The organism is Arthrobacter sp. zg-Y1143, from assembly GCF_030125565.1.
Taxonomy (GTDB): domain Bacteria; phylum Actinomycetota; class Actinomycetes; order Actinomycetales; family Micrococcaceae; genus Arthrobacter_B.
This window is the reverse complement of the sequence record NZ_JASKLW010000004.1, coordinates 1-54,988: the sequence shown is the minus strand read 5'-3', so window position 1 is coordinate 54,988 and position 54,988 is coordinate 1. Positions and strand designations below refer to the sequence as shown.

At 67.1% G+C, this 54,988-nt stretch carries 55 protein-coding genes and 1 pseudogene (1 of these 56 cut by a window edge); 21 read left to right on the top strand and 35 right to left on the bottom strand.

Annotation, left to right across the window (positions count from 1 at the left end):
* The 3 genes in view from QNN98_RS04320 to QNN98_RS04310 are tightly spaced (at most 13 nt apart) and all read right to left on the bottom strand, a layout consistent with a single transcriptional unit that may run on beyond the window.
* A protein-coding gene (locus QNN98_RS04320) for an APC family permease (RefSeq protein ID WP_283996373.1) crosses the window boundary here: on the bottom strand, window positions 1–91 show its start. It extends 1,463 nt beyond the left edge of the window; 91 of the gene's 1,554 nt are visible here — the first part of the coding sequence; the start codon lies at window positions 89–91; its stop codon lies off the left edge, out of view.
* The gene (locus QNN98_RS04315; RefSeq protein ID WP_283996372.1) at window positions 88–984 is read right to left on the bottom strand and encodes a universal stress protein; all 897 of its coding nucleotides are present in this window, start codon (window positions 982–984) and stop codon (window positions 88–90) included. Before QNN98_RS04315 ends, QNN98_RS04320 begins: the two co-directional genes overlap by 4 nt.
* 13 nt (window positions 985–997) lie before the next feature.
* Window positions 998–2,458, bottom strand: a complete 1,461-nt coding sequence (locus tag QNN98_RS04310) for a flavin monoamine oxidase family protein (protein WP_283996371.1) — start codon at window positions 2,456–2,458, stop codon at window positions 998–1,000.
* Window positions 2,459–2,737: 279 nt separating this feature from the next.
* On the opposite strand from QNN98_RS04310, the gene QNN98_RS04305 reads away from it, so the two are divergent.
* Window positions 2,738–3,415 carry a TetR/AcrR family transcriptional regulator gene (locus QNN98_RS04305; protein ID WP_227925191.1) on the top strand — a complete coding sequence of 226 codons (678 nt, stop codon included), beginning with the start codon at window positions 2,738–2,740 and terminating at the stop codon, window positions 3,413–3,415.
* 4 nt (window positions 3,416–3,419) lie between these two features.
* Here the strand turns inward: QNN98_RS04305 and gabT are convergent, their stop codons facing one another.
* Entirely contained in the window at window positions 3,420–4,775 is a 1,356-nt protein-coding gene (gabT, locus tag QNN98_RS04300) for a 4-aminobutyrate--2-oxoglutarate transaminase (protein WP_283996370.1), read from the bottom strand.
* A gap of 46 nt (window positions 4,776–4,821) precedes the next feature.
* Window positions 4,822–6,252: a gamma-aminobutyraldehyde dehydrogenase gene (locus QNN98_RS04295; RefSeq protein ID WP_283996369.1), complete on the bottom strand. Its 1,431-nt coding sequence runs from the start codon at window positions 6,250–6,252 to the stop codon at window positions 4,822–4,824.
* A gap of 148 nt (window positions 6,253–6,400) precedes the next feature.
* Between QNN98_RS04295 and QNN98_RS04290 the strand changes: the two genes are divergently transcribed.
* The 4 genes from QNN98_RS04290 to QNN98_RS04275 all read left to right on the top strand — a co-directional run bounded on the left by QNN98_RS04290 (window position 6,401) and on the right by QNN98_RS04275 (window position 9,518).
* Window positions 6,401–7,810 (top strand): PucR family transcriptional regulator, encoded by a 1,410-nt coding sequence (locus QNN98_RS04290; protein ID WP_283996368.1) that lies wholly within the window; start codon window positions 6,401–6,403, stop codon window positions 7,808–7,810.
* A gap of 78 nt (window positions 7,811–7,888) precedes the next feature.
* A complete protein-coding gene (locus QNN98_RS04285) occupies window positions 7,889–8,518 on the top strand; it encodes a putative glycolipid-binding domain-containing protein (protein WP_283996367.1) in 630 nt (209 codons plus the stop codon).
* Between the two features lie 75 nt (window positions 8,519–8,593).
* Window positions 8,594–9,022 carry a hypothetical protein gene (locus QNN98_RS04280; RefSeq protein WP_227912706.1) on the top strand — a complete coding sequence of 143 codons (429 nt, stop codon included), beginning with the start codon at window positions 8,594–8,596 and terminating at the stop codon, window positions 9,020–9,022.
* A gap of 7 nt (window positions 9,023–9,029) precedes the next feature.
* Complete coding sequence (locus QNN98_RS04275; RefSeq protein WP_227912705.1) at window positions 9,030–9,518, top strand: HIT family protein; 489 nt, start codon at window positions 9,030–9,032, stop codon at window positions 9,516–9,518.
* A 42-nt stretch (window positions 9,519–9,560) separates the two neighbouring features.
* Here QNN98_RS04275 and QNN98_RS04270 read toward each other — a convergent pair whose 3' ends face one another.
* The 5 genes from QNN98_RS04270 to arsB form a co-directional block, all read right to left on the bottom strand.
* A complete protein-coding gene (locus QNN98_RS04270) occupies window positions 9,561–10,685 on the bottom strand; it encodes an ArsO family NAD(P)H-dependent flavin-containing monooxygenase (protein WP_283996366.1) in 1,125 nt (374 codons plus the stop codon).
* Window positions 10,686–10,691: 6 nt separating this feature from the next.
* Window positions 10,692–11,114, bottom strand: a complete 423-nt coding sequence (locus QNN98_RS04265; RefSeq protein ID WP_283996365.1) for an arsenate-mycothiol transferase ArsC — start codon at window positions 11,112–11,114, stop codon at window positions 10,692–10,694.
* A complete protein-coding gene (locus tag QNN98_RS04260) occupies window positions 11,115–12,683 on the bottom strand; it encodes an FAD-dependent oxidoreductase (RefSeq protein WP_283996568.1) in 1,569 nt (522 codons plus the stop codon).
* A 62-nt stretch (window positions 12,684–12,745) separates the two neighbouring features.
* A complete protein-coding gene (locus QNN98_RS04255) occupies window positions 12,746–13,171 on the bottom strand; it encodes an arsenate reductase ArsC (protein ID WP_283996364.1) in 426 nt (141 codons plus the stop codon).
* Entirely contained in the window at window positions 13,168–14,226 is a 1,059-nt protein-coding gene (gene arsB / locus QNN98_RS04250; protein WP_283996567.1) for an ACR3 family arsenite efflux transporter, read from the bottom strand. Before arsB ends, QNN98_RS04255 begins: the two co-directional genes overlap by 4 nt.
* 164 nt (window positions 14,227–14,390) lie before the next feature.
* On the opposite strand from arsB, the gene QNN98_RS04245 reads away from it, so the two are divergent.
* Window positions 14,391–14,786 carry an ArsR/SmtB family transcription factor gene (locus QNN98_RS04245; protein WP_283996363.1) on the top strand — a complete coding sequence of 132 codons (396 nt, stop codon included), beginning with the start codon at window positions 14,391–14,393 and terminating at the stop codon, window positions 14,784–14,786.
* Window positions 14,787–14,791: 5 nt separating this feature from the next.
* A complete protein-coding gene (locus QNN98_RS04240; protein WP_283996362.1) occupies window positions 14,792–15,337 on the top strand; it encodes a GNAT family N-acetyltransferase in 546 nt (181 codons plus the stop codon).
* Between the two features lie 14 nt (window positions 15,338–15,351).
* Here QNN98_RS04240 and QNN98_RS04235 read toward each other — a convergent pair whose 3' ends face one another.
* The 3 genes from QNN98_RS04235 to QNN98_RS04225 all read right to left on the bottom strand — a co-directional run bounded on the left by QNN98_RS04235 (window position 15,352) and on the right by QNN98_RS04225 (window position 18,498).
* Window positions 15,352–16,305 (bottom strand): polyprenyl synthetase family protein, encoded by a 954-nt coding sequence (locus QNN98_RS04235; protein WP_227912948.1) that lies wholly within the window; start codon window positions 16,303–16,305, stop codon window positions 15,352–15,354.
* 151 nt (window positions 16,306–16,456) lie between these two features.
* A complete protein-coding gene (locus tag QNN98_RS04230) occupies window positions 16,457–17,779 on the bottom strand; it encodes a geranylgeranyl reductase family protein (RefSeq protein ID WP_283996361.1) in 1,323 nt (440 codons plus the stop codon).
* On the bottom strand, window positions 17,776–18,498 hold the full coding sequence (locus tag QNN98_RS04225) for a demethylmenaquinone methyltransferase (protein WP_283996360.1): 723 nt from the start codon (window positions 18,496–18,498) through the stop codon (window positions 17,776–17,778). Before QNN98_RS04225 ends, QNN98_RS04230 begins: the two co-directional genes overlap by 4 nt.
* 121 nt (window positions 18,499–18,619) lie before the next feature.
* On the opposite strand from QNN98_RS04225, the gene QNN98_RS04220 reads away from it, so the two are divergent.
* The 5 genes from QNN98_RS04220 (at window position 18,620) to QNN98_RS04200 (ending at window position 23,534) form a co-directional block, all read left to right on the top strand.
* Window positions 18,620–19,969 (top strand): isochorismate synthase, encoded by a 1,350-nt coding sequence (locus QNN98_RS04220; RefSeq protein WP_283996359.1) that lies wholly within the window; start codon window positions 18,620–18,622, stop codon window positions 19,967–19,969.
* Between the two features lie 193 nt (window positions 19,970–20,162).
* Window positions 20,163–20,942 (top strand): basic amino acid ABC transporter substrate-binding protein, encoded by a 780-nt coding sequence (locus QNN98_RS04215; protein ID WP_229957780.1) that lies wholly within the window; start codon window positions 20,163–20,165, stop codon window positions 20,940–20,942.
* A gap of 154 nt (window positions 20,943–21,096) precedes the next feature.
* Window positions 21,097–21,894 (top strand): basic amino acid ABC transporter substrate-binding protein, encoded by a 798-nt coding sequence (locus tag QNN98_RS04210; RefSeq protein ID WP_227912697.1) that lies wholly within the window; start codon window positions 21,097–21,099, stop codon window positions 21,892–21,894.
* Between the two features lie 81 nt (window positions 21,895–21,975).
* Window positions 21,976–22,761 (top strand): amino acid ABC transporter permease, encoded by a 786-nt coding sequence (locus QNN98_RS04205; RefSeq protein ID WP_227912696.1) that lies wholly within the window; start codon window positions 21,976–21,978, stop codon window positions 22,759–22,761.
* 5 nt (window positions 22,762–22,766) lie between these two features.
* Complete coding sequence (locus QNN98_RS04200) at window positions 22,767–23,534, top strand: amino acid ABC transporter ATP-binding protein (RefSeq protein ID WP_227912695.1); 768 nt, start codon at window positions 22,767–22,769, stop codon at window positions 23,532–23,534.
* Between the two features lie 156 nt (window positions 23,535–23,690).
* Here the strand turns inward: QNN98_RS04200 and menD are convergent, their stop codons facing one another.
* A complete protein-coding gene (gene menD / locus QNN98_RS04195; protein ID WP_283996358.1) occupies window positions 23,691–25,421 on the bottom strand; it encodes a 2-succinyl-5-enolpyruvyl-6-hydroxy-3-cyclohexene-1-carboxylic-acid synthase in 1,731 nt (576 codons plus the stop codon).
* Window positions 25,422–25,574: 153 nt separating this feature from the next.
* Here menD and QNN98_RS04190 point away from each other — a divergent pair, with 153 nt between their 5' ends.
* The 3 genes from QNN98_RS04190 (at window position 25,575) to QNN98_RS04180 (ending at window position 27,646) form a co-directional block, all read left to right on the top strand.
* The gene (locus tag QNN98_RS04190) at window positions 25,575–25,865 is read left to right on the top strand and encodes an FmdB family zinc ribbon protein (protein ID WP_227925212.1); all 291 of its coding nucleotides are present in this window, start codon (window positions 25,575–25,577) and stop codon (window positions 25,863–25,865) included.
* A 28-nt stretch (window positions 25,866–25,893) separates the two neighbouring features.
* A complete protein-coding gene (fmdA, locus tag QNN98_RS04185; RefSeq protein ID WP_283996357.1) occupies window positions 25,894–27,150 on the top strand; it encodes a formamidase in 1,257 nt (418 codons plus the stop codon).
* Between the two features lie 85 nt (window positions 27,151–27,235).
* On the top strand, window positions 27,236–27,646 hold the full coding sequence (locus tag QNN98_RS04180; protein WP_283996356.1) for an ACT domain-containing protein: 411 nt from the start codon (window positions 27,236–27,238) through the stop codon (window positions 27,644–27,646).
* Here QNN98_RS04180 and QNN98_RS04175 read toward each other — a convergent pair.
* Window positions 27,643–28,431, bottom strand: coding sequence for an SDR family NAD(P)-dependent oxidoreductase (locus tag QNN98_RS04175; protein WP_227925216.1), 789 nt, complete (start codon window positions 28,429–28,431; stop codon window positions 27,643–27,645). The two genes, QNN98_RS04180 and QNN98_RS04175, sit on opposite strands and share 4 nt — an antisense overlap.
* A gap of 86 nt (window positions 28,432–28,517) precedes the next feature.
* On the opposite strand from QNN98_RS04175, the gene QNN98_RS04170 reads away from it, so the two are divergent.
* On the top strand, window positions 28,518–29,378 hold the full coding sequence (locus QNN98_RS04170) for a helix-turn-helix transcriptional regulator (RefSeq protein WP_227925217.1): 861 nt from the start codon (window positions 28,518–28,520) through the stop codon (window positions 29,376–29,378).
* Between the two features lie 97 nt (window positions 29,379–29,475).
* On the opposite strand, the gene QNN98_RS04165 is transcribed toward QNN98_RS04170, so the two are convergent.
* Complete coding sequence (locus QNN98_RS04165) at window positions 29,476–30,465, bottom strand: o-succinylbenzoate synthase (RefSeq protein WP_283996355.1); 990 nt, start codon at window positions 30,463–30,465, stop codon at window positions 29,476–29,478.
* Window positions 30,466–30,565: 100 nt separating this feature from the next.
* On the opposite strand from QNN98_RS04165, the gene QNN98_RS04160 reads away from it, so the two are divergent.
* Window positions 30,566–31,474 (top strand): phosphatase PAP2 family protein, encoded by a 909-nt coding sequence (locus QNN98_RS04160; protein ID WP_227925220.1) that lies wholly within the window; start codon window positions 30,566–30,568, stop codon window positions 31,472–31,474.
* On the opposite strand, the pseudogene QNN98_RS04155 reads toward QNN98_RS04160, so the two are convergent.
* The 5 genes and pseudogenes from QNN98_RS04155 to pdhA form a co-directional block, all read right to left on the bottom strand.
* Window positions 31,440–32,698: pseudogene (locus QNN98_RS04155) on the bottom strand (MFS transporter). The gene QNN98_RS04160 and the pseudogene QNN98_RS04155 sit on opposite strands and share 35 nt — an antisense overlap.
* 40 nt (window positions 32,699–32,738) lie before the next feature.
* On the bottom strand, window positions 32,739–33,599 hold the full coding sequence (locus tag QNN98_RS04150) for an MBL fold metallo-hydrolase (RefSeq protein ID WP_283996354.1): 861 nt from the start codon (window positions 33,597–33,599) through the stop codon (window positions 32,739–32,741).
* Window positions 33,600–33,729: 130 nt separating this feature from the next.
* Window positions 33,730–35,448 carry a dihydrolipoamide acetyltransferase family protein gene (locus QNN98_RS04145; protein ID WP_283996353.1) on the bottom strand — a complete coding sequence of 573 codons (1,719 nt, stop codon included), beginning with the start codon at window positions 35,446–35,448 and terminating at the stop codon, window positions 33,730–33,732.
* Entirely contained in the window at window positions 35,445–36,584 is a 1,140-nt protein-coding gene (locus QNN98_RS04140) for an alpha-ketoacid dehydrogenase subunit beta (RefSeq protein WP_283996352.1), read from the bottom strand. Before QNN98_RS04140 ends, QNN98_RS04145 begins: the two co-directional genes overlap by 4 nt.
* Window positions 36,585–36,600: 16 nt before the next feature.
* The gene (gene pdhA, locus QNN98_RS04135) at window positions 36,601–37,749 is read right to left on the bottom strand and encodes a pyruvate dehydrogenase (acetyl-transferring) E1 component subunit alpha (protein ID WP_227912683.1); all 1,149 of its coding nucleotides are present in this window, start codon (window positions 37,747–37,749) and stop codon (window positions 36,601–36,603) included.
* Window positions 37,750–37,936: 187 nt separating this feature from the next.
* Here pdhA and QNN98_RS04130 point away from each other — a divergent pair, with 187 nt between their 5' ends.
* Complete coding sequence (locus tag QNN98_RS04130; protein ID WP_227912682.1) at window positions 37,937–38,413, top strand: Lrp/AsnC family transcriptional regulator; 477 nt, start codon at window positions 37,937–37,939, stop codon at window positions 38,411–38,413.
* A 39-nt stretch (window positions 38,414–38,452) separates the two neighbouring features.
* Window positions 38,453–39,325: an SDR family oxidoreductase gene (locus tag QNN98_RS04125; RefSeq protein ID WP_283996351.1), complete on the top strand. Its 873-nt coding sequence runs from the start codon at window positions 38,453–38,455 to the stop codon at window positions 39,323–39,325.
* A 214-nt stretch (window positions 39,326–39,539) separates the two neighbouring features.
* Here QNN98_RS04125 and QNN98_RS04120 read toward each other — a convergent pair whose 3' ends face one another.
* The 7 genes from QNN98_RS04120 to paaA form a co-directional block, all read right to left on the bottom strand.
* On the bottom strand, window positions 39,540–39,788 hold the full coding sequence (locus QNN98_RS04120) for a DUF6480 family protein (RefSeq protein WP_227912680.1): 249 nt from the start codon (window positions 39,786–39,788) through the stop codon (window positions 39,540–39,542).
* Window positions 39,789–39,943: 155 nt separating this feature from the next.
* Complete coding sequence (locus QNN98_RS04115; protein ID WP_283996350.1) at window positions 39,944–40,711, bottom strand: enoyl-CoA hydratase/isomerase family protein; 768 nt, start codon at window positions 40,709–40,711, stop codon at window positions 39,944–39,946.
* 9 nt (window positions 40,712–40,720) lie between these two features.
* On the bottom strand, window positions 40,721–41,890 hold the full coding sequence (paaE, locus tag QNN98_RS04110) for a 1,2-phenylacetyl-CoA epoxidase subunit PaaE (RefSeq protein WP_283996349.1): 1,170 nt from the start codon (window positions 41,888–41,890) through the stop codon (window positions 40,721–40,723).
* Window positions 41,891–41,892: 2 nt separating this feature from the next.
* On the bottom strand, window positions 41,893–42,396 hold the full coding sequence (paaD, locus tag QNN98_RS04105; protein ID WP_283996566.1) for a 1,2-phenylacetyl-CoA epoxidase subunit PaaD: 504 nt from the start codon (window positions 42,394–42,396) through the stop codon (window positions 41,893–41,895).
* A gap of 5 nt (window positions 42,397–42,401) precedes the next feature.
* A complete protein-coding gene (gene paaC, locus QNN98_RS04100) occupies window positions 42,402–43,220 on the bottom strand; it encodes a 1,2-phenylacetyl-CoA epoxidase subunit PaaC (RefSeq protein WP_229957788.1) in 819 nt (272 codons plus the stop codon).
* On the bottom strand, window positions 43,217–43,630 hold the full coding sequence (gene paaB, locus QNN98_RS04095) for a 1,2-phenylacetyl-CoA epoxidase subunit PaaB (protein ID WP_283996348.1): 414 nt from the start codon (window positions 43,628–43,630) through the stop codon (window positions 43,217–43,219). The genes paaC and paaB overlap by 4 nt, the downstream gene beginning before the upstream one ends.
* A 2-nt stretch (window positions 43,631–43,632) precedes the next feature.
* The gene (paaA, locus tag QNN98_RS04090) at window positions 43,633–44,628 is read right to left on the bottom strand and encodes a 1,2-phenylacetyl-CoA epoxidase subunit PaaA (RefSeq protein ID WP_283996347.1); all 996 of its coding nucleotides are present in this window, start codon (window positions 44,626–44,628) and stop codon (window positions 43,633–43,635) included.
* A 224-nt stretch (window positions 44,629–44,852) separates the two neighbouring features.
* Between paaA and QNN98_RS04085 the strand changes: the two genes are divergently transcribed.
* On the top strand, window positions 44,853–45,569 hold the full coding sequence (locus tag QNN98_RS04085) for a hypothetical protein (RefSeq protein WP_283996346.1): 717 nt from the start codon (window positions 44,853–44,855) through the stop codon (window positions 45,567–45,569).
* On the opposite strand, the gene QNN98_RS04080 is transcribed toward QNN98_RS04085, so the two are convergent.
* Both QNN98_RS04080 and QNN98_RS04075 read right to left on the bottom strand, forming a co-directional pair.
* The gene (locus tag QNN98_RS04080; RefSeq protein ID WP_227912673.1) at window positions 45,566–45,760 is read right to left on the bottom strand and encodes a helix-turn-helix transcriptional regulator; all 195 of its coding nucleotides are present in this window, start codon (window positions 45,758–45,760) and stop codon (window positions 45,566–45,568) included. The two genes, QNN98_RS04085 and QNN98_RS04080, sit on opposite strands and share 4 nt — an antisense overlap.
* A gap of 2 nt (window positions 45,761–45,762) precedes the next feature.
* Window positions 45,763–46,185, bottom strand: coding sequence for a hypothetical protein (locus QNN98_RS04075; RefSeq protein WP_227925241.1), 423 nt, complete (start codon window positions 46,183–46,185; stop codon window positions 45,763–45,765).
* 146 nt (window positions 46,186–46,331) lie between these two features.
* Between QNN98_RS04075 and QNN98_RS04070 the strand changes: the two genes are divergently transcribed.
* Complete coding sequence (locus tag QNN98_RS04070; protein WP_283996345.1) at window positions 46,332–48,509, top strand: S9 family peptidase; 2,178 nt, start codon at window positions 46,332–46,334, stop codon at window positions 48,507–48,509.
* Here QNN98_RS04070 and QNN98_RS04065 read toward each other — a convergent pair.
* From QNN98_RS04065 to QNN98_RS04045, 5 genes are all read right to left on the bottom strand, one after another.
* Complete coding sequence (locus QNN98_RS04065; protein WP_227912670.1) at window positions 48,506–49,558, bottom strand: LacI family DNA-binding transcriptional regulator; 1,053 nt, start codon at window positions 49,556–49,558, stop codon at window positions 48,506–48,508. The genes QNN98_RS04070 and QNN98_RS04065 overlap by 4 nt on opposite strands.
* The gene (locus tag QNN98_RS04060) at window positions 49,555–51,015 is read right to left on the bottom strand and encodes a GH1 family beta-glucosidase (protein WP_227925245.1); all 1,461 of its coding nucleotides are present in this window, start codon (window positions 51,013–51,015) and stop codon (window positions 49,555–49,557) included. The genes QNN98_RS04065 and QNN98_RS04060 overlap by 4 nt, the downstream gene beginning before the upstream one ends.
* Window positions 51,012–51,959, bottom strand: a complete 948-nt coding sequence (locus QNN98_RS04055; protein WP_227925246.1) for a carbohydrate ABC transporter permease — start codon at window positions 51,957–51,959, stop codon at window positions 51,012–51,014. The genes QNN98_RS04060 and QNN98_RS04055 overlap by 4 nt, the downstream gene beginning before the upstream one ends.
* A complete protein-coding gene (locus QNN98_RS04050) occupies window positions 51,956–52,915 on the bottom strand; it encodes a carbohydrate ABC transporter permease (protein ID WP_227925248.1) in 960 nt (319 codons plus the stop codon). The genes QNN98_RS04055 and QNN98_RS04050 overlap by 4 nt, the downstream gene beginning before the upstream one ends.
* A gap of 105 nt (window positions 52,916–53,020) precedes the next feature.
* Entirely contained in the window at window positions 53,021–54,319 is a 1,299-nt protein-coding gene (locus QNN98_RS04045) for an ABC transporter substrate-binding protein (protein WP_283996344.1), read from the bottom strand.
* Window positions 54,320–54,988 lie beyond the last annotated feature (669 nt).

Below are 54,988 nucleotides of genomic sequence, written 5' to 3'. Positions count from 1 at the left end.
GGCCCACGGAGCCGGATTTCAAGCCCTTGCGGCTCAGGCCATTTCCGCCTTCGTCTCCGCGGGCGGGCACTACTGCACTGCTGGAGCTCATTGGATCTCCTCTGTTGTGTGTTGTGGACCGCCGGCAGGATGGGCCCCGTCGTCGCGGGGGATAACCACCATGGGTACGGGAAGGCTGCGAAGTACCTTGCTGGCCGTAGTGCCCAGGAACAGCCGGTGGTTCTGGGCCAGCCGGCTGGAGCCGATAAGCATGATTTCGCCCTTGTCGAAATCCAGTTCGTCAATAGCGTTTTCGATGGTCCTCCCGTGGGCTACCACTGCGCTGACGGGACAGCGGCCGCCCGCGAGCGCTTCCGCTTTGGCCTGGACGGCCTTGGCATGGCGCGACGCTTCCGCCATGGCTTCGTCTTTCCCGGCCGGCGCGTCCAGCGCCACCAGTGACACCAGCCGCAGCGGCAGCGAACTGCGTGCGGCTGCCTCCACCGCGGCGTCGAGCACGTCCTGCGCTCCGGGACGGCTGCCGATGCCGCAGGTGATCCGGGTCAGCGGCGCAGTACGGCTGTACCCCTTCGGGGCCAACGCGACCGGTACGGAGGAAGCATGGAGGAGGGCATTCGCGACGCTGCCGACAGTGAAGCGCTGGAAGATGCTGTTGCCGGCGGCACCCACCACTATGAGTCCGGCATCGAGATCCTCCGCAGCGTCCATGAGGCCCTGAGCGTCAGAGTCAGCCCGCCGGATCTCTGCATCTGCGTGGACATCCGCAGGCACCAAACCCAGGGCCTCGGTGCGCCAGGCCTCCAGCTGCTCGTCGAGCAGGTCGGTGTAGCCGCGTTCCGGGGGATAGACGGCGGTATAGGGCGAGGGTTCAGGCGCAACCAGAACCAGGTCCAGTCCGGCGTGCTGGGTTCGGGCCAGCACACCCGCGAGGTTCAGCGCATCCCGGCCCTGTTCATTGGCCGTGTATCCGACGACGTAGCGCACGGTGGTACCCCTTTCAGCCTTGACCGTCTACGGCCAGGATTTTGTGTGCCGTTCCCTGGCCCATTCGCACCGCGCCGTCTACGTGCTGGTAGCCCTCGGCTGCGAGGTCGGAGCAGGACCAGTAGATAGGGCCCACCGGGGTGAGCTGGTCTTTCCCGTAGCGGTGAAGGCCGCCCAAGTCGTAGCTGGCCGCGTAGGCGCCCCGTGTCCATTCCTCCGAGCCCCAGTCGGACTCGTAGTAGACCTCCGGCTCCAGTGCCTCCTCGCCCAGGAACGCGGCGATGGAGGAAAGAATCGCCCGGCGGCGGTCCTGGGCTGACAGTTCAAACATTCGGTCCGCCTTTTCATCGGAAACAAAACCGACGAGGGTGCCGCGCGGGTCCTGGTGGTTGGTGTTGTCGTAGACCTCCTGCACCAGTTCGCCCGCTCCGAAGCAGGTGCCGGAGAGCCCTTTGTCCCGCCAGAACGGAGTGCGGTATACGGCGTGGACCTTGATGACCAGGCCCAGGGACTGGTGCTGGTGCATCTGGTGCTGCCGGCGCGGCAACGGCGGTTCAAAGGAGACCCGGGAATAGAGGTTCGGAGGCACGGCCATCACGGCATACCGGGCGTGGACAGTGACAGATTCGGCAACTGCTGTCACAGCCGTCGTGCGAATCGGGTCCGTAATCGCCGTCGTGCCCGTTTCGCCGTCCTGCATTGTGCCAGTTCCGCCCTCGTGCGCACCCCCGGCCGTGCCGCTGCTTTCACCGGGCCAGCGCAGGAAACGCACCGGGTTGGACAGGAACACGTCCCCGGCCAGGTCCTCTGCCATCCGTTCGGATACCTGCTGCATGCCTCCGGCGACGCGGCGGTCCAGGATGAAGTCCTCATCCACCAGGTTCGAGAAGGAACCGGCTGACGCTGCCATGAGTACTGCCTGCAGAGCGGAGAAAGCGTGGGCCGGTTTCGTCAGCATTCCCCCCGCTACGAACAACCCGATGTTGTTGCAGGCCTCTTCATCCGCGGACTGCGCCCGGAGCCAGTGGTGGAAGGAAACGGTGTCGAGTTCCCGTGCTCTGGGATGATTCCACGGTGCGGCGGGGTCGGTTTCCGCGGCCAGCGCATCCAGGATCTCGATCAGGCGGAGCATTTCCTTTTCGGTCTGCTCCCCCACCGGAAACATATCCCCGGTGTAGGTGCGCCTGGTTCCGTCCGCCGAAATGTAGACCGATTCGCCCTCGCGGTAGCGTTCAAAGGTTCCCAGGCCCAGCTCTTCCACCAGCGCGGACAGGGCGGTTTGGTCCGGGGAAATCCACTGGCCGCCGATTTCGAGCATCGCCCCGTCGATGGTGTCCGTCCAAGTCCGGCCGCCCACACGGTCACGCGCCTCAAGGACTGCCACACTGAGCCCGCCGGCCTTCAGGGCCCGAGCAGCGGACAGTCCGGACGGTCCGGCCCCAATGATCACAACGTCGCGTTCCAGCGTTTGCACAGATTCCTTTCCCTGCGGCCGGGAGCGGCCGCGTACCGCCGCGTGCAGCAACGGATGCGGAGCTGCACGGGTGCGGTAAATGAATGGTGTTCATTTATTGAATGGAACTGTAGCGTCCGTCACACCGAAGGGGAAGAGGTTGTGTGAATATTAAGGGTCGGAGTTTGCGGCGCAGCCGGTCGTCCGGCAGGCAGGCAGGCAGGCACAGTTGCATGCGGCACGGCAGTGCAGAACATTGCACGGCACGGCATTTCTTGGGGAAGGACGGAACGGGAGCGGATGACAGGGCAGGTACCCGCACGGCGCGGAGCGGGACGTCCCGCCAACCGCGTGCTGACGCCCGGGAAAATTACAGCCGCGGCCTTGGCCGTCATCCGCGCCAAGGGCTATGACGGGTTGACAATGTCTGCCCTGGCCAGGCGCCTGAGTGTGGCCCCCTCGGCCCTGTACAACCATGTGGAATCCAAGGCTGAAGTCCTGCAGTGGATCCAGGACTACGTGATGTCGGGGGTGGACACATCCTGCTTCAGCGAGCTTCCCTGGGAGGAGGCGGTCCGGACCTGGGCACGTTCCTACCGCGATGTGTTCGCCCGGCACACACCGCTGATTCCGGTGATCGCCGTCCTGCAGGTCCGCGGCGCGCCCCGGACCCTGGCAATGTACGAAGTCGTCACCGAGGGTTTCCTCCGTGCGGGCTGGCCGCAGGAACACATCGTGCCCGCCATTGTGGCACTTGAGTCCTTTATCTACGGCTCGGCGTACGACGCCGTGGCGCCGCAGGACATCTTCGACACCGGTGCCCTCGCTCCGGACAGTCCGCTGTTCACGTCCGCGGTGCAGGAGCAGTTGGGCCGGGAAGAAGGCCGTGCCGCCGATACGGCGTTCGACGCCGGGCTGGATGCCCTGGTGACAGGGCTCAGCCGGCAGGCCGGTGTGGCCTGCCGGCAAGACCGCTAAAGGGTCAACCTTGCGCGCGGACCGCTGCCTCCAGTACGTCGAGGCCGTCAAGCAGCAGTTCGTCGCCGATGGTCAGCGGCGGCAGCAACCGGATGACGTTGCCGTAGGTACCGCAGGTCAGCACAATGACGCCCTCGCGCAGGCAGGCCGCAGCCACCGCTTTGGCGGCAGCGGCGTCGGGCTCCATGGTCCCCGGGATGACGAGCTCCACGGCAAGCATGGCCCCGCGGCCGCGAACGTCTCCGACCGCGCCGGACTCCGCGGCCAGCGCCCGCAGCCGGGGCAGCACCAGCTCCTCGATGTGCTTCGCCCGGCCGGCAAGGTCCTGGGCCACCATGGTGTCCATGGCGGCCAGCGCGGCGGCGCAGGCCACCGGATTGCCGCCGTACGTCCCGCCGAGGCCGCCGGGATGCACGGCGTCGAGCAGCTCCGCGCGGCCGGTCACGGCGGATAGCGGCATGCCGCCGGCAATGCCCTTGGCCATGGTGATCAGATCCGGAACCACGCCCTCGTGCTGGACGGCGAACCACTCACCCGTCCGGCAGAAACCGGACTGCACCTCGTCGGCAATAAAGACCACGCCGTTGGCACGCGCCCACTCTGCCAGCCGGGGCAGGAAGCCTTCCGCCGGGACGATGAACCCGCCCTCGCCCTGGATCGGTTCAATCAGCAGGGCGGCGAGCTGGTCGGCGCCGATTTGCTTCTCGATGGCGAGGATCGCCCGGTCCGCGGCTTCGACGCCGGTGATGGCAGGGTTTTCCTCCCGGTACGGGTAGCTCATCGGCATCCGGTAAATTTCCGGGGCGAACGGACCGAAACCGGTTTTGTACGGCATGGCCTTCGCGGTCAGCCCCATGGTGAGGTTGGTGCGCCCGTGGTAGGCATGGTCGAAGGCCACTATGGCGTTGCGTCCGGTGGCGGACCGGGCAATCTTCACCGCGTTCTCCACCGCTTCGGCACCCGAGTTGAACAGCACGGTGCGCTTTTCGAAGTCCCCAGGCGTCACTTCGGCCAGCCGTTCGGCTACGGCTACGTAGCCCTCGTACGGGGTGACCATAAAGCAGGTGTGCGTGAAGTGCGCGGCCTGCTCTTGCACGGCAGCGACGACGGCGGGATCGGACGCACCGACGCTGGTCACGGCAATGCCGGAACCGAGGTCGGTGAAGGCGTTGCCGTCCACGTCCACGATGATCCCGCCGTCGGCGTCGGCTGCGTACACGGGGACGCTGGAGGCAACCCCCTTGGCCACCACTGCGGCACGGCGTGCCTCCAGGGCAGCGGACTTCGGGCCCGGGAAGGAACCGCTGATCCGGCGTTTCTGTTCCAGCCGGTAGCTGGGGGCGGTGACGGAAGTGCTCATGATGCTGCCTTTCAAAAATGTGCCGTAGGGGTTGGAGGCGCGGGACTCAGGCGTCCAAGGCGGTCATCACGTGCTTGATCCGGGTGTAATCCTCCACCCCGTACATGGACAGGTCCTTGCCGTAGCCGGAGCTCTTGAAGCCGCCGTGCGGCATTTCGGCGGTGAGCAGGATGTGGGTGTTGATCCAGACCGCACCGAAGTCAAGGTCCCGGGACAGGCGCATGGCCCGGCCGTGGTTGGTGGTCCAGACGCTGGAGGCGAGCGCATATTCGACACCGTTGGCCATTTCCACGGCCTCGTCTTCGCTGCCGAACCGCTGCACGGTGATGACCGGGCCGAAGGTTTCCTTCTGCACAATGTCATCGTCCTGGCGGGCACCGCTGATGACAGTGGGCTCGAAGAAGAACCCCTTCGCCCCGGCCCGGCGTCCTCCGGTTTCCACCTTGCAGTGCGCCGGAAGCGCATCAATGACCGCGTTCACGGCGTTGAAGTGGTTGATGTTGTTCAGCGGCCCGAAGTAGTTGTCTTCGTCGTTGTCGCTGCCGGTTTTCAACCCGCGGGCCGCTGCCACCAGCTTCTCCACCAGGGCGTCATGGGCGGAATCTTCCACGAGCACGCGAGTGATGGCTGTGCAGTCCTGCCCGGCGTTGAAGAAGGCGAACTCGGCCACTGCCTGCGCGGTGCGGTCCAGGTCGGCGTCGGCGAAGACCACGGCCGGTGCCTTGCCACCCAGTTCAAGATGCGCGCGTTTCAGGCCCTTGGCCGCACCGGAGGCCACGGCAATGCCGGCCCGCACCGAGCCGGTGATGGAAACCAGTCCGGGTACGGGGTGCTCGACCATCAGGGCGCCCGTTTCCCCGGTGCCCAGGACCACATTCAGCACACCGGCAGGGAAGATGTCCTGGGCCAGCCGGGCGAGGACCAGCGTGGATTCCGGCGTGGTGTCGGAGGGCTTGAGCACCACGGTGTTTCCGGCGGCCAGAGCGGGGCCGATCTTCCAGACGGCCATCAGCAGCGGATAGTTCCACGGGGCCACCTGCGCGACGACGCCGATGGGTTCACGCCGGACAAAGGAAGTGTGCCCCTCAAGGTATTCCCCGGCGGACTTGCCCTCCAGCAGCCGGGCGGCACCGGCGAAGAACCGGAGCTGGTCCGCCCCCACGGCCACTTCCTCCGCGGCAATCAGCGAGCGGACCTGCCCGGTGTTGCGGTGCTGGGCTTCCACCAGCTCCTCGGAATTGGCTTCCAGGGCGTCGGCCAGGCGCAGCAACAGGAGCTGGCGCTCGCTGGGCGTGGTGCGCTTCCAGGTCCGGAACGCAGTTGCGGCGGCATTCATGGCGGCATCGACGTCGGCCTCCACCGACACCGGCGACACAGCCACCACCTCGCCGTTGGTGGGGTTCACGATGTCCAGCACCTCCGTTCCGCGGGAGGCGACGAATTCGCCGTTGATGAAGTTCTGCAGTGTCTGCGCCATGCCGGGGTCCTTTCGGAAACGTGCCGGGCGTGCACCCGGGATACCCCAAACGTACTGTGCGGTCCGGATCACATCCAGAGCCATCCGCACAGACAGACTCCGGCGTAACGGTGCAGTTGCCCAACGGCTTCGCTCCTATAGTGGAGCCATGTCGATCACTCTTCCGGGTCTGCTGGCCGCCGGCGGACTGAACCTCACCCGCCACGGTTCCGCACCGTTGTCGGACCGGCCCATCCAATGGGTGGCGGTGACCGAACTCGAGGACCCCTCCCCGTTCCTTGGCGGAGGCGAAGTAGTGCTAACCACCGGACTGCGGCACAGCAGCGCGGCTGCCCAGCGGCGTTTTGTGCAGAGCGTGGATAAGGCCGGCGCCCTGGGCATCGGCTTCGGTACGGGGCTGAGCCACGGCACGGTGCCCGGTCCGTTGCTGGCGGAAGCGGACCGCAGAGACCTGCCCGTTTTCGAAGTGCCTTACGACACCCCCTTTATGGCGCTGGGGAAGCTGGTGGCCGATTCGCTTTCGGCCGAGCATGTGGCCCACCTGCACCAACTGCTTTCCGCACACCAGGTGCTGGCCGAAGCGCTGCTCAGCGGCAAAGGGCTTCCCCGGCTGCTCACCGAGCTGTCCCGCCTGGTGGGGGCCGAGGTGGCCCTGTTCCAATACGGAGCACCGGTCTTTGCCGCCGCGCAGCCGGACTCGTCCTGGCGCCGGATACCCGTTTCCACCGGGATGCGCGACCGCTGCACCCTGGCCATCGCGGAACCCTTTGTGCAGCCCGACGTCGTGGCCTACGCCTCCAGCCTGATTGGTGTGGAACTTAGCAACCAGGCAGCACGCCGGGCCAGCAGCCGAAAGGTCACCGGGCAGCTCCTGGGCGACGTAGTGGACGGGAGGCTGGCCGGGGCGGACGCCGCCGTCCGGCTCCGGTCCGCCGGCATCGACACGTCGCAGAGGCTGTTGATCCTGCTGGTGGAGGCCGCCTCGGGACAGGTCCGCGGCCTGCCGGCCCTGCCGCTGCCGGCAGCGTTCGACGGCGCCCCCACCGGCGTGTACGGCAAGCGCCTGGCAGTGGTGGTTCCGGCTTCTGACGGGCCCCGGCTGGCCGAGGCGCTCAGCTCCTTCCTTTTTGGCGCCGGACTCACGGCCAAGGTGGGAGTGGGAGGCGCGTACACGGAACCGGGAGGACTGCGCTGGAGTTACTACGAGGCCCGCGAGGCGCTGCAGCGCGGCGCGGCCGTCAACGAACCGGAGCGCCTCAGCCTCACGTCCCTGCTGATGGCAGGCCGGGATGTTCCGCTGGCCGATCTGGCCGCGGAAGCACTGGGCCCGCTGGAAGCCTTCGACAACCGGCACGGAGCCCAGCTGCTCCCTACCCTGGACACCTATCTGGCCCTCAACGGATCCGTGGCCGCTGTAGCCGCGGATCTGAACCTGCACCGCAACACTGTGCGCTACCGGCTGGCACAGATCGCGGAACTCACCGGCTACGACCCGGCCGTCACTGCCGACCGCGTCCACCTCTTCCTGGCCCTGAGCGTCCGGCGGCTGGGCGGCTGAAGCTGGCCCGCTGATTCCAGGCAACCGGGTCGGCAGCCTGATTCCGGGCAGGTAGGCTCGCACGGTTAACCTGTAGGGATGACTTTAACCGCGCAGGCCAGGACTATCCGCTGGCAGGGACTGGATGATCCGGAGCGCACGGACACAGCTGTGGTGTCCTTCCGGGAGCGGGAACTTGCTGCCGCCGGGACCTCGGTGACCCCCGGGTACACGGTTACCTGGACGCTTTCCACCGTCCCGGGTTGGGTGACCCGGCATCTGTCGGTCGGTGTGAAGGGCAACGGCTGGGCCCGGACGCTGCTGCTCGAACGCAGCACCGAGGGCCGGTGGACAGCGGAAACCACGGCCTCCGGCAACACCGGCCTGCCCGCTCCGGGGCTGGAGGATCCGCGCAGCTTGGACGAGGCCCAGGACGCCGATCTGGGACTGTGCCCGCTGACCAACACCATGCCCATCCTCCGGCTGGACCTGCTGAACGGGTCCGCTCCCCCGGATGAAACGCAGCTGACCATGGCGTGGGTGGAGATCCCCAGTCTGCGGGTGCTGCCCAGCCGGCAGGTCTATTCACAGGTGAGGCCCTATTCACCGGAGTCCGGGCGCGCCGTCGTGCTCTACAGTTCCGATACCGGCGGGTTCACCGCCGAACTCGAGGTGGACGCGGACGGCGCAGTGCTCGACTACCCGGGCCTGGCGGCCCGCCTGCCCTAGCGCGGTGGTGCACAGCCGCCGCCGCGTCCCCGCTAGGATTGGAATACATCCACTCACCGCACGCTTGGAGACCACATGAGTGAAATTTTCCTTGATCGATTCCGCGCCCTGGTCCCCAAGTACCTGGAGGACAACTGGCGTGAAGAGGACGGCATCCCCGAGCACGAACTCGATGCCATGCTCGCCGCCCATGATTTCAACATCCCGCTGGTGCTGCGCGAGTTCTACCTCGCCGTGGGCGGGTGCGAGGACCTCATGGAGGCATTCCACTTCTTCTGGGATCCGGATGAGCTGGAAATCGAAGACGGGTACCTGCTGTTCCTCGAAGACGAGGATGAGAAGTTCGTCTGGGGCATCCGCGAGGACCAGCTGGACGTTCCCGATCCCATTGTGTGGCGCCGCAACAACGCCCGCGGGGACTGGCAGAGCGAAGAAGGCACCCTGAGCGAATATGTCCTGGACATGTTCGAGTGGATTTTCGAAGAGGACGAAGACGAGGACTGAGGCTTTAATGAAGGAACTGTCGAGCGAAACCGCCTGGACCAGCCACGCACCTGAGGGCTATGAATGCCCCTTCTGCGACATGGCCTCCGGGGAGTTCCGGTTTCCCGGCAACCTCTGCGAGCCCGGGGACCTCGTCTACTCGGATGATCTGGTGCTGGCCTTCATCGCCTCCCACGGTTTCGACCCGGAGCCCGGCCATGTCCTGGTCACTCCCCGCGCCCATTACGAGCTGCTGTATGAACTGCCCGACGACGTCGCGGCCCGGATCATGTTGGTGACCCGCGACATGGCGGTCGCCATCAAGAAGGCCTGGCACCCGGACGGCGTCACCACCCGGCAGCACAACGAGCCCGCCGGCAGCCAGCACGTGTGGCACTACCACCAGCATGTGCTGCCGCGTTGGACCAATGACGGGCTGTATTTCACCCCCAAGCGGCCCATCGTGCCGCCGGCCGTCCGTGCCCGGAAAGCCGCGGAGCTGCGCGCCGTCCTGTAGGGAAGGCTGTCCTAGTAGGGGCGCCGGCTTTTGGGGGCCGTCCTACCTGCCCGAAATCTTCGCCACAGTGTCCCGTGCCGTCGCGCCGACGCCGATGAGCGTGGCTGAGGCAGGTCCGGTCCAATCCCCGTATCCCAGGAAGAACAGATCGGGGCCGTCGACTGAGCGGGTGCGCAGCTGGGCATCCGTAGCCGGAACACCGTTGCGGATAGCCAGGCCGAGGGGCCTCAGGTGCTGCAGATCCGGCCGGAAGCCGGTGCACCAAATAACCGCATCAGCGCGGAGCTTCTCCCCGTCCTCCCATTGCACCCCCTCCGGGACAAGGCGGAAGAACATCGGCCGGGCCTTCAGCAGGCCGGCGTCGCGGGCTTTCCGCACCGCGGGAACGGCAACAATGTCACCTATGTCGGCGATACCGGCTGGTGCAGGCTCTCGCGCCGAGAGGGCTTTGCTGCGGCGTGTGGCGATAGAGAACAATGCCCGGCCGTCGACGTCGTCGGGCAGGTAGCGCGGCGGATGCCGCGTCACCCAAGTCACCGACGACGTTGGGGCGAGATCCGCGGCGATCTGCGCCCCCGAGTTGCCGCCGCCCACCACCACTACGTTTTGTTCGGCGAAAGGCTCCGGTCCCCGGTAGCCGGCGGTGTGCAGCTGCCGGCCGGTGAACTGCTCGCTGCCGGGCACCGCAGGGATGTACGGGGTAGCCCAGCTGCCGGTGGCGTTGATGATCGCCCGGCTGGCCCACTGCCCGTGGTCGGTGTCAGTGAGGTAGGCGCCGTCAGTGAGGTAGCCGCCGCCGTCGATCCTCCGCACAGCGTCGACCCGGACGGGCCGGTACACCGGCAGGTCATAGCGGGCCTCGTAAGTGCGCAGATACTGCGCAACATGCTCCGCCGAGGGGTTGCCTTCACCCGTCCAGGCGGGCATCTGGTAGCCGGGCAGGGAGCTGTAGGCAGCCGGGGAGAACAGTTCCAGGCTCTTCCAGTAGTGCTGCCAGGCACCGCCGGGCTGTCGGTTGGCGTCGAGGACGGCGAAGGTGGGCGCTGGCCCGGACCGGCCGGTGGCCTCGTCCCGCCGCAGGCGGTTCAGGTAGTAGCCTGCAGCGAGACCGGCCTGGCCTCCCCCGATCACCAGGACATCGACATCCCGGGACTGGTTATCAGTCATAGGGGCTCAGGCGCCCTCGGCACCGGTGAGGTCGCGGTGCAGCTCACGGACCCTGCGCTGGATGTCGTCGCGGACCAGGCGCATCCTGTCCATTCCTTCGATGCCGCGTTCGGAGGGTTCGTCGGTGTCCCAGGTCTCGTATCGGGTGCCGGCCGGCACGGTCACGGCTGCTTCGCGGCCAAGGGTCACGACGACGTCGGCCGCCCGCATCGCCTCGTCCGTCACGGCTTTCGGAGTCTCGGCGCTGATGTCGATACCGAGTTCGGCCAGCGATTCCGCTGACCGGGCGTTCAGCGCCGTACCGGGTTTGGTCCCGGCCGAGCGCACGTCCACGGTTTCACCGGCAAGGTCCTTCATCAGCCCTGCCGCCATCTGCGACTTGCCTGCGTTTTTCACGCAGATGAACAAGACGCTCGGTGTACCCGGCATTCAGTCCCCCTGTTCCGCGGAGCGGCCGTGCTCCAGTCCGGTGGGAATACCCAGGAACGCCGGTTCGGGCGTGCAGCAGCAGGAGGATGCCGCCGGTGCGGTTTCCTCTGCTGCCGCAATGCCGGCATCCGTCCCGCAGCACGACGCCGAGGAAGACGCCGCGGGGGCCGCGGGGGCCGGTTCCGGTGCCCCGCAGCAGGACGACGCCGCTTCCGTGGCCGGCACAGGCTCCGGCGCGGCTCCGCAGCAGGAAACGGACACGACTGAACCCGCAACGGCCGGTGCATCACAGCTTGACGCTGTGTCGCAGCTGCCGCCGAGATCGGTGGAGCAGACTCCGGTTTCGGGCAGGACCAGCTGCACGTCGTCGGCAGCCTGCTGGTCTCCTGCCAACGCCGCCGCAATGGAGCGGACCTGCTCGTAACCGGTGGCCATCAGGAACGTGGGTGCCCGGCCGTAGGACTTCATGCCCGCAACGTAGAAATCCTTCTCCGGGTGGGACAGCAGCTGGGCGCCGTGCGGTGCCACGGTGCCGCAGCTGTGGAACTCGGGATCGATCAGCGGCCCGAGCCCCCGCGGGGCCTCAACCGACGGGTCCAGGTCCAGCCGGATTTCGCGCAGCATCTCCAGATCCGGGCGGAAACCGGTGGCCGGAACCAGCAGGTCCACGTCAAGCTGCTTCCCGCCGTACGGCGTAGTGCCAACTACCGACAAGGTGTCTGAGGTTTTGAAGCCGGTGATGGTGAAGGCCGTGTGCAGCTCGATTCGTCCGTCCGCCACGAGGGTACGCAGCCGGCTGCCGAGCGCCCCGCGGGCGGGCAGGCCATCCAGGTCGCCGCCGCCGTAGACATTGGCAGCGGAGGCGCTGCGGATGGCCCAGCTGATCCGGGTTCCCGGTTCCTGCTCGGCCAGTTCCCCCAGTGCCAGCAGGGTATTCGCAGCCGAGTGGCCGGCGCCCACCACCAGGACATGCTTTCCGGCGAACCGGGAACGGTCGCGGCCAACGACGTCGGGCAGCGGGCGTGTGATCAGCCCTGCCGCGACGGCGTCCGCTTCCCCGACAGCCGGCAGTCCGGCCTGACCCAGCGGGTTCGGCGTCTGCCAGGTGCCGGAGGCGTCAATGACGGCGCGGGCCCGGAAGTCGGTGACGGTTCCCTCGGCATCTTCGACCCGGAGAAGGAACGGGGTGTCCTCCCGGCCGCTGCTGCGGGTCCTGTCCAGGCCTTCCCGGCTCACAGCCACAACCCGGGTGGAGGTGTGCAGCGAAGCCGCAATCCCGGGGACAGCGGCAAGCGGCCGCAGGTACTGCTCCTCCAGTTCGGCACCCGTGGGCAAGGCCTCGGCATCCGGCTCCTGCCACCCGGTACCGGCGAGCAGACGGCGGGCGGCGGCGTCGACGTCGTACCGCCACGGCGAGAACAGCCGGATGTGCGCCCAGGACGCAACCGCAGCCGCAGGCGTTGCACCGGCCTCGAAGATGACCGGCGTCAGTCCGCGCTCAATCAGGTGCGCGGCAGCTGCAAGGCCCACGGGGCCTGCACCGATCACGGCGACGGGAAGTTCGGACATCTCAGTGTTGTCAGTGTTCTCAGTGGTGTCAGGCACGGGTGTTTCCTCTTCGGTGCGGGTGGTTACTTCGCGTGGAGCAAGTCTTCGATCAGGGCGGAGATCCGGGCCTTGATTTCGTCCCGGATGGGCCGGACCGCCTCAACGCCCCGTCCGGCAGGGTCCTCGAGTTTCCAGTCCTCGTACCGTTTACCCGGGAAGATCGGGCAGGCATCGCCGCAGCCCATGGTGATCACGACGTCGGAGGCCTGCACAGCCTCGGTAGTCAGGACCTTGGGCAGCTCGGCGGCCATGTCGATCCCGTCTTCGGCCATGGCCTCCACGGCTGCGGGGTTGACCGAATCGGCGGGTGCTGAGCCGGCAGAGCGGACCTCGATCCGGCCCTTCCCCAATGTGCGGAGGTAAGCGGCGGCCATCTGCGAGCGGCCGGCGTTGTGCACGCATACGAACAGGACAGAGAGCTTGGTTTCGGTGGCTTTGGGGGTGCTCATCGGTTCGTCATTTCTTGAGATGCGGTGACTGGAGAGCCAGCGGCAGGCCAGTATTTCTTCTGCGCCCGGAGCGCGGCGTAGACCAGGGCAACCAGGACGGGAACTTCAATCAGGGGCCCGACGACGCCGGCCAGCGCCTGCCCGGAGGTCACCCCGTAGGTGCCGACTGCCACGGCGATGGCCAGTTCGAAGTTGTTTCCGGCGGCTGTGAACGCCAGCGTAGTGGTGCGCGGGTAGCCCAGCTTCAGGATCTTGCCCAGCAGCATGCCCACACTGAAAACCACCACAAAATAAACCAGCAGCGGCAGGGCAATCCTGGCCACGTCCAGCGGATGGGAGGTGATTCCATCGCCCTGCAGGGCGAACAGCAGCACGATGGTGAACAACAGGCCGTACAGGGCCCACGGTCCGAGCTTCGGCAGGAAGGTGCCTTCGTACCAGTCCCTGCCCCGGGCCCTTTCGCCCAGGGTGCGGGTGAGGAAACCGGCCAGCAGCGGGATGCCGAGGAAGATCAGGACACTGAGTGTGATGGCCCAGAAGGAGAACCCGACGCTGGTGGTTTCCAGGCCGAGCCAGCCGGGCAGCACCTGAAGGTAGAACCAGCCCAGGGCGCCGAACGCGAGGACCTGGAACACGGAATTGATGGCCACCAGCACGGCGGCGGCTTCGCGGTCCCCGCAGGCCAGGTCATTCCAGATCATCACCATGGCGATGCAGCGCGCCAGGCCCACAATGATGAGGCCGGTCCGGTACTCGGGCAGGTCCGGCAGGAAGATCCAGGCCAGCGCAAACATAAACGCCGGTGCGGCCACCCAGTTAAGGATCAGCGAGGTGACCATCAGCTTCCGGTCCGCCACTACCTTGGAGGTTTCGTTGTATCGGACCTTGGCCAGCACCGGATACATCATCACCAGCAGGCCGACGGCGATCGGCAGGGACACGTTGGAAACCTTCACCGAGTCCAGTGCCGGGCCGATGCCTGGAACCAGCCGGCCCAAGAGCAGTCCGGCTGCCATCGCGGCGAGGATCCACACGGGCAGGAAGCGGTCCAGCATCGACAGCCGGGCGGTGACCGGGCCGGTTTGGGGTGGTGCGGCGGGGGTGCTCACGAAACTCCTCAGAGATTTGGGGCGACACACATCGAGCAGTATCGATGGGTATCGATTTCGAGTATTCCCGCAGGCATCGACGAATGTCAATCCGAGTGCATAATGGACGGGTGACCACTGTTCAGACCGCTTTCACCCCTGCGTCCGATGTGTTCGAAGCGTCCGCTGTGTCCGATGTGCCCGATGTGTCTGAAGCCTGCTGCACGCCGCTGACCAAAGAGGCGCTCAGCGCCGAGGACGCCCAGCGGTTTGCCCAACTGCTCAAGGCTGTTGCCGAACCGACGCGGCTGCGTCTGGTCTCACTGATTGCGGCGCAGGAGAACAAGGAAGCGTGTGTCTGCGACCTGACTGAGCCGATCGGCCTGGGCCAGCCGACCATTTCCCACCACCTGAAGATTCTGGTGGATGCCGGAATCCTGCGCCGGGAAAAGCGCGGCGTCTGGGCTTACTACTCCATCATTCCCGGCGCGCTCGAACGGGCGGCTGCCGTTCTCGCTCCACGGTAGGCATAATGCCGTCCGGACCCGGTGCCGAACCCGGTGCCGTTACCCTCCGGGGCCTCACGGTGCAGGACTGGCCAGCGGTGCGCGGGATCTATGCGGAAGCAATTGCCGCCGGCCGGGCCACCTTCGAACGCCGGCCGCCGGACTGGAAAACCTTCAATTCCACCCATCTGACCGAACACAGGATTCTCGCGTGTGCCGGAGAAGAGATCGTGGGGTGGGCGGCAGCCGCACCCACCTCCACCCGCGCCGTCTACCGGGGAGTGGTTGAGCACTCCGTCTACGTCTGCCCTGCGGCGCAGGGGCGCGGCGTGGGCCGCCAACTGCTGCGCGCACTGGTTTCCTCCACCGAAAAAGCCGGCATTTGGACCCTGCAGTGCAGCATTTTTCCCGAAAACACCGCCAGTCTCGCCCTGCACAGGTCAGAGGGGTTCCGCGTCGTCGGCCGGCGGGAACGGATTGCGAAGATGACCCACGGACCGCAAACCGGCCAGTGGCGGGACACCCTGCTCCTGGAACGGCGCAGCGGCAGTGCCGGCGCAGACGCCGGCTAAGCCCCGTGGTTCACTTACACCTCGCGGTTCACCACTGCACGGGCAAACGAGACCAGGGCTTCCTTCACCACGGAGTCGGGCAGCGGAGCGAGGGCCGCCACGGCGTCTTCGGACCAGCTGCGGGCCACGGCCCAGGACTCTTCCGTCACCGGGCTGTTGCGCAGGGCGGCCACGGCTTCGGCCAGGGCCTCGTCCGAGGACAGGTCCCGCTCCACCAGGGCCAGCGCTGCTGCGGCATCGGCATCGCCGGCAGCCGCTGCACGGCGCAGCAGCAGGACGGGAAGCGTGGGCACGCCCTCGCGCAGATCGGTACCCGGGGTCTTCCCGGACTTTTCCTGCATACCGGTCACGTCAATCACGTCATCGGCCAACTGGAAGGCAATGCCCACCTTTTCGCCGTATTCGACCATGATGTCAATGACGTCCTGGCCGGCTCCTGAGAACAGCGCACCGAACTGCCCGGAAGCGGCGATCAGCGAACCGGTCTTGTCCGCGATCACGGACAGGTAGTGCTCCAACGGGTCCTGGCCCTCGGCCGGGCCCATGGTTTCATGCAGCTGCCCCATGCACAGCCGTTCGAATGTGTGAGCCTGGATAGCCAGGGCCGGTCCGCCAAGCGCGGAAACCAGGCTGGAAGCACGGGCAAAGATCAGGTCGCCGGTCAGCACCGCCACGGAGTTGCCCCAGATCTCATGTGCTGTGGGGGCGCCGCGGCGGTAGGGAGCCTCGTCCATCACGTCATCGTGGTAGAGCGTGGCCAGATGCGTCAGTTCCACGACGACGGCGGACTGGATGACCTTGTCCCCGGCTTCCTCCCGGCCGAGGTGGGAGGCCAGCAAGGTCAGCAGGGGCCGGATCCGCTTGCCGCCGGCTTCCACCAAGTGCCGGGAGGTGGTGTCGGCGAACGGATCAGAGTTCGCAACGGCCTCGCGCAGCCGCACCTCCACCTGTTCCAGGGAGGCGACCATGGAAGGCCCAAGCCTGGGATCCTCCGCCAGCAGCGCGAACCCCGGGGGCAGTGTGGAAGTGCTCGACCCGGACTCCGGGCTGGTGTTGGTGGATTCAGTCACTGTTCAAGACTAACTATTCGTCGGAACGGGTGGGCAAAGAGGCGAAACGTCAGGGGCGCCGGGGTGACAAACGGGAAGGTTCTCCCTGGTTGCCTGCCGCCGGAACGAGCATTTCCAGTAAGGCAATCACTCTATCCTCAATGCCCTTGGAGTTGCGGTCCGTGAGGTTGGCCAGCATCCGCACCACAAAGCGCATCAGCACGGGGATGGGCATTCCGGTGCGCAAAGCCAGCTTCATGACCGCAGGTTTTCCGATCATCGAGGCAAAAATGCGGCCCAGGGTGAAGTGGCTGCCCCACTCGTCCCGGACGTGCCCTGCGTAGGCCTGGAGTTCGACGTCGAACGCGGCCCGTGAGGAGAGCAGCCCGGGATCCAGGGATGCCCCCTGGCCTTCGATGATGTGTTCGGCCGCGAAGCGGGCGGATTCCATGGCGTAGGAAATGCCCTCACCATTGAACGGGCTGACCATCCCGCCGGCGTCACCCAGCAGCAGCAGTCCGGGTGAATAGTGCGGAGTTCGGTTGAAGCCCATCGGCAGGGCAGCGCCGCGGATTTCTCCCACCTGGTTCTCCGGGGTGAATCCCCACTCGGCGGGCATGCCCGCGGTCCAGTCGCGCAGGACCTTGCGGTAGTCCAGTTTCCCGAATTCCTTCGAGGAGTTCAGGATGCCCAGGCCCACATTGGAGGTGCCGTCCCCCACGCCGAAGACCCAGCCGTAGCCGGGCAGCGGGTTGCCGGCAGCGTCGGGCAGCTCCAGCCAGCCTTCCATCCAGTCATCGTTGGTGCGTGGGCTCTCGAAGTAGGTGCGGACGGCCACGCCCATGGGCCGGTCGTCCCGCTTTTCGATCCCGAGGCTCAGCGCGGTGCGGGTGGAGTTTCCGTCAGCGGCCAGCACGACGTCGGCCAGGAACGTACGCTCCTCACCGGTGCGCCGGCCGTTCCCGTCCAGGACGTTGGCGACAACGCCTTCCACGCGTCCGTCCTCGCCGCGGACGGCTGACGTGACGGAGTGGTGTTCAAGGATTTTTGCGCCGGCTGCCTGCGCGTGCCGGGCCAGGGCTTCGTCGAAGCCGAGGCGGGTGCGGATCAGCCCGTAGTCGGGGAAATCCGAAAGCGCCGGCCAGGGCAGCTCAATCGTCCGGCCGCCGGCAATCAGCCGCAGGCCCTTGTTCCGGCGCCAGCCCTCGGCTTCCTCATGCGGCAGGCCGAGCAGTTGGATTTCACGTACGGCCCTGGGCGTCAGCCCGTCGCCGCAGACCTTTTCGCGCGGAAAGGCAGTCTTCTCAAGCACGGTGACATCCACCCCGGCCGAGGCGAGGTAGTAGGCGGCCGTGGAGCCGGCGGGGCCGGCTCCGACAATCAGGACCTTCACTTCGCCGGAGATTCCCCGGACTTGGCAGCGGGCTTCACGGCGCGGTGCACAGCCACAATGCCGCCTGTGAGGTTGCGGTAGGCCACATCCTCCCAGCCGGTCTCGGCTATCCAGGCCGCCAGTCCGTCCTGGTTCGGCCAGGCCCGGATGGATTCGGCCAGATAGACGTACGCGTCCGGGTTGGAGGCCACCTTGCGGGCGATCGAAGGCAGTGCCCGCATGAGGTATTCGGTGTACATGGTCCGCCATACCGGGATGACCGGGGAGGAGAACTCCGCAATCACCAGGCGGCCGCCGGGCTTGGTCACGCGGAGCATTTCGCTCAGGGCCTTCTTCGGCTCATTCACGTTCCGCAGCCCGAAGGAGATGGTGGCGGCGTCGAAGGAGTTGTCCTCGAACGGGAGGTCGGTGGCGTCGCCGGCCACGAACTCGATATCGGGGCGGCGGCGCTTGCCAACCGTGAGCATGCCGATCGAGAAGTCGCAGGCCACGACGTCGATCCCGGCGTCGGCGTAGGGCTCGCTGGAGGTGCCGGTGCCGGCGGCCAGGTCAAGGACCCGCTGTCCGGGCACGGCGCCGACGGCGTCCACCACGATTTTGCGCCAACGGCGCGTCTGTCCAAGGGACAGCACGTCATTGACGACGTCGTATTTAGGTGCCACGTCATCAAACATGGCAGCAACTTCATCCGGGCGTTTTTCCAACGATGCGCGGTTCACCCTGTCATTGTCTCAAAGAATAGGGATGCCGCCGAACCGCCCCGCGGCAGTGTCTCCTTGCTCTCCCCTGCGGGCCGCCGGTAACGGGCGCGACCCGGCGGCGGAGTAATGTGGAATCACTATGACCACCCTGCGTTCTGTGACAGTGCCTGTCGGTGAGCTTTCCGCCACCATCGGCCTCCTTGAGTATCTGGTTCTTGACGAGCAGCTGTGCTGGATCCGGCAGCAGGAAGGACTGGTCGGCTTCGGCGAAGCTGCCCGTTTCACCTCCACCGGCCCGGAACGCTTCAGCCTGGCCGAGCATTGGTGGCGCTCCGTCCTGGCCTCCGCAGACGTCGAGAATCCGCTGTCGTTTGCGGGCACCGGACTCGTGGCCTTCGGCTCCTTCGCCTTCTCCAAGCGCTCCCCCTTCCAGTCCCGGCTGATCGTTCCCGAGGTGGTTGTGGGGCTGCGCGACAACGAGTCATGGGTGACCTATACAACCGCGGACCCCGACGCCGAGCTGTCCGAGGAGACGGCGAAGGCCGCCCTGGCCCGCTACCTCGAAGACCTGCCGCTGTACCGCGAACATGATCCGGCGGACCGGATTGTGCCCGGAATGCTCAGCGAGTCCGAGTGGAAAAACGCCGTGGCCCGGTCCGTGGCCCACATTGCCGCCGGAGACCTGAGCAAGATTGTCCTGGCCCGGGACATTGCCGTGGAACTGGGCAGCCCCCTGGTGGCGTCCCAGGTGCTGCGCGAACTCGCCGTCCGGTACCGCGACTGCTGGACCTACTCTGTGGACGGGCTAATCGGCTCCACGCCGGAGATGCTGATCCGGGTGCAGGACGGCACAGCGCAGGCACGCGTCCTGGCCGGAACCCTGGACCGGGCCACCGCCCCTGCCGGAGACCCGGATTACGCCACGCGGGTACTGGCCGGATCCGACAAGCAGCAGCACGAGCACCAGATCGCCATTGACTCCCTGACCCGGGCACTGGAGCCGTTCACGTCCTCCATGACCTCCCACACCGAGCCGTTCGTACTGGAACTGCCCAACGTATGGCACCTCGCCTCCGATGTCAGCGCCGAACTGGCGGCCGACGGTTCCGGCATGGTCCCCACTCCGCTGACACTGGTGGAGGCAGTGCACCCCACGGCAGCAGTCTGCGGATTCCCCACCAGTGTGGCCGGAGAGTTAATCAGTGAGCTTGAACACATGGACCGCGGTCCGTACGCGGGCCCGGTCGGCTGGATGGACGGGGCCGGAAACGGTGAATTCGGGATTGCCCTGCGCGGAGCCGTTATTGAAAACCCCACCCGGGTCCGGCTTTATGCAGGCTGCGGAATCGTTGCAGGATCCAATCCTGCCGCGGAACTGGAGGAAACCTGGAGTAAATTCCGGCCCATGCTCGAGGCCCTCAGCTTGGACCGCCCGCGAGCTGTTGCGCAGCGAAGCGGCGACCTGGCAGCTGCTCCCGCAGCATCCTGAACCGGCCCGGCAGCACCTTTGAACCATCCCCGGGTGGGGCATTGCATAACCGTTTGGTTCGTTGCATAAATTTGCATTGGGTAGAATAGAAACTCGGAAGCTGCCGTTGTGCCTGTTTCCACCTGCTGCCGCTTCCGGAGACGGTTAGTTTCCCCCTGCGGCTTCAACCCACGACCAAAGGTTTCCAATCGCCATGCTGCACAAAGCCCGCACCGCCGTCGTCGCCGTCCTGGCCGCCGGCGCGCTGTCCCTGACCGCCTGCGGCGGGGGGACCGAAGAAGAATCCGGTCTCGGCCTGGTCAACGAAGGCTCCCTGACGGTCTGCTCCAACGTCCCGTTCGAGCCGTTTGAATACGTGGTCGACGGCGAGTACACCGGATTCGACATTGACCTCACCCGCGAAATCGCCACCGGAATGGGCCTGGACTACCAGGTGCAGAACGTCGGCTTCGACGGACTGCAGAGCGGCACCGTCCTGGCCGCCCGCCAGTGCGACATGATCGCCGCCGCCATGACCGTCACCGAGGAGCGCGCGGACAAACTGGCCTTCTCCGACCCGTATTACGACTCCCTGCAGTCGCTGCTGGTGAAGTCCGGCTCCTCCATCGCGTCCGTGGCTGACCTCGACGGCAAGAAGGTGGGCGTCCAGCAGGGCACCACCGGTGAGTCCTACGCACGGGACAACGCTCCCGAGGGCGCCGAGATCATGTCCTTCCAGACGGACGCCGAACTGTTCCAGTCCCTGCAGGCCGGCGGCGTTGACGCCGTGCTGCAGGACCTGCCGGTCAACCAGGACCACACCGAGGACGGCAAGTTCACCGTCAGCGCCACCTTCGAAACCGGTGAGGTCTACGGCTTCGCAATGAAGAAGAAGGGCACCGAAGAGCTGACCGCCGAGGTCAACAAGCAGCTCTCAACCCTGCGGGAGAACGGTAAGTACCAGGAGCTCTACGACAAGTACTTCGCGCAGTAGCTCCACTTCCGCACCGCAAGGGCCCGGCGGCAAAGTAGCCGACATGTTACCGAAATATGCGGTACGTACGCTCTAGACTGCATCCCAATACCAGCAAAGGGTGAGCCGGGCCACACAGGCCCGGCTCACACCGTCCGACGTAAGGTTGTAACTCATGTTGCGTAACACCCGCACTGCTGCCCTGGCCTTCCTGGCCGTGGGTGCCCTCTCGCTGACCGCCTGCGGCGGCGGTTCCAATGACGATGCCGGGTCCTCCGACGCCGGCAACGAGTTCAACCTCGTGTCCGACGGCGCGCTGACGGTCTGCTCGGATATCCCCTATGCACCCTTCGAGTACGAAGAAAACGGGGAGTACACCGGGTTCGACATGGACCTGATCCGCGAGATCGCCACCGGTATGGGGCTGGAACTGGAAGTTCAGGACGTGGGTTTCGACGGCCTGCAGAGCGGCACGGTCCTGGCGGCCGGCCAGTGTGACCTGGGTGCCAGCGCCATGACCATCACCCCGGAACGTGAAGAAAAGCTCGGTTTCTCCGAGCCGTACTACGACTCACTGCAGTCCCTGCTGGTTCCGGCCGATTCGGACACCAAGGCACTGGAGGACATGTCCGGCAAGAAGCTGGGTGTCCAGCAGGGCACCACCGGCGAGGCCTACGCCCGCGACAACATCCCCGACGACGTCGAAATTGTTTCCTTCCCCAGCGACGCGGAACTGTTCCCCGCCCTCCAGTCCGGCAACGTGGACGCCGTCCTGCAGGACCTGCCGGTGAACCTCGGCCACACCGACGACGGTGCCTTCACCATTGCCGAGAAGTTCCAGACGGACGAGTCCTACGGTTTCGCGATGGAGAAGGAGAACACCGAACTCATCTCCGCGGTGAACGAGCAGCTGTCCGAACTGCGCGAAAATGGTAAATACCAGGAGATCTACGACAAGTACTTCACCGAATAAGCCCAGAACCATCAATGCTGTGCCGTCCCGGGCGCCAAGGCCCGGGACGGCCCGTTTTCTCTTCTCCGGAAGGCTCCACCCTTGAAACCCTCCACCCGCAGACGCCTGGTCCAAGGCGTCCTGTACGCCGTCTTTGTCCTCGCGCTGGCAGCCGTTGTGCTGCTGGCCGACTGGGAGGCCATCGGCGAGAACTTCTTCGACCCCGAGGTGGCCCGCGAGGCCTTCCCGACCATCATCACGGTCGCCGTGAAGAACACCATCATCTACACGGTGATCGCGTTTGCCGGCGGCCTGCTGCTGGGCCTGGTTTTGGCCCTGATGAAGCTCTCCCCCGTAGCCCCCTACCGTTGGGCCGCCACGGTGTACATCGAGCTTTTCCGTGGCCTTCCGGCGCTGCTGGTGATTTTCGGTTTCGCCTTCGCCGTACCCATTGCCTTTGACTGGCGGCCCCCGGGCGGCAGTGCCGGCGCCGGTCTGCTGGCCCTCATCATCGTTTCGGGCGCGTACATCGCCGAAACCATCCGCGCCGGTATCCAGGCGGTTCCCGCCGGGCAGGCTGAAGCGGCCCGCTCGCTGGGCATGAGCCCGGCCTGGACCATGGTGTCCGTGACCCTGCCCCAGGCTTTCCGGATCATCACGCCGCCGCTGACCAATGAACTGGTCATCCTGATCAAGGACACTTCCCTGCTGTTCATTGCCGGCATGGCCCTGCAGGACCGTGAGCTGACCACCTTCGCCCGCGACTCCGTTTCCCAGACGGCCAACGCGACGCCGCTGGTCCTGGCCGCCCTGATGTACCTGATCATTACGCTGCCGCTCACCCAGCTGGTAGCAAAGCTTGAACGACACAACCAGAGAGGCAGGTAGCAGCCATGAGCGTCGAGAAGAACAGCGCCGTCGATAAAAACAGTGCCCCTGCCATCGAGGTCCGCAACCTTCACAAGTCCTTCGGCAGCAACGAGGTCCTCAAGGGCATCGACTTCCACGTGGACCAGGGCGAGGTGGTCTGCGTGATTGGCCCGTCCGGTTCCGGCAAGTCCACCCTCCTGCGGTGCGTGAACCGCCTGGAGGATCCCACCAGCGGCACCATCATGGTGGAAGGGGTAGACATCACCGACCCCGACACGGACCTGGACAAGGTCCGCACCCGGATCGGCATGGTCTTCCAGCAGTTCAACCTCTTCCCGCACCTGAACGTGCTGCGCAACCTTACCCTGGCCCAGCGCCGGGCCAAGCGCCGCGGCAAGTCCGAAGCCGAGCAGGTGGCCAAGCGGAATTTGGCCAAGGTGGGACTGGCGGACCGTGAAGGCGCCTTCCCCGGCCAGCTTTCCGGCGGACAGCAGCAGCGCGTAGCCATTGCCCGCGCACTGTCCATGGATCCGGACATGATGCTCTTTGACGAGCCGACGTCCGCCCTGGACCCCGAACTGGTGGGCGACGTGCTGGGCGTTATGCGTCAGCTCGCCGAAGAAGGCATGACCATGATGGTCGTGACGCACGAAATGGGCTTCGCCCGCGAGGTTGGCGACCGCGTGGTCTTTATGGACGGCGGCGTCGTGGTGGAGCAGGGACGCCCCGAGGATGTCCTGGGCAACCCGCAGCACGAACGCACCCGTGCCTTCCTCTCGAAGGTCCTCTAGGACTTAAGGGCCTCTAGGACCTAAGGGCCTCTAGGACTTGGGGGCCTCTGGGACTTCTCCAGAGCTTCCACTCAGCAGCATCGAACGGCCCGCACCTGGAGGTGCGGGCCGTTCTTTTTTGTCTCAGGAGCAGGTCAGTTTGTTCTCAGGAGCAGGTCAGCGGCGCAGGGACGCCGTGACCGCGTCTTGGACCCGGGCGTGCAGGTTCCGGAGCATGTCCCGGGCCACGCGCACTTCCAGCACGGACCGGCCGGCCACCGGCGCCGACAGCGCCGCTTCGAGCTCAGCGGCTGATTGGAGCAGCTGGTGCCGCACCCCGTAGCCGGCGCACAGTGCGGCCAGGTCTGCCCGGTGCGGGGTGCCGAAGAAACGCTCCACCAAGGCGGTATATTTCGGGTCCTCGCCCAGCGCGCCGTGTTCGAGAACCGAGAAGATGCCGCCGCCGCCGTCGTTGAGCACCACTATCTGCAGGTCCGGCTCATCCTCCCCCGTCCCCAGGAGCAGCGCACCGGCGTCATGCAGGAAGGTCAGGTCCCCCACCAGCAGGCGGGTCGGGATGCCGCCCGCCAGCGCAATACCGGTGGCCGTGGAAATGGTCCCGTCGATGCCGGCCAGCCCCCGGTTGGCGTACACGTCCAGCGGATGCCAGTCCGGGGCAGCAACCAGGTCCATGTCCCGGATGACGTTGGAGGAGCCGAGCACCAGGTTCGCGTCCGCGGCGTCCCAGACCAAATCGGCCACCTGCAGACCGGTCAGTTCAGCCTGCCCCTCCAGCATGTTGGTGATGGTGTTACGCGCCGCTTCCGATGCTGTCTGCCAGGCCTCGAGCCAGCCGGGTGCTCCGGCGCCGGCAAATTCGAAGAGCCCGGGAATGTCGTTGATGATCGTTTCAGGCCGCCGTCCCGGCGTGAACCAGTTCACCGGGCGGGGCAGGTACAGCGCCTTCTCCACGTCGGTGCGGGCCAGCAGGGCAGCCACCGGCCGGGACAGGGTGGGGCGGCCGAAGACCACCACGCGTTCGATCTGCGGCCCAAGCTCGGCGAGCAACAGCCGGTACGCGGAAACGGCGTTGGGCCCAAAGCGCGCGTTGGAAGACGGTTCGGCGAGCAGCGGCAGCCCGGCACGCAGGGCAAAGACGGCGGCGAGTTCCCCCGCGCCGTCGCCGGCCACCACTACGGTGCGGTGCGTCCCCGGAACGGGCGGATCGGTGGCGGGAACACGGTCCTCCGCCGGGACGGGAGCTACGACGGGCAGCGTTTCCGGGACATCCGGGGCGTTGAGGAACAGCGGGTCGGTGTCGCGGGGGGTCAGCGGGTCGCGGAACTGCAGGTTGATGTGCACCGGTCCCACCGGGATGCCGGCCCCCAGCCGGGCCAGGGCGGCCGAAATGGCTCCGGCCGGGTCTGTGCCGGCTTCCACATCCTGAGCTGCCACGGGGAAGCCGGCAAAGATGCCCGGCTGTACCGTGGTCTGGTTGGCGCCGGTGCCGTGCAGTTCGGCAGGCCGGTCCGCTGAGAGCACCACCAGCGGGACACCTGCGTGGTGGGCCTCCATCACGGCCGGAACCAGTTCACCCACAGCGGTGCCCGAGGTGGTCACTACGGCTGCGGGGCGGTGTCCGCCGCGCGCCAGGCCAAGGGCCGTGAAACCGGCAACCCGCTCGTCGATCCGCACGTGCACGTGCATCCGGCCCTGCAACTGCGCTTCGGCCAAGGCGTAAGCCAGCGGTGCGCTGCGTGATCCCGGGGCAATCACGACGTCGTGCACCCCGGCGGCCGCGAGGGCGGCGACGGCGGAGCGGGCGGCCTGCAGGGAACTCAACCCATTTCCGGCAATCGGTTCGGGACTGCTGGCTGCGGGCTCAGGGCGGTGCGAAGATCCGGTCACCCTTCCATCCTAGGGTTCGGCGTCACCGGATGCGGTGCGGGCCGTCCACCGTTGACGCACAGCCCGGCCGTTCTTAGGCTGTCGGGCAAGCCGGAGCGGCGCCGAACTTAAGCTGCCTCGGGCGTTTTCCGCAGCTGCCCGCGAAGGGGACCCATGCCGCTCTACTCCTACCGCTGCCCGGACTGTTGGGAATTTGATGTCTTCCTCGCGATGGGCGAAGCCACCGGCTTCATCCCCTGTCCCACCTGCGGACACGCGGCTCAGCGCCGGTTCACGGGCCCGCATCTGTCGCATGCCTCCGGCAGCGCCTACCGCCTGCTCGAAAAAACGGAGCGCTCGGCCTCGGAGCCCGGCGTCGTCGCCGTGCCCGGGACCGAAGCTGCCGCCCCACGCGCCACAACGTCCGCGAACCCGCTGCACCGCAAACTTCCCCGGCCCGATTAGCTGCACCCGCCCACCCCAAGGAGAGACCATGCCAAAGACCGTCTTTTCCCTCGATTCCACCAGGACGTTCGAAGACCAGGAGAGACTCGGCCACAACCGCTGGCATCCCGAAATTCCCCCGGTCGCGGTGGTGCGGCCCGGCGATTCCTTCCGTGTGGATTGCCGGGAATGGTTCGACGGCGCCATTCACAACGACGACTCAGCCGAGGACATCCTCAACGCTCCGCTGCTCGCCGTCCATAAGCTCAGCGGCCCGTTTGCCGTCGAGGGCGCCAGGCCCGGCGACCTGCTGGTGGTGGACATCCTCGACGTCGGGCCCATCCCGCAGGAGGACAACGGCCCGCTGGCCGGACAGGGCTGGGGCTATACCGGGATTTTCGCCCGGGAAAACGGCGGCGGGTTTCTTACCGACCAGTTCCCCGACGCATACAAGGCCATCTGGGACTTCACCGGCCAGCGCGCCACCTCCCGGCACGTGCCCGGAGTGTCCTTTACCGGGCTGATCCACCCCGGCCTGATGGGCACCGCTCCCTCGGCGGCGCTGCTGCAACGGTGGAACCAGCGCGAGGGCGCACTGATCCAGACCGACCCGTACCGGGTGCCGCCGCTGGCGCTGCCGCCGGAGGCCGGGCACGCAGTGCTTGGCGGACTGCCCCAAAGCGAATGGGACAGGGTGGGGGCGGAGGCTGCCCGGACTGCGCCGCCGCGGGAGAACGGCGGGAACCAGGACATCAAGAACCTCTCCAAGGGCAGCAGGATCTTCTATCCCGTATTTGTGGACGGCTCCAATCTGTCCGTCGGGGACCTGCATTTTTCGCAGGGCGACGGCGAAATCACCTTCTGCGGGGCCATCGAGATGGGCGGCTTCATAGACCTGCGGGTGGACCTGATCCGGGGCGGGATGGACACCTACGGAGTGGGCGAGAATGCCATCTTTATGCCCGGCACCGTGGAGCCTCGGTTCTCCGAATGGCTCGCGTTCTCCGGCACTTCGGTAACGCTCGACGGAGAGCAGCGCTACCTCGATTCTCACCTGTCCTACCAGCGCGCCTGCCTGCACGCGATCGACTACCTGACCAAGTTCGGATACTCCCCCGAGCAGGCGTACCTACTGCTGGGCGCCGCCCCGATCGAGGGCCGGCTCTCCGGCGTCGTGGACATCCCCAACTCCTGCGCCACGGTCTACCTACCCACCGCGATCTTCGACTTCGACGTGCGGCCCTCCGCTGCCGGCCCGGTCCGGATCGACCCGGGCATCGGCGCGCCGCATGCGGCCAACCCGTGACGCGCGGCCTGTCTGGCAGGATGATGGGGTGCGATTAGCGCGGCCCCACGGGGGCCTTCCGCACGAAGTGAATCAGGATGCTTCCATGACCCTTCCTGCCCCCGCTCCTTCAGTGGAGCTGCACGTGCTCACCGGCAACTACGTGATTGCCAGGCTTTCCCCCGCCGCGGAGGCGCCCGCCGGTCTCCTGGCTGCGGCGCCCCCCGACGGATTCGTTTCGATCACCCGGACGCCGCAGGAGCTTTCGATTGTCTGCCCCGCGGCGCTGGCTCCGGCAGATGCCGAAATTGATGGAACCTGGGCCGCTCTTTATGCCTCAGGCCCCATTCCCTTCGGCTTGACCGGAGTGGTGACCTCCCTGGTTGCGCCGCTTTCGGCCGCCGGCTGCCCGGTGTTTGTGGTCTCGACCTTCGACGGCGACATCCTCATGGTTCCCTCACCGCAGTTCGATCAGGCCCGCGACCTGCTGCGGGCAGCAGGTCATACGCTTCCCTAGGCCCCGGCCCCGCCGTCGACCGGGATTATTGCCCCGGTAACGTAGGACGCCCGGTCGCTGAGCAGCCAGGCGGCGACCTCGGCAATCTCCTCCGGTTCGGCCAGCCGGCCGAGCGGAACCGATGCCACTATCGACTTGACGACCCCGGGAGCAGCCTCCTCCCACGTATCGATCATTTCCGTGGCCGTACCCCCCGGGGTGATCCCGTTGACCCGGATCCGCTCGGGGGCCAGGTTCACGGCGGCAGTCTCCGTCAGGCTGTTCAGCGCCCGCTTCATGGCGCCGTAGGCGGGGAGGGTGGGGTTCGCCCGCCGGCTGCCGATGCTCGATGTGTTCACGACTGCTCCGCCGCCGCTTTTCCGCATGAGCGCGGCTTCAGCGTTCAGGGCAATCCAATGTGCCCGGAAATTTACCGTGTACTGCTCCTCAAGGTCCTCATCGGTGATGGTTTCCACGCTGCCGGGCGGCTGGATGGCGGCACCGTTGTTGAAGGCGCCGTCCAGCCGCCCATGCAGTTCCCCGACGTGGTCCAGCGCGGCACGGATGCTTGCCGGGTCCGCCAGATCCATCCGAACGGCGTCCGCCACGCCGCCGTCGCGCCGGATACCGGCCACAATGCGGTCCAGGGCTCCGGTGCTGCGGGCAGCGAGCACGACGGCGGCGCCTTCCCGGGCGAAGAGGCGTGCGGCCGCGGCTCCGATACCCCGGCTGGCACCAGAGACGAAGACGACCTTGCCGGCAAGCAGTCCGAGGGATGGGGCTTCAATGGTTTTTGTTTGTGTCATGTCCACAGCGTTCCGCAGGCCCGGAGCCGGAAACAGGCACAGACTGTACTACTCTCCACCGGCGTCGGACGGGCACACTTAGGGGCATGGATAAGCAGGAGCTTGGAGCATTCCTCCGCAGCCGCCGGGAGCGGCTCCGCCCGGAAGACCGCGGCCTTCCCCCAGGTCCCCGCCGGCGCGCCCCCGGGCTGCGCCGGGAGGAGGTCGCGGTGCTTGCACACATCTCCACCGAGTATTACGCGCGCTTGGAACAGGGGCGGGCGCCCCGGCCATCGGCCGAGGTCCTGGCCGGGATCGCCGGGGCACTTGGACTGACGGATGCAGAATCCATGCACCTGCACGCCCTCGCCGGCACGGCACCCCTGCATCGCGGGATGCACCGCCGGGACGTCCGCCCCAGCATCCTGGCGCTCCTCGACCGGCTTCCCCAGACGGCCGGGTTCGTGGTCTCCGCGGCGTTTGAGGTCCTCGCCTGGAACGACCTCGCAGCCGCCCTGATGGAGGACTACGCCAAACTCGATCCCGCGGACCGCAACCTTGCGAGGAAGGCGTTCCTTCGTCCCCGGACAGAGGAGGACCTATACGGCATCAGCGACGGTGCCGAATTCCGGCAGACCGCGGTTCGGCGGCTCCGTTCGGCTCTGACCCGGTATCCGTCCGATCCGTCAGTCAGGGACCTGGTCCGGGACCTGCAGGAGGGCAGCCCCGAGTTTGCCCGGTTGTGGGACCGGCACGACGTCCAGTATGTGCCCACCCTGCGGAAAACCTTCCGCACCGCCATCGGGGATATCACCGTCGACTGCGACAGCTTGGATATGGCGGACCGTGACCAACAGCTGGTGCTCTACAGCGCCCCGGCGGGGTCCCGGGATGCGGACAATCTTGCCCTTTTGGGCTTGATCGAAGACCCCCAGCTCCCGGCCCCCGGGATGCAACGGGAAGGGTAACGGCACGAGCCGGACCTGCGTGCGGGCACTATCGGTCCGGTGATCCTGTCGGTACACGCCCCGGCTGTCAGAGGCGGCCGGGCAGAAGAATCGCCACCTAGGCGCGTCGGGCCAGCAGCCTGTGCACCCGCTCCAACCGGTCCAGCCACCACCGGGTGCGTTCCGCAGGGGCTGCATAGCGTTCCAGCAGTTCCTCGGACACCGTCACGTCCCGCACGGCCAGGGCGCCGCCGTCGGGCAGCAGGGATTCCCCGGTGACGTCGCCGGCCATCAGCGAAAGGGTGCCCAGCCCGCAGGCGTAGGGCAGCTCGGGCAGCGCGGCGGCCAGGGCGACGCCGGTGCGGATGCCCACTGAGGTGTCGATGGCGGAACTCACCACGGCGGGGAGCCCGGCCTGCCGGACTATATCCACAGCCCGGCGCACCCCGCCCAGCGGCGCGGCCTTGATGACGATCAGGTCCGCGGCGTCTTCGCGGGCAACCTTCAGCGGGTCCGTTTCCTTGCGGACACTTTCATCAGCGGCAATAAGCACCGGCACCTCACGGCGGCGCAGCTCGGTCCGCACCGCACGCAGCCCGTCAATCCCGGCTACGGGCTGTTCGGCATATTCCAGCCCGGCCTCGGCCAGCCGGGTCAAGGTTGCGACGGCGGTGGGAATGTCCCAGCCGGCGTTGGCGTCCACGCGGATTCCGGCGTCGGGCAGCAGCCGCCGCACCTCGGCCACGCGGGCCAGGTCCTCTTCCGGGGACTGGCCTGCCTCCGCCACTTTCACCTTCACGGCGGATACCGTGCCGAAGCGGGCCAGCACGGCCTCCACCTGGTCCACAGGCACTGCGGGAACGGTTCCGTTTACCGGCACCGAGTTCCGCACGGGTTCCGGGTAACCCAGCTCGGCGGCTTCCAGGGCCGAGGCCAGCCACGGCACGGCTTCGGCATCCGCGTACTCCGGGAAGGGGGAGAATTCGCCCCAGCCTGCGGGCCCCTGCAGCAGCAGGGCCTCACGGTGCAGGATGCCGCGGAACTTTACCCGCATGGGAATGGAGACCACACGCGCACCGGCGCGCAGGGCAGGGAAATCGGTACTCATCCAGTTCGGCACCATGCCAGCCTACGCTTGTGGAGTTTTAGGCCGCCGCGGTGAAGGCAGGCTCAGGCAACGTTCACGATGATGTGGCAATCTGGAAGCAATGGATACTCGCAACTTGCTGGCACAGCGCTCCCGTGCCCAACGTCCGGCTGCGCATAATCCGGCGCTCTTCCTTTTTGCCGCCCTTGTATGTGCCGCCGGCGTTGCCGCCACCTACTGGTTCTTCGTCCGCACCACCACCGGCCAACTGGCCGACGAATCCGCGTTCAAGGAAGCCGAACTGATCGCCCTGGGCAACCATCTGCCGGTCATCTCGTTCCTGGACAACCTGCCGCTCATCTCGGTTTTCATCGCGGTGATAGTGGTGGTTTTCGTGACCATCCTGCGGCATCGGATTTCCCCTGCCGTGATTGCCCTGGGTACGTTCGCTGCAGCCAACATCAGCAGCCAGCTACTCAAACGCACCGTGCTGGACCGTCCCGACCGGGGCGTGGTGACCCTTGATTTCAACTCGCTTCCTTCCGGCCACACCACCCTTGCCGCCTCCGCCGCGGCGGCGGTCTTCCTGCTGGCCTCCCCGCGCTGGCGCCCGCTCGCGGCGCTCTTCGGCGGCAGCTACGCCATCTTGGCGGGGGCAGCCACGTTCCTGAACCTCTGGCACCGCCCGTCCGACGTCGTCGCCTCCCTGCTGGTGGTGGCGGCCTGGACGCTGGTGGGCGGCCTGGTCATGATGCGCACCAACCCGGAATGGAACTGCTGGCCGGCCACCGGCCCGGCCCAGGGGCAGGCGAAGGTCATTGCCCTGCTGTGCGCCGTGCCCGGCGTCCTGGCCACCGCCGTGAGCCTGGGCCTGTACTTCTACGCCCGGTGGGATTCGGCCCCCGTGGCCACTGCCGCGCCGCTGTATTTCTGGGCAGGTCTGGCGCTGATTGTCGGAGTCGGTTTCCTGATCAGTGCCCTGGCCTGCTGGCTGTTCAGCCAGCAGGCGGGGGACCCTGCCCGACGCTAGCGGCTGCCCGGGCCTTGCGCCCGGGCACCCAGCGCCACAGCACCGCCGCTCCCAGCAGCCCAAGTACGGCGGTAGCCCCGATTCCCGCCGACAGCGAGACAAGGGCGGTTACGGCCGCGAGCAGTCCCGGCCCGCCCATGGTTCCAAGGTCCGCGAGCAGCCGCCAGATGCCCAGGAACTGCGGGCGTCCCGGCGAGGGCGAAAAGTCGGCGCCAAGGGTCATCACAATGCCGGAGCCTATACCGTTGCCAAATCCGATCAGCAGGGCCGCCAGCAGCAGCCCGGTGGGTCCGCCGGCCAGCGGCAGCAGGCCCAGCCCCGCGCCCATGATCAGCATGCACGGCACAGCCACCGAGCGCCTGCCCCAGGTATCCATGGCCTTGCCCGCGGGATAAAATATCAGCATGTCGATGGCGCCCGATAGCCCGTAAATCAGTGCCGTGGCGGTGGGATCCAGTCCAATGTGCTGGGCCCACAACGGAATCACTGCCTGTCTGGTGGCCCGGACCGCGGCGATCAGCAGCACCCCGATGCCGATGGTCCGGAACACCCGGGCATGGCTGCGCAGGATGCCAAGGACCGTGGGTGCAGGGGCATCTTCCGGTCCGCGGCCAGCCGGCCCGCCCGACCCTCCGGACCCGCTGGAACCGCTTGAACGGAGGGCCAGATCCGGGACCTGGAAACTGAGGATGCCTGCCCCGACGGCGGCCACGGCACCCACCCAATAGGCGCCCTGGGTGCCCAGGAAGTGGATGGCCCCGGCAGCGGCAAACGGACCAATAAAAACGCCGATCCGGTTGACGCCGCCCAGGGTGGACAGCGCCCGGGCACGGAAATACAGGGGCACCGCCTCGGTGAGATAGCTCTGCCGGGCCAGGCCGAACACCGAGCCGGCCATCCCGACCATAAACACGGCCACGGCAAAACCCACAACACCGGTACGGCTGCTGCCAGGACCATGGCCAGTGCGCACCAGGCCGAGGCAGCCACAAGCGCCCATTTCTCACCGAACCGCGTGGTGACCAGGGTGGCAGGCACATTGGTCAGCAGCGAGCCGACCCCGGTAAGGGTGATGAGCAGGGCAGCCAGGGCAACGGTGGCGCCGAGGCCGCGGGCGGTGATCGCCACCACCGGCAGGATGGCGCCGGTTGCCAGCCCGTAAAGCAGGGTGGGGCCGTAGGCAGGAACGGCTATGGTTCGAAGGCTGAAATCATCCGCTGGCACGGCCCCAGACTATCCCCGCACCGGCTGCCGGACAGTGCTGTTACTTCTTCAGCCACTTCCACCGGGCAAGGGTCCGAAGCCGCGTCAGCAGCGCCCGCGACTGTTCGGGCCCGTACGGAAGGATGGGGATGGCCTTGGTCATGTCCACCGATGCCTGGTCCATGGCGCTGCGGGTCACGGCGACGGCGGTGCGCATCTTGTTCATCTGGGTGGTCACGAAATCCACCGTGACCGGTGAGCCGTGACCGGGAATGAACACCGTGTACAGGTCTTCCAGGGCGGTGATCTTGCCCAGCGTGCGGATCCAGTCCTTGGGGAAGGAATCCTCGAACTGCGGGTCCGCTCCCTGCTCCACGAGATCTCCGGTGAACAGGACGTCGCCGGCTCCGACCAGCAGGTCGTGGTCCGTGTGTCCACGGCCCAGGTGGAACAGGGTGACGGAGATGCCGCCCAGATCCAGGTCCACGGGGGCCTCATCCACCAGCTTTGTGGGCTCGGCGATTTCCGTGTGTTCACCCATCCCGGCAGCCATCTCGGGCTCGGCGTCGGCCGCCTGGGACCGGTGGGTGTTGCCGTTTTCGCGAACGCTCGCGGCGCAGCCGGCGGTGGCCCAAATGTCCTCCACACCGTTGGCCAGCATCAGGGCGTTGCCGAAGTAGTGGTCGAAGTGCGCATGCGTGTTCACCGCCGTCAGCGGCAGGTCCGTCAGCTGCCGGGCGGCGTCATAAATTTCCTGTGCCATGCCGGGGCCGGCTCCGGTGTCAATGAGCAGGGCCCGCTCGTCGCCCACCACCAGTCCGGTGTTGACGCTGTAAGCGGTGTTGCTGCGCACCCAGATGCGGGGCGCAACCTCCTGCCAGCCCAGCTGGCCGGTTAGATGCTGCTGCGGTGTTTCGGTCATGTCAGGGATCCCTTCGCCGGCCCTACCAACCTATCGCGGACGGGTTGTGCGCGGCACGTATTACGGGGCAGTGGTTACAGGCCAGTCGTTACAGGTCAGTCGTTACAGGTCAGTCGTTTCGGATTGGCAGCTACAGGTCGGCCAGCACCCGGGCCGGGTTTTCGACGGCGTCGGCCACGTACCGCAGGAACCCGCCGGCAGTGCCGCCGTCGCAGACCCGGTGGTCAAAGACCAGGGTCAGCTCCGTCATTTTGCGTACAGCCAGCCGGCCGTCAACCACCCACGGTTTGTCGATAATGCGGCCCACGCCGAGGATGGCCGATTCGGGGTAATTGATGATGGCGGCGCTGCCGTCCACGCCGAACACCCCGTAGTTGTTCAAGGTGAAGGTGCCCGAGGTCAATTCGGCAGCGGTGGCGCGTCCCTCCTGTGCCGCAGCGGTCAGCCGGCGGATTTCGGTGTCCAGCTCGCGCGTTGACAGCGAATCGGCGCGCCGTACCGCGGGCACCATGAGCCCCCGCGGAGCCTGCACCGCTATGCCCAGATTCACTCCGTCGAAGGCCTCGACCGCCGCTTCGGCTCCCCCGCGGAACGCTGTCCCTGAGGCTGCGCCCGGGCGGGTGCCGGACTGTCCACCGGGACGGGCGCCGGCGCCTGCAGGTTCCGCAGCCGCTTCCCCGGCCGGAACGTAGCGGGTATTCAGCTCCGGGTAGCGGGCCAGCCCGGCCAGGGTGAACCGGGCCAGGAAGGACAGCAGCGACGGAACGCCCTGGCCGTCCCGCGCCAGGTCGGCACGCAGTTCCACCAGTGCGGTCGCGTCCACGTCCACCCAGACCGTGGCCTCGGGGATCTCGGCGCGGCTCCGGCTGAGGGTCGCGGCTGCCGTGCGGCGCAGACCCCGTAGAGGGGTGCGGCTGGTGATGGCCAGTCCGGTCCGGGGATCCCGGGGTCCGGCCGGTATTGTGGCCGCCGTGCCAGCCGCAGGGGCCAGCGCCGGGGCCGGGGCAGGGGCCAGAGCAACCGCCGCCGGGGCAGGGGCCGCCGGGGCAGCAACCGCCGCCGGGGCAGGGGCCACGGGCACTGTGGCGATGATGCCCGCGACAGGACCGTTGGCCGGCATCCCGCCCGGAACAGACTTGGCTGCCATGGCCGATTGGACGTCGCGTCGCAGGATCAGGCCGTCCGGTCCCGTCCCGGTGAGACCCGTCAACCGCAGACCTGCGTCCCGGGCCATTCGGCGCACCAGCGGCGAGATGCAGCGCGGAGCTTCAGCGCCGGGATGCTGCTGCGCCGATCCGCCGGCGGCGCCGCGCTCCGCAGGGTTCGGCCCACCGGCTCGACGCTTGGGTGCGCGGGTACGCCGCGGCGCCCGGTCTGCTGCCGGGGTGCCGTAGCCGATCAGCACGTTTCCGGAACCGGCCTTTTCCTCCTGCCGGTAGGCCTCCCCCGCCGCGGAAGCCGCCGCTTCCGCAGTTCCCACCGCCGCAGCGGTTTCCAGTCCGGCAGCAGGCGCTGTTCCCAGTCCGGCAGCAGGCGCTGTTTCCAGCCCGGCTGAAGCGGCATTCGCCGAGTCCCCCTGCGACGGCTCGGCGGCCAACGGCCCCGCAGGCGCGGTATCCACCGAAATCAGGGGACGGCCGACGTCGACGCTCTCTCCCGCGCTGCCGTGCAGCTGCGCCACCCGCCCGGCGAACGGGGACGGAACCTCCACCAGGGACTTGGCTGTCTCCACCTCCGCCACCGGCTGGTCCACCGCCACGGTGTCGCCAACCGCAACGAGCCAGTTGACCAGCTCAGCTTCGGTAAGGCCCTCGCCCAGGTCCGGCAGCAGGAAAGTACGCACACTCATCGCGGCCCTCCCGCCTCTGCGCGGGTTTCCGTCTCGACGGCCCCCGCATCACCGGCGTCCCCCTCGTCCCACTGCAGCTCGTCCACGGCCTCCAGGATCCGGTCCACGCCGGGCAGGAACCAGTGCTCCAGCTTCGGCGCAGGGTAGGGCACGTCGAAACCGGTCACCCGCAGCACCGGGGCGGCAAGGGAGTGGAAGCAGCGTTCCTGCACGCGCGCCGCAATTTCGGAGGCGACAGACGCGAACCCCGGTGCTTCGGCAATCACCACGGCCCGCCCCGTCCTGCGCACCGAGGCATCCACGGTGGCGTCGTCATACGGGACGATGGAGCGCAGGTCGATCACTTCCAAGGACCGCCCTTCCGCTTCAGCGGCAGCTGCGGCGGCCAGGGCTGTGGAGACCGACGGCCCGTAGGCAATCAGGGTGGCGTCCGTTCCGGAACGTGCAACGGCGGCCGTGCCGATGCCGCCGGCTGCCTCGGTCCCGGTCCGCACGGCATCATCGGCGGCGCGGCGCAGTGCCGGCAGATCAACGGTTTCCTTCGCCCAGTAGAGCTTTTTGGGTTCCAGGAAGACCACCGGGTCGTTGAGCCGCACCGCGGCGCGCAGCAGCGAATACGCGTCCGCGACGGTGGCCGGGGCCACCACGGTGAGGCCCGGGGTGTGCGCATAGTAGGACTCGGAGGAATCGCAGTGGTGTTCCACTCCGCCGATTCCGCCGGCGTAGGGAATCCGGATCACCAGCGGCAGCTTTACCTTGCCGCGGGTGCGGTTGGACATTTTGGCCGCATGGCTGACCACCTGCTCAAACGCCGGGTAGGCAAAGGCGTCAAACTGCATTTCCACCACCGGCCGCAATCCGTTCATCGCCATGCCCACGGCCATGCCCATAATGCCGGATTCGGCCAACGGGGTGTCGAAGCAGCGGTCGGTGCCGAAGCGGGCCGTCAGGCCGTCGGTGATCCGGAAGACCCCGCCCAACGGACCCACGTCCTCCCCGAAGACCACCACCGCGGGATCGGCGGCCATCTCGTCCGCGAGCGCCGCGTTGAGCGCCTTCGCAAAGGTCAGGGGGCCGCCGTCGGTCTCCGGTGCAGGCACCCCTGCGGGCCGGGCCTGCGTGCTGGTTGCTGCCATGGTGTGCGCCTTTCGGTCAGCCGCGGTCAAGTTCGCTGCGCAGCAGCCGGGCCTGCTCGGCCAGTTGCGGGGTGCGCCGGGTATACACGTGTTCGAACAGCTCCTGCGGGTCGGGAACGACGTCGGCGTTCAGGCCGTCGCGCATGGCGGCGGCAACCGCTTCGGCGTCGGCCGCGAGCTCGGTTTCCCGTGCATCGTCCAACAGCCCCAGTCCGCGCAGGTAGGTCCGGGTCCGGGCCAGCGGGTCCCGGGGCACCCAGTCCTGCACTTCTTCCGCGGTTCGGTACCGGGTGGCGTCGTCAGCATTGGTGTGCGGCTGCATCCGGTAGGTATGCGCTTCCACCAGGGCCGGGCCGCCGCCTTCCCGCGCCCGCTCCACCGCTGCGCCCAGGACGGCAAGGAGGGCCGCGACGTCGTTGCCGTCCACCCGCTCCCCCGGCATCCCGTACCCCACGGCTTTGTGCGCCAGGGACGGGGCCACGGACTGGTTCCGCAGCGGCACCGAGATGGCGTACTGGTTGTTCTGGATAAAGAAGACCACGGGGAGGTGGAATACGGCGGCGAAGTTCAGGGCCTCGTGGAAGTCCCCCTCGCTGGTGGCGCCGTCTCCGCACAGCGCCAGGACCACAGTGTCCTCGCCCTTCAGCTTGGCTGCGTGGGCAACACCGACGGCGTGCAGCAGCTGCGTGGCGAGCGGGGTGGCCTGCGGCGCCACCCGGTGTTCATACGGGTCGTAACCGCTGTGCCAGTCCCCGCGCAGCAGGGTCAGCACCTGCAGCGGGTCAACGCCTCGGGACATGACGGCGACGCTGTCACGGTACGTGGGAAAGAGCCAGTCCTGGTCCCGAAGCACCGCGGCGGCGGCAACCTGGCATGCTTCCTGCCCGTGCGATGAGGGGTAGACGGCCATCCGCCCCTGGCGCACCAGCGCGTTGGCCTGGTCATTGATCCGCCGTCCGGTCACCAGCTGCGCGTACGCGTCCAGCAGGGCGTCTCCGGCGGGCAGAAGGTAGCTCGGGTGCACAGAGGCAGTGCCGTTGGCATCGATCAGCTGCACCGGGGTGTCCGACGGGAGCAGGTTCTGCACAGCGGCGCCGGATGCGGCGTCGGGCACGCCGTTGGAGGAGGGGGCCGCCTGGGGCGGACGTCCGGGAGAGATGGTCATTACGAGCCTCCGTCCTTCAGTGCCCGCGGCGTCATTGCACGCGGGAACTTCTGTCTTGCCAGTATGCTGACCGGCGCGCAGGCATAGCCAGCATCCGCGCAAATCTTGGACGCATTGGACGGCCGGGAGTAATCTGATGGACACCTTGCAAATGTGACGCAGATTACTTGGGGAGAGCGTGGACATTATGGCAGCTACACCGGCAACCACAGCAACACCGAAGCCAACACAGGTGCTGGACGATATTGACCGGAAGATCCTGGCCGTCCTGAGGTCCGACGGCCGGGCGTCTTTTACCGCCGTGGCCCAGGCCGTGCACATTTCCCGGGCGCACGCCTATTCGCGGATCGCACGGCTCACCGACACCGGTGTCCTCAGCCGATTTACCGCCCTGGTGGATCCGGAAAAGGCCGGACTGGGCTCCTCCGCCTATGTCACCCTGAAGGTCCGCCAGCATGCCTGGCGGGAATTGAAGGACCGGCTCGTCGATATCCCGGAAATCCACCACATCGCGCTGGTGGGCGGTTCCTTCGACGTCATTGTGCTGGTCCGGGCCGAGGACAACGTCCACCTGCGGCGGGTCATCTTCGACCAGCTGCAGTCCATGCCCGGGGTCCTGGATACCCAGACGTTCCTGGTCTTCGAGGAACGCGACACCCGCTAGGACAAACGGCCCGCCGCCGGGACGCCTTACGCTGGGCGGATGACTTCCGCTGCCGTACCGTCCGCTGTCCCGTCCTCCGCTGTCCTGTCCTCCGCTTTCCCGTCCTCCGCTTTCCCGTTGTCCGGACGGACCGCCGTCGTCACAGGTGTCAGCAGGCGCAGGGGCATTGGCTACGCCATTGCATCCCGGCTGGCCGCCATGGGTGCCAACCTGTTCGTGCAGCACTATGCCCCCAACGACGAGGCCCAGCCGTGGGGTGCCGATTCGATCGACGACCTGCTGCGGGAGCTGCGCGGAAAACTGGTCGGTGATGCCCGGCTCGACCATGCGGGGATGGACCTGGCCCCGGCCGACGGCGCCCGGCAGCTCGTCGACGCTGCCCGGGACGCATTCGGACACGTGGACATCCTGGTCTGCAACCATGCAATGAGCGGCAGCGACGGGCGCCTGCTGGAGATGACGCCGGAGAAGCTGGACGCGCACTGGCAGGTGAACACGCGCTCCACCCTGCTGGCCACGCGGTACTTCGCCGAACAGCATGACGGACGCCCCGGCGGGCGGGTGATCTGGCTGACCTCGGGACAGTCCAAGGGGCCCATGCCTGCGGAAATCGCCTACGCGACGTCGAAGGGGGCACTGGCCGGGATCACGGCCTCGGTGGCTGACGACTTGATTGGCCGCGGCATAGTCCTCAACACCGTCAATCCGGGACCGGTCAACACCGGCTACCTCGACGACGCCACCAGGGACCGGCCCTCGGAGGAACTGGAGGCCGTGCTGGCCCACTTCCCGGGCGGCCGGTTCGGGGAACCCGACGATCCGGCGCGGCTCGTCGCCTGGCTGGTGAGCGACGAAGGCCGGTGGATGGTCGGCCAGGTACTGAACACCGAAGGCGGCTTCCGCCGCTGGTAAATGTTGCGCTCAAACCTAGACGGGCTGGCGCCCGGCAATGAGCCATCCGGCACCGGGGCGGAACGGCGGCACGGGCGCCTCCGGGTGCCGTTCCACCAGTTCAAGCCGGCCTGAAACGGCCCGGTCTACGAGAGGGTGGAGGCAAACATGGCCGCGGCATACGACGGCGCCCGCAGCAACTGCTGCAGGCGCCGTGGTGCCGCGGGGGTCGGGGTCAGTTCTCGTCGTGGCCCTGATCAGTGCTCATCTGGTCTTCTGCGGGAGGGGTTTCTCCCGGGGGAACACCGCCGCCGGGCTCCAACCCGGTGATGTTGCCATCCAGGGGATCCGGGTTGGTGCTACCGGCTTTTGCCTCGCTGTGCTCATGGTTGCCGGTGCCCTCCTGGGTCCCGGCGCCCTTTTGCGCGTCCTTGGGCTTATCCGGATTAGCCGGATCGTTGTTCGGATTGTAGCTGTCGGCCATGTTCCGCCTCCTGGTCTGTTTCCTGGTCCCGGCAAGCACGGTTGTAAGCATGCTTACGAGTTCTCTTCCAACCTAGCCCGGTGCGTGCCGCATCACAAGCCGGGACGCAATCCCCGGTGCTTCCGTGCGCTTCCGGACGGGATCCGGGACGCCGCTCAGCGCCGGAACACCGGCTTGCGCTTCTCCTTGAATGCTGCGAATCCCTCAGCGTAATCCGGTGTCCTGCTCAACCGCTCCTGCACCTCGTTTTCGGCATCGAGCGCCTCCCAGAAGCCCAGCCGCCGGTCCCGGATCTCCGCCACCAGCGCCTTGGAGGCCAGCAGCGCCCGGGCGGGACCGGCCGCTGCCCGCGCTGCGGCTTCCCGGGTTTGTGCGAGCAGGCCGGCAGGTTCCAGGGCGCGGCTGAACAGGCCGCCCGCCACTGCTTCGGCGCCGCTCATCAACTCGGCGGTGTAAATCAGGTCCAGGGTGCGGTGCGGGCCGAGCCGTTCGGTGAAGAGCCAGTGCCCGCCCGAATCCAGGGCCGCCCCAAGGTTCGCGAACGGCGAGCCGATCTTCGCGTCGGCGGCTACGTAGACGACGTCGGTGGCCGCGAGCAAACCCAGGCCAACCCCGAGGCAGGCGCCCTGCGCGGCAGCGAAGGTTGGCGCCGGGAAAGCGGACATTTTCCGCAGCAGCGGTTTTACGCCCTCCACCAGGTAACCCCGCGCATCATCATCCGCAGGGTTTACCCCCGAGACGTCCCGGCCGGCACAGAAACTGCGACCCGCCCCGAGCAGCAGCAGTGCGCGCACACCGGCCGCCGCGGCGTCGTCGTAGGCCCGTCCCAGCTCACCCAGTGCTTCGAAATCCAAGGCGTTGAGTTTCTGCGGGGCGTTCAGCAAGACCTCGGCCACCCCGTCCCTGATGCTCAGCTCGATCATCGGTGCCTCCTAGGCGTCGTAGTCCACGTTGACTTCGGTGCTGGTGGGCCGGCTCTGGCAGGTGAGCACGTAACCGGCTGCAAGCTCTTCCGGTTCCAGCGCGTAGTTCTCTTCCATCTCCACGGTGCCGGCCACAAGCTTGGCGCGGCAGGTCCCGCAGACGCCGCCGGCACAGGCGAACGGCACGTCCGGGCGCACCCGAAGGGCCGCATTCAGGATCGATTCCCGGGCATGGACCGGACTGGAGACCGACCCCTGCAGCCCGTCCAGCCGGAAGGTGATGCCGTAGTTTTCGCCCGAGCTGTCCGGCACAACGGGACGGCCGGATGAGCCTTCCGGCCGGTCCGGACGGCCGGTGGTGAACAGCTCGAACCGGACTTTGGCCGGATCGACTCCGCGTGCGGACAAGGCATCGCGGCACAGCTGAACCAGCTCGAACGGCCCGCAGAGGAACCATTCGTCCACAGCATCGGCCGGCAGGACCGTACCGATGAGTGCCGTGAGTTTCGCGGCGTCGATCCGGCCGGAGAGCAGCGGAGAAATGCGCTGTTCACGCGACAGCACGTGGTGCAGCGCGAACCGGGACGGGTAGCGGTCCTTCAGGTCCGCCAGCTCTTCGAGGAACATCACGTCCATGGCGGCCTTGTTCGCATAGACCAGGTCAAAGCGGGTGGTGTCCGAAGAGGCCAGGATGGTCCGGGCAATGGCAATGACCGGGGTGATGCCGGAGCCGGCGGCCACGGCGGCAAACACCTGCCCCTCAACCTGCTGGTGTGCCGGCATGCCGGCGGGGCCCCCGCTGTATGCGTCGGAAAGGGCGGCGGGCAGGGAGCGCGAAGTGAAGCTGCCGGCCGGGCTCATCACGTCCAGCGCATCCCCGGCCAACAGGTGCTCGTTGGCCCAGGAGGAGAACAGTCCGCCCAGGTCCCGTTTGATTGCCACCCGCAGCTCCCCCGGGCGTGGCTCGGCGCAGATGGAGTAGCTGCGCCGCAGTTCAATGCCGTCCAAAACCTTGCGCAGGGCAACATACTGCCCGGGCAGGTAGTGGTACGAATCCACCAGGTCCGGCGGCACCGCGAAAGTGACCTCGACGGCGTCTTCGGTCAGCCGGCGCACTGCGGCAACGGTCAGCGGATGGAAAACGGCACGCCGGACGGGGGCCGCGGGAAGGACGGACATCTTTAGAGCACCTTGAAGTAGTCGAACGGTTCACGGCAGTCGCCGCAGACCCACAGCGCCTTGCACGAGGTGGACCCGAAGCGGGTCAGTTCGCGGGTATTCAGCGAGGCGCACTGCGGACACTTCACGCTCAGGCCCACCCGGACGGGGCCGGCCGCGGCGCGTCCCGACGGCGGGGCGATGCCGTAGGCGTCCAGCTTCGCCTTGCCGGCACTGCTCATCCAGTCGCTGGTCCACGCCGGGGCCAGCTCCAACCGGACCTGCACTCCGGTGTATCCGGCCCGGTGCAGGGCTGCGGTGACGTCCTCGGTGATGGCGTCCATGGCCGGGCAGCCGGAATAGGTGGGGGTGATGGCCACCTGGACCCCGGCCCCGGAAACCTCCACCCGGCGCAGGACCCCCAGGTCCTCGATGGTCAGCACGGGAATCTCCGGATCACACACCGTGGCGGCCACATCCCAGGCCGCCGCTGCGGCGGGGTCTGCCGGGCGCAGGGCGGATTCCATCACGCTCACCACGTGGCACCCGGGTGTTCACGGGCCAGGACCTGCATTTCCGCGAGCATATAGCCGAGATGCTCGCTGTGCCGGCCCTGCCGTCCGCCGCCGGGCGCGGGCTGGACCATGGGCACCTCCAGCTCGGCCTCCCGGAGCACGGCGGAAATGTTGCGTTCGAAGGCCGGTTTGAGGGTGGACGGCAGCACGGCCCGGTCCCCCAGGGCGGTAACCAGGGCGTCGTCGTCGAACAGTTCACCCACGTAGGGCCAGGTCAGTTCCAGCGCCCGGATCATCCGGCGACGGGACTCGTCGGTGCCCAGCCCCAGCCGCAGCACCCACTGGGCACTGTGGTCGCGGTGGTAGTCCACTTCCTTGACCGCCTTCGCTGCGATGGCGGCCAGGGTTGCGTCAGCACAGTGCTGCAGGGCGCTGTACAGCTCGAACTGGTAGAAGGAGACGGCGAACTGCCGGGCAATGGTCCGGGCGAAGTCACCGTTGGGCTGCTCCATCAAGTGCGCAGAGCGGAACCCGGATTCCCCGCGCCAATAGGCCAGGTCATCCTCGGTCCGCCCGTCGGCGCTGCCGGCGTAGGTCAGGAAGGAGCGGGCATGGCCCATCAGGTCCAGGGCTATGTTGCCCAGCGCCACGTCCTCCTCAAGTTCCGGGGCACGGGAAATCCACCAGCCGAGCCGCTGGGCCAGCACCAGCGCGTCGTCGCCCAGCCGCAGCGCATATTCGGCCACATCGGCGGGTGCACGGGTTCCGGCGGCGGCAATGTCTTCCGGGCGCAGGGCGTTGCCCGGGGTAATCCGGGTGGCGCTGTCCGAGCTCACAGGTGCTTCACCCCTTCGGACTCCGTGTAATAGGTGGCGTGCCGGTAGTCCTTGCCCTGCGGGGACTCGAAGAACTGCCCCTTCGCGTCCGGGTCGCTGGCAATGATGGCCGACGCCGGGACCACCCAAAGCGAGACGCCCTCGTTTCGCCGGGTGTAAAGATCGCGGGCGTTCCTCACGGCCATCTGGGCATCGGGGGCGTGCAGGGACCCGGCATGGACGTGAGACAGGCCGCGGGAGGAACGGACAAAGACTTCCCAGAGCGGCCACGCACCGGCCGGGACGGCAGGCTGCGGGGCAACTGGAGCCGCGGCGGCGGCAGTCTCAGTCGCGGGGGCCGCCTGAGTCTCCGGGGCCGCCTGAGCGGCGGGACGGGAGCCGTCGTCGCCGGTTGTAGATCCACCCGTCATGGCTATGCCGCTCCTTCCCGGGACTGCCGGGCCGACTGCCGGGCGGCGTAGGCCGCAGCGGCCTCACGGACCCAGGCGCCGTCTTCGTGCGCTTCGCGGCGGCGTGCCAGCCGCTGGGAGTTGCAGGGGCCGCGGCCGGCGAGGACCTCACGGAACTCGTCCCAGTCCAACGGTCCGTGCTCCCATTTGCCGCTTTCGTCATTGAAGCGGATGTCCGGGTCCGGCAGCGTCAGGCCCAGCACCTTGACCTGTTCCACGATCATGCCCACGAACCTGGAGCGCAGTTCGTCGTTGGAGAAGCGCTTGATGTTCCAGGCCATGGACTGGCGCGAGTTGGGGGAATCGTCGTCGGGCGGGCCGAACATCATCAGCGATGGGGCATACCACCGGTTGATCGCATCCTGGGCCATTTCCCGCTGGGGCTCGGTGCCGCGGGCAAGTTCCAGCAGGATCTCGAAACCCTGCCGCTGATGGAAGGATTCTTCCTTGCAGATCCGAACCATCGCCCGGCCGTACGGTCCGTAGGAGGCGCGGCATAGCGGGACCTGGTTGCAGATGGCCGCTCCGTCCACCAGCCAGCCGATTGCCCCCATGTCCGCCCAGGTCAGAGCGGGATAGTTGAAGATCGACGAGTAGCGGGCCTTGCCGGCAATGAGGTCTTCGGTCATCTGTTCCCTCGGCGTGCCCAGGGTTTCAGCTGCGGAATACAGGTACAGTCCGTGTCCGGCTTCGTCCTGGACCTTGGCCATCAGGATGGCCTTGCGCTTGAGCGAGGGCGCCCGGGAAATCCAGTTCCCTTCCGGCTGCATCCCAATGATTTCCGAGTGTGCGTGCTGGGAGATTTGCCGCACGAGGGTTTTCCGGTATGCATCCGGCATCCAGTCCCGCGGTTCCACCCGTGTGTCGGCGGCGATCAGCCCATCAAAGTGTTCTTGCCCGCCGGAACCGCTTCCGGTCTCCGCACTGAGAGCTGTCCGGCCCATATTTTCCCCGCTCATCATCCCGACCCCGCTCATCCCAACCGCACTCGTCCCAACCGCGTTCGTCCCAACCGCACCCGGTGCAACGCGCCGCAGGCATTGAATCCCCGCCTCAGTGGACGGCAGTATTGCTACCGACCGTATTATTTACCGACCGTTCGTTCAGAATATGGAGAGTGGATACGAGGGTCAAGACCCTATGGAAAACTGAACACAGAGAGTTCAACGCGGAGAGGATTGCCATGGGTACCCCCGAACCCGATGCCGGGCGCCGGATACCGGGCGCCCCTGCAGGTGCTGCTCCGGGCGGGGCTGACCCTGCCGGTGCTGACCTTGCCGGGGCTGACCCTGCCGGTGTTGGTCCGTCCGGTGCTGCCCTTGCCGGGGCTGACCCTGCCGGTGTTGGTCCGTCCGGTGCTGCCCTTCCCGGACCGCGGCCCGAGGACCGGGAGGAACGGGCGGCCGTTCGTTCGGCAGCGGTGGTCATTGTGCCAACGCTCCTGGGACTGCTGGGCTTTTTCGCCGTGGCGGCTGCGGTGACCTCCGATGCCGCTACCGTCAACGTCACTGCGCCGGGCCTGCTGCTGGCCTTCACCGCCCTGGTTGTTGCCGGGGTCAGCCCGCTCTACGCACGCAATCCCACCTGGCGTTCCCTGCGGCGTCCGGCCCTTCTCCTCGCAGCCTGCCTGGTGGTGGAAGCCGTCCTCCTGCTGGCTGCACCGCACTTGGTCCTATTCTCGCTGCCGGCACTTCCGCTGGCCCTGGCAGGGGGCACCGTCCTGCTGGGCACCAGCCTCTGGGGGCAGTTCCGCAAGGGCCCGGCGCCGGAACCGGTACTGCTCCCCCACCGCGAGATGCCGCCGCGGCCCTTCACCTCGACCCTCCTGGTCGTGGCGGTGAACTGGCTGCTTTTCCTCAGCGTGGGAGCGCTGTGCGCTTGGTTGCTGCTGGGCGACTAGCCCCCGGGCAGGAACAGGTCTTCAATATGCCGGCCCAACACGCGGGCCAGGCTAAAGGCCAGCGGCAGGGACGGATCAAATTTGCCCTTCTCGATGGAAATCACCGTCTGCCGGGAGACCCCCAGGCGTTCGGCCAACTGCACCTGTGATAGTCCCAGGCGCAGCCGCTCCTGGGCCACGCGGTTCTCCATGCCTAAGAATTCCGGTGCCGGGCAACGGCATAACGCAGTGTCCAAGCCCCCAGCCCGGCCGCACAGTACAGCGGCAGCGGCGCGGCCCAACCTGCCACTGCCTGCACCACCACTCCGGCGGCCAGCAGCACTATCAGGTCCGTGAATGCCGCAGCTGCGGCATCCCGCGTCCAGGAGCGTTCGACGTCGGCGGCCGAGGCCGTGTCCAGCCGGCGGGTTTCCCCGGCGTTCAGCACCAGCATCCAGAACGCCGCCGCCGCCACCGGGCCCACCGCCGCGGCGAAGACCGGCACATACAGCGCCGGGTCCCCACCGGTCCGCAGCGCCGCGGCCCAGCCAAGGAGCGCACCGGCGGCCGCACCACTTGCTGCGGCCGCACAAATCGTCAGGAGGCGGGTGCGGCCGCCCTTCGTCTCGGAAGTCATGGCCTGGAGCATGCCATGCCGACTCCGGAGATGTAAAGCGTGCTTTACATCCCCGCCCGCTGACGCCGGGGGTCCGCGGGCTAAGCCGCGAGCATAACGCCAGCGCGGTCCTTCGACGCCGCGGCCCGGATGGATATATTCGAAGCATGACTACTCCCCAGCCCCCGGTTGCCAAGAAAGTCCCGACTGAACGCACCCACCACGGTGACACCTTCATCGACAACTATGAGTGGCTGCGGGAGAAGGAAAACCCCGAGGTGGTTGCCCACCTGACCGCGGAGAATGCGTACGCCGCCGAGATCACGGCCGATCAGGAGCCGTTGCGCGAGGAGATCTTCAACGAGATCAAGAACCGCACTGAGGAGACGGACCTCTCCGTTCCGGCCCGCAAGAAGGGCTGGTGGTATTACACCCGCACCGAAGAGGGCAAGCAGTACGCCATCCACTGCCGCACCGCCGCCCAAGACACCGGGGACCTCGACGCCGACTGGACGCCGCCCGCCGTCCTGCCGGGCGTCCCGGTGGAAGGCGAACAGATCCTCGTGGACGGGAACGTGGAAGCCGAAGGCAAGCCGTTCTTCTCCCTGGGCGGACTGGCCGTGACCGAGGACGGCAACCTGCTCGCCTACTCCGAGGACAACGCCGGCGACGAGCGTTTCACCCTGCGGATCAAGGACCTGCGCACCGGGGAGCTGCTCCCGGACATCATTGCCAACGTTTTCTATTCGCTGGCCTTCGCCCCGGACGGCACCCGCGTCTTCTACACCGTGGTGGATGATTCCTGGCGGCCGTACCAGATCAAGGCGCATACCCTGGGCACCCCGGTCGAGGACGACGTCGTGATCTACCAGGAAGACGACATTGCCATGTGGACCGGCTTCGACCTCTCCGCAGACCGCAGGCAGCTGCTGATCGGCATTAGCAGCTCCGAATACAGCGAATACCGCGTGCTGGACTTCGCCGATCCCACGGACACGGTCCGCACCCTGATTCCCCGCAGCGCACACATCCTTTACGAGGCCGAGCCGCTGACCCTTGACGGCCGCCGCCAGTACCTCCTCACGCACAACCGCGGGGCGCTGAACTCCATGCTTTCGCTGGTGGACGAGGCCGAATTCGACAAGCCCCTGGACGAGCAGCAGTGGCGCACCGTGATCGCCCACGACGACACCGTGCGGGTCAACGGCGCAGCCGTCACCGCCACGCATGTGCTCGTTTCGGTCCGGAAGGACACCACCGAGCGGGTCCAGATCCTCCCGGTTGACGGCCTGGGCACCGGCGCGCAGGGTTCCCCGGTGGAACCGGCCTTCGACGAGGAGCTCTACACCGCTAACCTGGCCAACGCAGAGTTCGACTCCCCGATCATGCGGCTCAGCTACACCTCCTTCCTTACCCCGCCGCGGGTCTACGACTACGTGCTGGCCACCGGCGAATTGGAGCTGCGTAAGGAAACCCCGGTGAAGGGCGGCTACCGGTCCGAGGACTACGTAGCCGAACGTGATTGGGCGACGGCGGCGGACGGCACCCGCATTCCGCTCTCCGTCATCCGGCGGGCGGACCTGCAGCGGGACGGCAGCAACCCGGCCCTGGTCTACGCCTACGGCAGCTACGAAATGAGCATGGACCCGGGGTTCAACGTAGCCCGGCTCTCGCTCCTGGACCGCGGAGTGCTGTACGTGGTGGCGCATGTGCGCGGTGGCGGAGAAATGGGCCGCTCCTGGTATGACAACGGCAAGAAGCTGCACAAGAAGAACACCTTCACCGACTTCGTGGATGCCACGGACGCGGTGGCGGCGTCCGGGTGGGCGGATCCGGACCGAATCGCGGCCATGGGCGGCTCGGCCGGCGGCCTGCTGATGGGCGCCGTCGCGAACCTGGCGCCGCAGAAGTACCGCGCCATCGTGGCGCAGGTGCCGTTTGTGGACGCGCTGACCAGCATCCTTGACCCTGATCTGCCGCTCTCGGCCCTGGAATGGGAGGAATGGGGCAATCCCATCACCGACCCCGAGGTTTACCGGTACATGAAGGAATACACGCCCTACGAGAACATCCGGGCCGTGGACTATCCCAAAATCGCCGCCGTCACCAGCTTCAATGACACCCGTGTGCTGTACGTGGAACCGGCCAAGTGGGTGGCCCAGCTGCGCGAAACCACCACCGGCAGCGAGCCTATTGTGCTCAAGATCGAAATGGACGGCGGCCACGGCGGGGCTTCCGGGCGGTACGAGGCCTGGAAGGACCGCGCCTGGGACTACGCATTCATCCTGGCCGCCCTGGGCGCCCGGGACCTGCTGCCGGCGGCCAAACGGGAGAACGCCGCCTAGGCGGACTGCCGGATGACCAGTTCCGGCGGGTAGATAGCCGGTTCCAGGCGCGATCCGGGCTCCTCGATTTCGCGCAGCAGCATTTCGGAGGCGCGCCGTGCCATCTCGACCATCGGGTTCACCACCGTGGTCAGCCCGGGCTTGCTCGAGGCGGCCAGCTGGTGGTTGTCATACCCCACCAGCGCCACGTCCCCGGGAACCGACAAGCCCCGCTCGCGCAGGACGGTCAGCACACCCAGGGCCATGAGGTCCGACGCCGCGAAGATGGCGTCAATCCCCGGATCGGCGTCCAGCAGCCGGGCCGCTGCCGCTGCGCCGCCTTCGGTGGTGAAGTGCCCGGACTCCGCCCCGGCAGAGACCAGCCCTGCCTCAGCGAGCCCGGCACGCCAGCCCTCCGTGCGGTCCTGCGCAGCGGTCATGTCCGCCGGTCCGGTCACCGTGGCGATCCGGCGGTAACCGCGGCCGGCAAGGTGCCGCGCCGCGAGCAGTCCGCCGGTGTAGTTGTCCGTATCCACGAACACCAGTCCCTGGCGGCCATGCCACGGCCGGCCGATGAACACGGCCGGCAGCGGCGCGTCCGCCAGTTCAATTTCCAGGGCGTCCGCCTTGTGGTGCGAAACCACAATGGCGCCGTCCACGTGGCCGCTGCGCAGGTACCGGATGATCTGGCCCGCTTTCTCCCCCTGCCGGGCAATCAGCAGCACCAGCTGCACCTCGGTATCAGCCAGCGACTCGGTGATCCCATTGAGGGTCATGGCGAAGAAGGGATCCACCAGGACCCGGCCGTCCGGTTCGGGAATCACCAGGGCAATGGAGTCGGCACGGCTGGTGGCCAGCGACCGGGCTGCCCTGTTGGGGGTGAAGCCCAGCTCTCCGATAGCGGCGTCAATGGCCGCCTGCGTCCGGGCGCTGACCCGGGCCCCGCCGTTGATCGCCCGCGACACGGTGGAGCGGGAGACGCCGGAAAGCGCCGCCACGTCTTCCAGTGTGGGACTGCTGCGGCGGGGCTTGACCTGCGTTCCGCGGGTGCCCTGGTTGAGGGAGCTCACTGAATCGACGATACGACATCCGGTGCGGCCGCGGAGGACCTTTCCGGCAAGGCATTGGTACGTGCGGTTTCGGCGAACCACCGGGCGCTGGCCTTCGGTGTGCGGACCTGGGTCTGGTAGTCCACATGGACAATGCCGAACCGCTTGGCGTAGCCCCAGGCCCATTCAAAGTTATCCATGAGCGACCAGGCAAAGTAGCCGCGGACGTCGACGCCGTCTGCTGCCGCATCGCGGACAGCCTGCAGGTGCGCTTCGATGAACCCCAGCCGGTCCTCGTCCTGGACCACGCCGTCCACCACAACGTCGTCGTCGAACGCGGCGCCGTTTTCCGTGATGTACAGCGGGACCCCGGCGGGCCCGGTGTAGTCGCGCTGCAGCCGGAGCAGGAGGCGGTGCAGGCCCTCGGGCTGGATTTCCCACCCCATGTTCGTCACCGGCAGTCCGCGGGGCACGGAGTAGACCCCGTCCGCGGCGGGATACGGGCTGGCCGACGGCCGCGAAACGGGCGCCTCGGTGCTCCGCAGTGTGGCCGGACGCGTCTTGGTGACGGCCTCGCCGTGGTAATAGTTCACGCCCAGGAAATCGACCGGTGTGCTGATAACCGCCATATCCCCTTCGCCGATGTGCTGTCCCAAACCGTATGGGGCCAGATCAGCGAGGACGTCCTCGGGATAACTGCCGCGGAAAACCGGGTCGGCGAACACCCGGTTGAACTGCCCGTCGATCCGGCGGGCGGCGTCCACGTCGTCGGGGTTCTCGGGATCCAGCGGATCCGCGACGGTGAAGTTCAGGGTCAGGCCCACGTCCAGGGACGCATCGCGGGCCTTCAGCTCCTGCGCGGCAAGTCCGTGGCCGAGCAGCAGGTGGTGGTTCGCGGCCACGGCCAGGGACCGGTCCTGCAGCCCGGGTGCGTGCTCGCCGCTTGCGTAGCCGAGATAGGCGGAGCACCAGGGCTCGTTCAATGTGGTCCATGCCTTCACCCGGTCCCCCAGGGCGTCGTGGACGCTCAGGGCGTACTCGGCAAAGCGGTAGGCAGTGTCGCGGTTGGCCCAGCCCCCGGCGTCCTGCAGCGCCTGCGGCAGGTCCCAGTGGTAAAGGGTCAGCCAGGGCTTTATTCCGGCGTCGAGCAGTTTGTCAGTGAGCCGGCTGTAGAAGTCCAGGCCGGCCGGGTTCACTGCGCCGCCGTCGGGCCGGATCCTCGCCCACGAGGTGGAGAAGCGGTAGGAAGCCAGGTTCAGCGACTTCATCAGGGCCACGTCTTCATCAAGGCGGTGGTAGTGGTCGCAGGCGACGTCGCCGTTCTCGGCGTTGACCACTGCGCCCGGGACCCGGCTGAAGGTGTCCCAGATGGAGGCCTTGCGGCCGTCTTCCCACGCGCCACCCTCGATCTGGTAGGCGGCGGTGGCCGCCCCCCACAGGAATCCCGTGGGGAAGTTTCCGTTGGTGTGCTGCGTCATCCCTTAACCGCTCCCTGCATAATTCCTGCAACCAGGTGCCGTCCTGCGACGGCGAAAACAATAAACAGCGGAATGGTGGAGAGCACCACTCCGGCAAGGACCACCGAGTAGTCCACGAAACGCGCCGACTGCAGTTGCGCCAAGGCCACCGGCAGCGTCGGGTTCTGCGCGTTGAGCACAATCAGGGGCCAGAAGAAGTTGGTCCACGTGGCCACGAAAGTGAACAGTGCCAGCATGGCGGCAGCCGGGCGGGCGGCCGGCAGGGCCACGTGCCAGAACGACTGCCACATGTTCGCGCCGTCCATCCGGACGGCTTCAATCAATTCGTCCGGCAGGGCGTCCTGGAGGTACTGGGTCATCCAGAACACGCCGAACGCGGTGACGAGCCCGGGAATGATGACGGCGCCCATGGTGCCGGTCCAGCCGAGCTTGGACATCACGATGAACAGCGGAATGACGCCGAGCTGCGTGGGAACGGCCATGGTGGCCACCACGAAGACCAGCAGCGCCTTCGAACCCTTGAAGCGCAGCTTGGCGAAGGCGAAGCCGGCCAGGGAGGAGAAGATCACCACGGAGGCGGCGGTCACTGTGGAGACCAGGACGCTGTTGCCCAGGGCCCGCCAGAACGGGATGCTGTCGAGCACTGTTGCGGCATTGGCAAAGAAGTTACCGCCGGGGATCAGCGGCACTCCCTTGGCAATTGCGGTGCTGTCGTGGCTGGCGACCAGGACGGACCAGAGGATCGGCAGGGCCGAGCCCAGGATCACTGCTCCGAGCAGCCCGTAGGTGAGGAAGCCGGGCCGCTTGTTGTATCCGCCCGTCTTCGCCGCCCGGACATGGACGCGTCCCGGACGCTGGTCCTGTCCGCCGCGGTCACGGCGTCGCTTGGCTGCTTCGGCGGCCTTGCGGCCGGCGGTCTGTTCGACCATGGGTACGGAAGTCATTTCCGTCCTCCCTGGGTGGCGATGCGTCGGGTGATGAAGAAGTTCAGTGCGGCAATGACCACGATGATGACGAACAGCAGCCAGGCCACTGCAGAAGCACGTCCCAGGTTGCGCTGGCCCCAACCCAGTTCCCAGATGTAGATCGTCAGGGTCTGCCATTGGCGGTCTGCACCGCCGAGCCCGTACGTGTCGAAGACGCGGGCCTCGTCGAAGATCTGCAGTCCGCCGATGGTGGCGGTGATGACAACGAAAATCACGGTCGGGCGCAGCATGGGCACGGTGATGGAGATGAACTGCCGCCAGCGGCTGGCACCGTCGATAATCGCGGCCTCGTACATGTCCCGCGGGATCGCCTGCATGGCGGCCAGGAAGATCAGCGCGTTGTAGCCGGTCCAGCGGAAGTCCACCATGGTCGCAATCGCGACGTGGCTGGCCAGGGAGTTGGCATGCCAGGGAATGGCCGGGAGTCCGATGGAAGTCAGCGCACCGTTGATGGCACCCGACTGGTCAGCGAAGAGGTTGCCGAAAATCAGGCCCACGGCTACGGGGGCAACGATGTAGGGCAAGAGCACGCCCATGCGCCAGAAGGTCTTGGCACGCAGGTTGGCATCCAGCACGGCGGCGATGGCAATGGCAAGAATGATTTGGGGCACTGCGGAGATCAGGAAGATGCTGAAGGTGTTGCCCACCGCATTCCAGAAATACGGCTGGGAGAGCACAAAGGTGAAGTTCTCGGTGCCGGTGAAGCCCTGGTTGCCGCCAATCAGGTTCCAGTTATGCAGGGAAACCCATCCGGTGTAAATCAGCGGGAAGAGGCCGACGATGGCGAAGATGATGAAGAACGGCGAAATGTAAAGGTACGGGGAGACTTTGACGTCCCAGCGGGCCAGCCGGCTGCTGAACCCTAACCGCCGTACCGGCGTCCGCGCTGCCGGCGGCTTGACGGTGACAGCCATGGCTGACTTCCTAACGTTCAAGGGGGAAGAAGTTGGGTCCGGTGCCTGCAGCGCCATCCTGCGGACTACACACAGTGGCAGCCACAGGCACCGGAGGTTAGGGGGCTACTGGAGGGCGTCGACGCTGGCGACGAACTTCTCCCAGGAGGAGTTGGCGTCATCGGTCTTGAGGACATCCACCCGGTTCAGTGCCTGGGCCATGTTGGTGTTGATGGTGAAGTAGTTCGGACCCTTGAACGGAGTCATGGTGACCGCGTTGGCCCGGTCCACGAGGATTTTGCCGACCGGCGCATTGTTGAAGAACTCGTTGGTGGAGTTCAGCAGGGTGTCGGACTCGTAGGCCTCGGTTTGGCTGGGGAAGGTGCCCTTGGATTCGAAGGCCTTGATCTGCTGCTCAGGGGCGGTGAGCCACTGGGCCAGCTTGATGGCTTCTTCCTGGTTCTTGCCCTGGCTGGGAACGGTCAGGTAGGATCCGCCCCAGTTTCCGCCGCCGCCCGGGAACACGTTGGCAATGTCCCAGCCTTCAACGCCGGTTGCGTTGCCTTCGATGCTGCCCAGCATCCAGCCCGGGCAGAGGGTGGTGGCAAAGGCGCCGCTCTGGAAGCCCGCCGTGTAGTCATCGGACCACTGCTCCAGGTGCGCCGAGAGGTCCTTGTCCACGGAGTTCTCGAGGACCTTGGTGTAGATCTCCTTCACTTCCGGGTTCTCGGTGGCAATGACTGTGCCGTCATTTTCCTCGTAGGCGTTCTTCACCTGGTTGATCTGGCCCTGGTAGACGGCCATGGCCGAGTCGTACCACGCGGCGTCGGACTTGGCGGTGAACTGCTCGCCAACCTCAAAGTAGTGGTCCCAGTCGCCCTCGAGCAGCTTGGCGACTTCCTCGCGGTCGGTCGGCAGGCCGGCTGCGGCGAAGAGGTCCGCCCGGTAGCAGACGCCTTCGGGACCGACGTCGGTGCCGTAGCCGATCAGCTTGCCGTCAACTGTGGCGTCTTCTTCCTTCCAATCCAGCCAGCGCCCTTCAACTTCCGGGCTGGAAAGGTCCGCGAACTGGTCCGCATACTGCTTCAGCTCCGGCAGCCAGTCCACTTCGATGCCTTCGATGTCCGACAGGCCCGACCCGGCTGCCAGCTTGGTGTTCAGGTTGTCGTGCGCGTTGTCAGAAGTGGCCTTCTTGTCGTGCACGATCTTCACGTTCGGGTTGGCTGCCTCGTACTCCTTGAAGAGATCCTCGTAGCCGAACTCGTTGAACGTGCTGACGCTGAGCGTCACCTGTCCGTCTTCTCCTGATGCTCCGTCGTCGCCGCCTCCGCAGGCGGTGAGCAGAAGGGCTGCGGCTGCGACCGATGCGGCAACCGCGGGACCCCGGCGGCGTGCGCGGCCTGCCGATATGGGTTTGGTACTCATTGCTGACTCCTTTGTCGATTACGAGTGCACGAGTGCGTGGCGGGTGTTTACGCGCCTGCCGTGCGGTTGCCAAACGGATGCGCCCGGGTGCCTGGCCCGGCGGTGATGCCGGCGGTGTGGGAGCGCTCCCACAAGCGATGCCTAAATGCTGATGTGCGGTGCATCACATGTCAAGTGGGAGCGCTCCCACGTTTCGCAGAAACTCGCGGCAGCGGGATAGAACCACAGGTCAGGGGCGCATAAGGCGTGGTCGGGTTACCGGATTGTTATCTGGATCCGGCTCCTGCCATGCCCGGAAGTTAGCACTCCGCCCGCACCACGTCTTGATCGAGCTTCCGCAAAGATCCCACGTAGTGGTACGGATGTTCCCGCTGGGGTCCCACGCGCCCCTCCAGTCCCCGTGCGTGGGAACTTCTGCGGCCTGGCGCCGGTGCGTGGGAACTTCTGCGACCGCGGGGGCCGGTGGGCCCGTTTGGCCGGACATCCCTCCCGACCGCGCGGTCCCTACCAGCGCGCCCATTTCCCCGGCCCTGACGCCGTGGCGGCCCGAAACTGCCGGGACGCACGGGCACAACGCCGGCACCATGGCGGCCGTTTAGCTCAGCTGCCCCGGACGCGGCGGCAGGGCCGGCCCGGCGGGGGGGCGCGGCCGGGCCCAAGTCAGGGGGG

Bases quoted from the DNA above. Each gene is read 5' to 3' on its own strand.
- gabT (WP_283996370.1), bottom strand. From the start codon at position 4,775: ATGAGCACTTCCGTCACCGCCCCCAGCTACCGGCTGGAACAGAAACGC.
- QNN98_RS04270 (WP_283996366.1), bottom strand. From the start codon at position 10,685: ATGACTGATAACCAGTCCCGGGATGTCGATGTCCTGGTGATCGGGGGA.
- QNN98_RS04295 (WP_283996369.1), bottom strand. From the start codon at position 6,252: ATGGCGCAGACACTGCAGAACTTCATCAACGGCGAATTCGTCGCCTCC.
- QNN98_RS04305 (WP_227925191.1), top strand. From the start codon at position 2,738: ATGACAGGGCAGGTACCCGCACGGCGCGGAGCGGGACGTCCCGCCAAC.
- QNN98_RS04170 (WP_227925217.1), top strand. From the start codon at position 28,518: ATGGATAAGCAGGAGCTTGGAGCATTCCTCCGCAGCCGCCGGGAGCGG.
- arsB (WP_283996567.1), bottom strand. From the start codon at position 14,226: ATGCTGGACCGCTTCCTGCCCGTGTGGATCCTCGCCGCGATGGCAGCC.
- QNN98_RS04215 (WP_229957780.1), top strand. From the start codon at position 20,163: ATGCTGCACAAAGCCCGCACCGCCGTCGTCGCCGTCCTGGCCGCCGGC.
- QNN98_RS04190 (WP_227925212.1), top strand. From the start codon at position 25,575: ATGCCGCTCTACTCCTACCGCTGCCCGGACTGTTGGGAATTTGATGTC.
- QNN98_RS04075 (WP_227925241.1), bottom strand. From the start codon at position 46,185: ATGACTTCCGAGACGAAGGGCGGCCGCACCCGCCTCCTGACGATTTGT.
- QNN98_RS04220 (WP_283996359.1), top strand. From the start codon at position 18,620: ATGACCACCCTGCGTTCTGTGACAGTGCCTGTCGGTGAGCTTTCCGCC.
- QNN98_RS04115 (WP_283996350.1), bottom strand. From the start codon at position 40,711: ATGATCGAGCTGAGCATCAGGGACGGGGTGGCCGAGGTCTTGCTGAAC.
- QNN98_RS04060 (WP_227925245.1), bottom strand. From the start codon at position 51,015: ATGACGCAGCACACCAACGGAAACTTCCCCACGGGATTCCTGTGGGGG.
- QNN98_RS04285 (WP_283996367.1), top strand. From the start codon at position 7,889: ATGACTTTAACCGCGCAGGCCAGGACTATCCGCTGGCAGGGACTGGAT.
- paaB (WP_283996348.1), bottom strand. From the start codon at position 43,630: ATGACGGGTGGATCTACAACCGGCGACGACGGCTCCCGTCCCGCCGCT.
- QNN98_RS04180 (WP_283996356.1), top strand. From the start codon at position 27,236: ATGACCCTTCCTGCCCCCGCTCCTTCAGTGGAGCTGCACGTGCTCACC.
- pdhA (WP_227912683.1), bottom strand. From the start codon at position 37,749: ATGACCATCTCTCCCGGACGTCCGCCCCAGGCGGCCCCCTCCTCCAAC.
- QNN98_RS04125 (WP_283996351.1), top strand. From the start codon at position 38,453: ATGACTTCCGCTGCCGTACCGTCCGCTGTCCCGTCCTCCGCTGTCCTG.
- fmdA (WP_283996357.1), top strand. From the start codon at position 25,894: ATGCCAAAGACCGTCTTTTCCCTCGATTCCACCAGGACGTTCGAAGAC.
- QNN98_RS04050 (WP_227925248.1), bottom strand. From the start codon at position 52,915: ATGGCTGTCACCGTCAAGCCGCCGGCAGCGCGGACGCCGGTACGGCGG.
- QNN98_RS04255 (WP_283996364.1), bottom strand. From the start codon at position 13,171: ATGAGCACCCCCAAAGCCACCGAAACCAAGCTCTCTGTCCTGTTCGTA.
- QNN98_RS04140 (WP_283996352.1), bottom strand. From the start codon at position 36,584: ATGGCAGCAACCAGCACGCAGGCCCGGCCCGCAGGGGTGCCTGCACCG.
- QNN98_RS04175 (WP_227925216.1), bottom strand. From the start codon at position 28,431: ATGACACAAACAAAAACCATTGAAGCCCCATCCCTCGGACTGCTTGCC.
- QNN98_RS04160 (WP_227925220.1), top strand. From the start codon at position 30,566: ATGGATACTCGCAACTTGCTGGCACAGCGCTCCCGTGCCCAACGTCCG.
- QNN98_RS04265 (WP_283996365.1), bottom strand. From the start codon at position 11,114: ATGCCGGGTACACCGAGCGTCTTGTTCATCTGCGTGAAAAACGCAGGC.
- paaE (WP_283996349.1), bottom strand. From the start codon at position 41,890: ATGTCCGTCCTTCCCGCGGCCCCCGTCCGGCGTGCCGTTTTCCATCCG.
- QNN98_RS04275 (WP_227912705.1), top strand. From the start codon at position 9,030: ATGAAGGAACTGTCGAGCGAAACCGCCTGGACCAGCCACGCACCTGAG.
- QNN98_RS04130 (WP_227912682.1), top strand. From the start codon at position 37,937: ATGGCAGCTACACCGGCAACCACAGCAACACCGAAGCCAACACAGGTG.
- QNN98_RS04085 (WP_283996346.1), top strand. From the start codon at position 44,853: ATGGGTACCCCCGAACCCGATGCCGGGCGCCGGATACCGGGCGCCCCT.
- QNN98_RS04200 (WP_227912695.1), top strand. From the start codon at position 22,767: ATGAGCGTCGAGAAGAACAGCGCCGTCGATAAAAACAGTGCCCCTGCC.
- QNN98_RS04260 (WP_283996568.1), bottom strand. From the start codon at position 12,683: ATGTCCGAACTTCCCGTCGCCGTGATCGGTGCAGGCCCCGTGGGCCTT.
- QNN98_RS04290 (WP_283996368.1), top strand. From the start codon at position 6,401: ATGTCGATCACTCTTCCGGGTCTGCTGGCCGCCGGCGGACTGAACCTC.
- QNN98_RS04210 (WP_227912697.1), top strand. From the start codon at position 21,097: ATGTTGCGTAACACCCGCACTGCTGCCCTGGCCTTCCTGGCCGTGGGT.
- QNN98_RS04145 (WP_283996353.1), bottom strand. From the start codon at position 35,448: ATGAGTGTGCGTACTTTCCTGCTGCCGGACCTGGGCGAGGGCCTTACC.
- QNN98_RS04120 (WP_227912680.1), bottom strand. From the start codon at position 39,788: ATGGCCGACAGCTACAATCCGAACAACGATCCGGCTAATCCGGATAAG.
- QNN98_RS04280 (WP_227912706.1), top strand. From the start codon at position 8,594: ATGAGTGAAATTTTCCTTGATCGATTCCGCGCCCTGGTCCCCAAGTAC.
- QNN98_RS04080 (WP_227912673.1), bottom strand. From the start codon at position 45,760: ATGGAGAACCGCGTGGCCCAGGAGCGGCTGCGCCTGGGACTATCACAG.
- paaD (WP_283996566.1), bottom strand. From the start codon at position 42,396: ATGGAATCCGCCCTGCGCCCGGCAGACCCCGCCGCAGCGGCGGCCTGG.
- QNN98_RS04055 (WP_227925246.1), bottom strand. From the start codon at position 51,959: ATGACTTCCGTACCCATGGTCGAACAGACCGCCGGCCGCAAGGCCGCC.
- QNN98_RS04045 (WP_283996344.1), bottom strand. From the start codon at position 54,319: ATGAGTACCAAACCCATATCGGCAGGCCGCGCACGCCGCCGGGGTCCC.
- QNN98_RS04240 (WP_283996362.1), top strand. From the start codon at position 14,792: ATGCCGTCCGGACCCGGTGCCGAACCCGGTGCCGTTACCCTCCGGGGC.
- QNN98_RS04150 (WP_283996354.1), bottom strand. From the start codon at position 33,599: ATGACCGAAACACCGCAGCAGCATCTAACCGGCCAGCTGGGCTGGCAG.
- paaA (WP_283996347.1), bottom strand. From the start codon at position 44,628: ATGAGCGGGGAAAATATGGGCCGGACAGCTCTCAGTGCGGAGACCGGA.
- QNN98_RS04070 (WP_283996345.1), top strand. From the start codon at position 46,332: ATGACTACTCCCCAGCCCCCGGTTGCCAAGAAAGTCCCGACTGAACGC.
- QNN98_RS04165 (WP_283996355.1), bottom strand. From the start codon at position 30,465: ATGAGTACCGATTTCCCTGCCCTGCGCGCCGGTGCGCGTGTGGTCTCC.
- QNN98_RS04235 (WP_227912948.1), bottom strand. From the start codon at position 16,305: ATGGTCGCCTCCCTGGAACAGGTGGAGGTGCGGCTGCGCGAGGCCGTT.